Origin of the sequence: Mycolicibacter sinensis, from assembly GCF_001673565.1 — a bacterium.
GTDB classification, from domain to species: domain Bacteria; phylum Actinomycetota; class Actinomycetes; order Mycobacteriales; family Mycobacteriaceae; genus Mycobacterium; species Mycobacterium sinense_C.
On sequence record NZ_LZMF01000137.1, the window covers coordinates 1 to 56,221 of the forward strand.

Consider the following 56,221-nt stretch of genomic DNA (forward strand, 5'->3'; position numbering starts at 1 on the left):
CCTTGGGGAAGGTGCGGGCCTTTGTGGATTTCGGGCGGGCTCAGGTGTTCGTCGGCGCGGTGGAACCGGCCAGCGGCATCGCCGGCAGCCCCAGCTTGCGGTGGTCCCAGGACCGGGCGCGTCGTGTGACGATGCGCACAGCCACCCGGTTGTTCATCATCGCGTCGACGCCCGGTTTCATCTCGTCGCTGTAGGGCCCGGTGTAGCGCTCCCAGACGCTGACCCCGACCCGGAAGCAGGCCTCCGGGTCGTCGACGATCTCGGCGACGCCTTCGAACGACACCCCGCGCAGGGTGTCGTAGGTCTGGCCGGCCTCCAACAGGAAGCTGACGCGCGGATCACGGCGCAGGTTGACCGCCTTCTGCGACTTGGCTTTGGTCTCGAGCCAGATCTCGCCGTCGAGCACCGCGTACCACATCGCGGTCAGGTGCGGCTGGCCGTCGGGGCCGATGGTGGCCAGCGTTCCGGTGCGGTGGCTGGTGACGAAGTCGGCGACCTCGGCGTCGGTCATGACGATCTGTGCGCGCTGCTTGGTTCCCATCCCAGCAGTCTGGCAGGTGGTTACCGTGACCCGGCGAGCAGACGCGAAAGCGCCCTATCTCGGCACGAAATGGGTGCTTTGATTGGGGGCACCTCCCGCTTGCGGGGGACTGCTCGGCGTTATAACCGAGCGGTGAGTGCGTCGGCGGCCGCGAGCAGTGCAGCCGCCCAGCGCGCCCCGGGGCGTCGTCCCATCCGGTCGATCGGACCCGACACCGAGATGGCCGCCACCACCGTGCCGCGTTGGTCGCGCACCGGCGCTGAGACGCTGGCCACACCCGGTTCGCGCTCGGCGACGCTCTGCGCCCAGCCACGCCGGCGCACGTCGGCCAGGGTGCGGCTGGTGAACTTGGCGTCCGCCAGCACTTCTTGCTGAAGCGCCGGTTCGGCGTAGGCCAGGAGGACCTTGGCTCCCGAGCCGGCCGTCATCGGCAGCCGGGCGCCGACCGGAACCGTGTCCCGCAGCCCCGCAGGGGGTTCCAGCGCTGCCACGCAGACCCGCGCGGAGCCCTCGCGGCGGTACAGCTGCGCGCTCTCGCCGGTGATCTCCCGTAGGCGCGGCAGCACCGCTGCGCCGGCTGCGCGCAGCGGATCGTCGGCACGCGCCGCCAGTTCGGCGACCGCGGGACCGATCTGCCAGCGGCCGTCATCGTCGCGCCCGAGCAGCCGGTGCGCCTCGAGTCCGGCGGCCAGCCGGTGCGCGGTCGCGCGAGGCAGGCCGGTGCGGTCGCACAGTTCGGCGAGCCCACACGGCGATTCGGCGACCGTGTGCAGCACCACCAGGGCTTTGTCCAGAACGCCGATGCCGCTATGCTGTCCCATATACAGATACTAACGTCTCAGAATGTGAGAATGGTAATGACGCAGCAGCCTCGCACCCTGGCCGAAAAGGTCTGGGCCGACCACGTCGTGGTCTCCGGCGGCGGAACCGAACCAGACCTGATCTACATCGATCTGCACCTCGTTCATGAGGTCACCAGTCCGCAGGCGTTCGAGGGCCTGCGCTTGGCCAGCCGCACAGTGCGGCGCCCGGATCTGACCATCGCCACCGAGGACCACAACGTTCCGACGATCGACATCGACAAGCCGATCGCCGACCCGGTGTCGCGCACCCAGGTCGAGACACTGCGGCACAACTGCGCCGAGTTCGGCATCCGGTTGCACCCGATGGGCGACATCGATCAGGGCATCGTGCACATCATCGGGCCGCAGCTGGGTCTGACCCAGCCGGGCACCACCGTGGTCTGCGGTGACAGCCACACCTCGACCCACGGTGCGTTCGGTGCGCTGGCGATGGGCATCGGGACCTCGGAGGTCGAACACGTGCTGGCCACCCAGACGTTGCCGCTGCGGCCGTTCAACACGATGGCGGTCAACGTCGACGGACGGTTGCCGGCGGGGGTCACCGCCAAAGACATCATCTTGGCGGTGATCGCCCAGATCGGAACCGGCGGCGGCCAGGGCTACGTCATCGAATACCGGGGCAGTGCCATCGAGGCGCTGTCGATGGAAGCCCGGATGACGATCTGCAACATGAGCATTGAGGCCGGCGCCCGGGCCGGGATGGTCGCTCCCGATGCGACCACCTACGAGTATCTGCGCGACCGCCCGCATGCTCCGGCCGGCGCGGACTGGGATGCCGCGGTGACCTACTGGGACAGTTTGCGTACCGACCCCGGTGCGGTGTTCGACGCCGAGGTCTTCTTGGACGCCTCGGCGCTGACCCCGTTCGTCACCTGGGGCACCAACCCCGGCCAGGGGGTGCCGCTGGGGGCGGCGGTGCCCGATCCGGAGACGATCACCGACGAGGGCGCGCGGCGGGCCGCGGAGAAGGCGTTGGCCTACATGGACCTTCGCCCCGGGACGCCGATGCGTGAGATCGCGGTTGACACGGTGTTCGTCGGGTCGTGCACCAACGGACGGATCGAGGATCTGCGCGCGGTGGCCGACGTACTGCGGGGTCGGCAGGTCAGCGAGGGCGTGCGGATGCTCGTCGTGCCGGGATCGATGCGGGTGCGTAACCAAGCCGAAGCCGAAGGGCTCGCCGAGGTTTTCACCGCCGCCGGTGCCGAATGGCGTCAGCCCGGCTGCTCGATGTGCCTGGGAATGAACCCGGATCAGCTCGCTCCGGGCCAGCGCTGCGCGTCGACCTCCAACCGCAATTTCGAGGGCCGGCAGGGCAAAGGCGGGCGCACCCACCTGGTGTCTCCGGTCGTGGCCGCCGCCACCGCGGTCCGCGGGACGCTGTCGGCCCCTGCCGACTTGAACTGACCGCCACGGTATTTAAAGGAGTTTAGTCATGGAAGCTTTTCACACCCATACCGGAATCGGAGTCCCGCTGCGGCGGTCCAATGTCGACACCGACCAAATCATTCCCGCGGTCTATTTGAAGCGCATCACCCGGACCGGATTCGAGGACGGCCTGTTCGCCACCTGGCGCACCGACCCGTCGTTCATCTTGAATCTCAAGCCGTTCGACCAAGGTTCGGTGCTGGTTGCCGGGCCGGACTTCGGCACCGGTTCATCGCGGGAACACGCGGTGTGGGCACTGCTCGACTACGGCTTCCGGGTGGTCATCTCCTCGCGTTTCGCCGACATCTTCCGCGGCAACGCCGGCAAGGCGGGGTTGCTGGCGGCCCAGGTGGCCCAGGACGACGTCGAACTGCTCTGGAAACTCATCGAGACAAGCCCGGGACTGGAAATCACTGTCAATCTTCAAGATCGGAATATCACCGCCGGAACGTCGGTGGTGGCGTTCACTATTGACGACTACACCGCCTGGCGACTGTCCGAAGGGCTCGATGATATAGGCCTTACGCTGCGGAAACTCGACGAAATCGATTCTTTCGAGGCGGCCCGGCCGGACTGGAAACCGCGGACCTTGCCGGCCTCGTAACGGTCTCGTGACGGTCTCCGGAAGCCTATTTCCGGTTGATTGAACGCCTCTCGTCAGCGGCCAAGGGCGGGAACCGGATTGCGGAATTGGCCGATAATCTCATCTGAAATTGCGCGTGGCTCTTGGATATCAGTGGTATCAGGGTTTACCGTGTGCTCTAGTCGGCTCAAGTAGGGCCACTGGTTTCGGAGGGATTGGATGAACAAAGCAGAGCTCATCGAGGTGCTCACAAAGGAATTGGACACCGACCGTCGGTCGGCTACAGAAGCCGTGGAGCATTTCGTCAATGCCATTGTGCGTGCCGTCCACAAGGGTGAGAGCGTCACCATCACCGGGTTCGGCGTGTTCGAGCGCCGCCGTCGCGCCGCGCGCGTGGCCCGCAATCCCCGTACCGGTGAAACGGTCAAGGTGAAGCCGACATCTGTCCCTGCGTTCCGGCCGGGCGCGCAGTTCAAGGCGATTGTGTCTGGCGCGCAGCGCGTCCCGTCCGAGGGTCTCGCGGTCAAGCGTGGCGCCGGTGCCGGTACCACGGCCGCGAAGAAGGCGGCGAAGAAGTCGCCGGCCAAGAAGGCCACCAAGGCCGCCGCCAAGAAGACTGCCGCCAAGGCTCCGGCCAAGAAGGCCGCTGCCAAGAAGACGGCCGCCAAGAAGGCTCCGGCGAAGAAGGCCGCAACCAAGGCCGCGGCCAAGAAGACCACGGCCAAGAAGACTGCGGCCAAGGCTCCGGCGAAGAAGGTGACCGCCAAGAAGACTGCGGCCAAGGCTCCGGCCCGCAAGGCCGCAACCAAGGCTCCGGCCAAGAAGGCCGCCGCCAAGAAGACCGCGGCCAAGAAGGCTCCGGCCAAGAAGGCCACCAAGGCCACGGCCCGAAAAGGCCGTAAGTAACCACGAATAGCCGGGCGCCGCGGGGAATCCCCGCGGCGCCCGGTCGTTCACACCAGGGCGTGCGTCGCCAACGGACTCCCCATGTGGTCTGCGGCGATCAACCGGCCCCCCGACAGTGACAGCACCCAGGTGCTGCCTTTGCGGTTGCGGGACTTGTCCGGGGTGACGCCGTCGCGGGCACACCACCACGCGATCAAGTCCGGAATCACCTTGCCCTGCGTGCAGATAACCGGTGTGCCGCCCAGCCTGGCGATCTCCAGCACCCTGCGGTGGGCCTTCTTCGGCCTATGCGTGTAGGCCTCTTCGGTCAGCGTCGGCTCGTTATGCACTGTCACGCCGAGTTCGGCGGCCAGCGGCTCGACGGTCTGATGACAGCGCACCCGATCGGCGGCGTAGACGTCGGTGGCGCCGAAGGCCAGCAGCTGGTCGGTGAGCGCCTCGGCCTGTGCGCGGCCTTTCTTGTCCAGCGGGCGCAGGGTGTCGTCGCCGGAGAACCGGGAACGGCGCCCGGCGGTGCCGTGCCGCACGATCAACACCGTCTGGGTGTCGGCGGGAGCCTTGGCGAACCGCCGCAATATCTTCCGGTCGTAGGCGTAGTGCAGTTCTTTCATCGCGGCGCTGACCGGTAACCAGACCAGATCGTCGACCTCGCGGTTGGGCACGAAGTCACCGCCCAACGCTCGTGCGCTCCAAAAGCGCACCTTCTTGACGCCCTGGGCCACCGGATAGCTGACCGAGCCCAGCCGGCAACCCAGCTGGGCATGCTGGCCGGTCTCCTCGAGGACCTCCCGTACCGCTGTCACCGGTTCGGTCTCTCCGGGATCGACTTTGCCTTTGGGCAGTGACCAGTCGTCGTAGCGGGGGCGGTGGATGAGCGCCACCTCGACGGACTTTCGCCGCATCCGCCACAGCACCGCACCGGCGGCGTGGATGGTCTTACCCGCCGGCGGGGAGCCGTTCGACGAGGTCTTTGTGGGCACCTTCACTCCTGCAGGTCAATTCGGGCCTCGTGGACGGGGTGGGTCAGGGGTTGCGGTGTCGTTCCATCAACGACACCTGGTGGTCTCGCACGGTCGCGCCGCCCTGCGGTTCCGCGGTCCACTGGCCGTCCGCCCCGAGTTCCCAGCAGCGGGTGGCCGGGTCCATCGCGGAGTCGAACACGTCGCCCAGTTGAGCGGTCAGGCGCGGATCCTTCACCCGCACCATCACCTCGACGCGCCGGTCCAGGTTGCGGTGCATCATGTCGGCGCTGCCGATCCAGAATTCGTCGATGGCGCGGCATTCGATGATCCGGGAGTGCTCCAGGAAACGGCCGAGGATCGACCGAACGACGATGTTTTCGGAGAAGCCTTCGACTCCCGGCCGCAGTGCGCAGATCCCGCGCACCACCAATTCGACCTGCACACCGGCGCGCGAGGCGCCGTAGAGCGCATCGATGACCTGCTCGTCGACCAGGGAGTTGAGTTTCAGCCGGATCCGGCCCTGTCCGCCGCCGGTGCGATGGGCGGCGATCTCGCGTTCGATACGTTCGATGATCCCGGACCGCACGCCGTGCGGGGCCACCAAGAGGTTGCGGTACTCCATCTTCCGCGAATAGCCGGTCAGCGAGTTGAACAGGTCGGTGAGGTCGGCGCCGATGTCGGGGTCGGCGGTCAGCAGCCCGACGTCCTCGTAGAGGCGCGCGGTCTTGCTGTTGTAGTTGCCGGTGCCGATATGGCAGTACCGGCGGATCGCCGAGCCCTCACGGCGCACCACCAACGCAACCTTGCAGTGCGTCTTGAGGCCGATCAGGCCGTAGACCACGTGCACGCCGGCCTGTTCCAGCTTGCGAGCCCACTTGATGTTGGCCTGCTCGTCGAACCGGGCCTTGATCTCGACCAGAGCCACCACCTGTTTTCCGGCCTCGGCGGCGTCGATCAACGCGGTGACGATCGGCGAGTCGCCCGAGGTGCGGTACAGCGTCTGCTTGATCGCCAGCACTCCGGGGTCGGCGGCGGCCTGCTCGAGGAATCGCTGCACGCTGGTGGCGAACGAGTCGTAGGGGTGGTGCACCAGCACGTCGCCTTCTCGCAGGGTGGCGAAAATGCTTTTGGGGGTTTCTCGTTCGGCGAACGCCGGGTGAGTGGCCGGCACGAAGGTGCGGTCCTTGAGGTCCGGACGGTCCTGGCGGTACACCTGCCACAACGCCGACAGGTCCAGCAGCCCGGGCACCTCGATGACGTCGCCGGGGTGTACGTCGAGCTCTCGCAGCAGCAGCTCCAACATGCTCTCGGTCATGTCGTCGGCGACCTCCAGGCGCACCGGCGACCCGAACCGGCGGCGCGCCAATTCCCGTTCCAGGGCCTGCAGCAGGTCCTCGTCGCGGTCCTCCTCGACCTCGAAATCGGCGTTGCGGGTGATGCGGAAGGCGTGATGCTCGACGATCTCCATGCCGGGGAACAGCACCGGCAGGAACGCCGCGATCAACTCCTCCATCGGCAGGAAACGGATCTCACCGCGTCCCTCACCACCGGCATCGAGTTCGACGAACCGGTCGACGTTGTCGGGGACCTTGACCCGCGCGAAGTGATTTCCGCCGTCCTCGGGGCGCTTGACCGTCACCGCCAGGTTCAAGCTGAGCCCGCTGACGAACGGGAACGGGTGTGCCGGGTCGACTGCCAACGGCGTCAGGACCGGGAACACCTGATCCTGGAAGTACACCGACAGCTGGTCGCGTTCGGCCGGGAGCAGGTCGGCCCAGGTAACGATGTGGATGCCCTCATCGGCGAGCGCCGGCCGCACCGATTCGAGGAACACCCGCGCGTGGCGGGTGGCGATCTGCTGGGTCTGCTCACCGATCCGGCGTAGTTGCTCGCGCGGTGTCAGGCCGTCGGCCGAGCGCACCGACAGGCCCATCTCGTCGCGGCGTTTGAGCCCGGCGACCCGGACCATGTAGAACTCATCGAGATTGGAGGCGAAGATCGCCAGGAACTTGGCCCGCTCCAACAGCGGCAGCGAGGTGTCGGCCGCCAGCGCCAGCACCCGCGCGTTGAAGTCCAGCCAGCTCAGCTCCCGGTTCAGGTAGCGGTCCGCGGGCAGTTCATCGCCGCTTTGGCTCGGCAGGGCCGCGGTGGCCGCCGGCGGCGCGGTCGGGGTGGCCTCATTGGGGCGCCAGTCGGTCTCGTCGCCGCGCGCCTCGGTCAGTTGGCCGACCTCGATTTCATCCACTCCGAAATCATTACTCATCAACGGGTGCTGCTGCCACCGATCGTGGATTGCGCGAGGGCACGGGCGGTCGCCGGGCCGACCCCGAGACGCCGCGCCACCGCCAGATCCTCGGGCGTGTCGATGTCGCAGCGCAGGCCCGGCCAGGCTCCGGTCAGCTCCAGAGCGCCGGACTGTCGGTGCCGCGTCGACGAGTCCCGCCCGAACCGTGGGTCCAGGGCGCTGCCGAACGCGAACAGCGCGGCGGTGCCCATTCCGTGCCGGTCGGCCACGAAGCTGCGCGGGTGGGCGCGGGCGGCGGCGATCGCCTCCTCGAGCTCGTAGGACTGCAGGGCCGGTAAATCCCCTTGTAGGACAACGATATTCGGCACCGATCCGGCCACCGCGCGTTCGGCGGCGGCGAGTGCGTTGTTCAGCGGGTCGCCGTGGCCGTCCGGAGTCGGATCCGCCAGCACCTCGGCACCCAGGTCGGCCGCGGCCGCGGCGGCGGCCTCGTCGGGGGTGACCACGGTGATGTGCTCCAGTCCCCGGGCGGCCGACGCGGCGGCGATGGTGTCGACCAGCATGGCCAGCACCACGGCCTCTCGCTGTGGCGCCGGAAAAGCCGGCGCCAGCCTGGTCTTGGCCACGCTGAGCCGCTTGACGGCGATGATCAGGCCGATACCCGCTTCCTCGGCCACGGCGTTCACAACCGACATCCTGCCAGCGTCGGGTTCGTCCGCCGTAGCGTCGGTGCCAGGTTAGGGTGATCCGCCTAAGGGAGGTGATGCGCGGTGGGCACCGAGAGCGCGGAAAACACTGTCGCGGTGATGGGAGCCGGAGCCTGGGGCACGGCATTGGCCAAGGTGCTCGCCGACGCCGGTAGCGAGGTCAGGCTGTGGGCGCGCCGATCCGACATCGCCGCGCAGATCAACGAGACCCGCCGCAACCCCGGCTATCTGCCCGGCTTCACGGTGCCAGACGGGGTGCGGGCCATGACCGACCCGGCCGAGGCGCTGAACGGCTTGACCACGGTGGTGCTCGCCGTACCGGCGCAGACCATGCGGTCCAACCTCGAGACATGGACGCCGCACCTGGCCGACGGCGCCACCCTGGTCAGTGTCGCCAAGGGCATCGAACTGGGCACCCTGATGCGGATGAGCCAGGTAATCGCGTCGGTGACGGGGTTCGATCCCGGTCAGGTCGCCGTGGTCTCCGGCCCCAACCTGGCCGCCGAGATCGCCGCCGAACAGCCCGCCGCAACGGTGGTGGCCTGCACCGACTCCGGTCGCGCGGTGGCGCTGCAGCGAATGCTCAACACCGGCTACTTCCGCCCGTACACCAACGCCGATGTGATCGGCACCGAGATCGGCGGCGCCTGCAAGAACGTCATCGCCCTGGCCTGCGGGATGGCGGCCGGGGTGGGCCTGGGGGAGAACACCGCGGCGGCGATCATCACCCGCGGCCTGGCCGAGATCATCCGCCTGGGTGTCGCGCTCGGCGCCAAGGGGGCCACCCTGGCCGGCCTGGCCGGGGTGGGCGATCTGGTGGCCACCTGCACTTCACCGCAATCGCGCAACCGGTCGTTCGGCGAGCGGCTCGGCCGGGGCGAGGCGATGCCGCCGATACCGGGATCGAAGGGGCTGTCGGGCACCACCGACGGTCACGTCGTCGAAGGCGTGACGTCGTGTCAGTCGGTGCTGGCGCTGGCGTCGAGCTATGACGTGGAGATGCCGCTGACCGACGCCGTGCACCGGGTGTGCCACGAAGGCTCCTCGGTCAACGAGGCGGTGGCACTGCTACTGGGACGGCGCACCAAACCGGAGTGAGCCCGGCGTTGCCGTACCCTCTGGCGTGTGAATTCCCACGAGCGCACCCGGGTGGCCGTCGTGTTCGGCGGCCGCAGCAGCGAGCACGCGATCTCGTGCGTGTCAGCGGGCAGCATCCTGCGCAACCTGGATCCGCAGCGTTTCGAGGTGGTCGCCGTGGGGATCACGCCGGAGGGCTCCTGGGTGCTCACCGACGGTGACCCGGACGCGCTGGTGATCAACGGCCGGCAGCTGCCCGCGGTGACCATGGCCTCCGGTGCCGAACTGACGCTGCCCGCCGACCCGCAGCGGGCCGGCCAGTTACTGGCTGTGGGTGCCGGACAGGTGCTGCAGTCGGTCGACGTGGTGTTTCCGGTGCTGCACGGACCCTACGGCGAGGACGGCACCGTGCAGGGGCTGCTCGAGCTGGCCGGGGTGCCCTACGTCGGGGCCGGGGTGCTGGCCAGCGCCGCCGGTATGGACAAGGAGTTCACCAAGAAGCTGCTGGCGGCCGAGGGCCTGCCGATCGGCCCGTACGCGGTGATACGAGGCCGACAGGCGACATTGTCGATCGACGACCGGGAGCGGTTGGGACTGCCGGTGTTCGTCAAACCTGCGCGCGGCGGCTCGTCGATCGGGGTCAGCCGGGTGACGTCGTACGACGAGCTTCCGGCCGCCATCGCGCAGGCGCGCCGGCACGACCCGAAGGTCATCGTCGAGGCCGCGATCGTCGGCCGGGAACTCGAATGCGGGGTGCTCGAATTCCCCGACGGCACGGTGGCCGCCAGCACGGTCGGGGAGATCCGGGTCGCCGGCGTCCGCGACCGGGACGACTCCTTCTACGACTTCGCCACCAAGTACCTCGATGACGCCGCCGAACTCGATGTGCCCGCCAAGATCGACGACGACGTTGCAGAGGCGGTGCGCCAGTTGGCGATTCGCGCTTTCGTCGCGCTGGATTGCCAGGGCCTTGCCCGGGTGGACTTCTTCCACACCGACACCGGACCGGTGATCAACGAGATCAACACCATGCCCGGATTCACCACCATCTCGATGTACCCGCGGATGTGGGCGGCCAGCGGGGTGGACTACCCGACGTTGCTGGCGACGATGGTCGACACCGCACTGGCCCGCGGGGTGGGACTGCGCTAGCGCGACTGCGCTCCCGGAGCGTCGAGCGCGCATTCAGTGCGAAAAATCAGGCGAATATTCGCCGTGAGTACACGCTCGGCGTGAGCGGTTAGCGCGCCGGGCCCGGCCTGATCGGCACCGCGTCCAGCTTCGCGGCGATCAGATCCGACAGCTCCTGAATCGGGGTGGGCCCCGAACCCAGGGGCAGCGTCAGCGCCAGATAGACCTTCCGGTCGACGGCATACCAGGTGGCGCGCTCGCCTTCGCGGACCTCGAACCACTGCACCTGATCGACCACCTGGATGGGCGAGCCCACGACGAAGTCGGCCGGCCGATCCAACCCGCAGCGCAGCACCACCGTCCCGTCGGCGCCGGCCGTCCAGGCCGCCGCGCCCTCGGGTGCCGGCTCGGCGATCTCGGCGCGCCGGTAGTCGCCCAGCTGCGACGGCAGCGCATCGAGCACGGCGCCACAGGGCGCGTCGCCGGCATGCGGGGCCGGCACCGTGGCCAGGCGGAGCGGCTCGGTCGACGGCGCACCGGGTTGGCGCGCCGCCGCGAACGCCAGCGCAGCGCCCACCGCGACGACGGCGACCACCAGCGCGGCGATAAGGGCCGCCCGTGGCGGCCCGTCGGCGTCGGTCCCCGGATTGATCACACCCCGTGCTCCCTTTTCATCGCACCTACACTCGGTGGCTGTGCGCGGTACTGAGCCCACGCTGGGTCAGCTTGGAGAGTTTCCCATGATCGACCGGCTGGTGGCCGGCCGCCGTCAGCCCGCCACCACTGAGCTGGGTCCCGGGGACGACGCGGCGGTGGTGCGCTGCGCCGACGGCCGCAGCGTGATCTCCACCGACATGCTGGTGGAAGGCCGGCATTTCCGGCTGGACTGGTCGAGCCCGCACGACGTCGGGCGCAAGGCGATCGCGCAGAACGCCGCCGACATCGAGGCGATGGGCGCCCGCCCGACCGCGTTCGTCGTGGCATTCGGCGCCCCGGCGCACACCCCGGCCGCTGATGCCGCCGCCCTGGCCGACGGCATGTGGGCCGAAGCGCAGCGGTTCGGTGCCGGCGTGGTCGGCGGCGACCTGGTCCAGGCGGATTCTTGGGTGGTGTCGGTGACGGTGCTGGGCGACCTGGCCGGCCGGGCGCCGGTGCTGCGCTCCGGGGCGCGGCCGGGGTCGGTGGTGGCGGTGGCCGGCGAACTGGGCCGCTCCGCGGCGGGTTACCGGCTGCTCGGTGCCGCCGTGTCCGAGTTCGAGGAGCTGCGGCGACGCCACCTCGTGCCGCAGCCGCCCTACGGCCAGGGCGTGGCGGCCGCCGACGCCGGGGCACAGGCGATGACCGACGTCTCCGACGGCCTGCTCGCCGACCTGGGCCACCTGGCGTCCGCGTCGCAGGTGACGATCGAGGTGTCCACCGCCGCGCTGGCCGCCGACCAGCAGGCGCTGACCCCGGCCGCTGACGCCCTCGGCGCCGACCCGTGGTCGTGGGTGCTGGGCGGGGGAGAGGACCACGCCCTGGCCGCGGTCTTTCCCGGCGCGGTGCCGGCCGGCTGGCGGGTGATCGGGCAGGTGGCCGACGGGCCGGCCCGGGTGCTGGTCGACGGGGCGCCGTGGGATGGGGACGCGGGCTGGCAGTCGTACGGCAGCTAGGGTGGCGCGGTGAGCGTCTACGTGATCGCCCAGCTCCGATTCACCGACCGTGCCGCTTACGACCGGTATCAGGCGGAGTTCGCCGGCGTCTTCCGTCGTTATTCGGGAACGCTGCTGGCCGCCGACGAGTCACCGCAGGTCGTGGAGGGGCACTGGGACCGGGAGAAGGTGGTGCTGATGTCGTTTCCCGACGAGGACGCATTCCGCCAGTGGGCCGAATCGCCGGAATACCAGCGCATTTCGCAAGACCGGCAAGCCGGCGCCGATACGGTGGTTCTGCTGGTGAAGGGGCTGGCGTGACCGCGCGCCCGCTGCCGGAACTCGTCGAGAGCGGTTGGGCCACCGCCCTGGCGCCGGTGACCGAGCAGGTGGCCGTGCTGGGAAAGTTCCTGCGCGAGGAAGTCTCGTCCGGGCGTGGCTACCTACCCGACGGTCAGAACGTGTTGCGCGCCTTCACGTTTCCGTTCGACGCCGTGCGGGTGCTGATCGTCGGCCAGGACCCCTATCCCACGCCCGGGCATGCCGTGGGACTCAGCTTCTCCGTGGCCCCGCAGGTGCGACCGCTGCCGCGCAGCCTGGAGAACATCTTCACCGAGTACACCGCCGACCTGGGCTATCCGCGGCCCGCCAGCGGTGATCTGTCCGCCTGGGCGCAGCGCGGCGTGCTGCTGCTCAACAGGGTGCTCACCGTGCGGCCGGGCAACCCGGCGTCACACCGCGGCAAGGGCTGGGAGGCGGTCACCGAGTGCGCGATCCGTGCCCTGGTGGCCCGCGAGCAGCCGATGGTGGCGATCCTGTGGGGACGCGACGCCGGGACGCTCAAGCCCATGCTGGCCGACCACTGCGTCGCGATCGAGTCGCCGCACCCGTCGCCGCTGTCGGCGTCGCGAGGGTTCTTCGGGTCGCGGCCGTTCAGCCGCGCCAACGAGCTGCTGAGCCAGCTGGGCGCGGAGCCGATCGACTGGCGGCTTCCCTAAAGGAATCGGGTCAAGAAGTTCAGTTGATCGGCCAGTGCCTGCTGCTGCCAGGTGCCCTCGTAGAAGGCGAAGTGATCGATCGGGTACTCCACCACGTGTGCCCAGCGCCCGGCCTTGGCCGCAGTGCGGCGTGCAGCCCCGGGCGGCGCGATCTGATCGTTGGTGCCGATCTGCAGCAGGATCGGGCAAGCCAGACGACCGGCGAAGGTGGTGGGCCGGTTGAACCCGACTCGCAGTGCCGTGCGCGCGCACACCTCGTTGCGCCAGGTGGGGCCGGCCATGGCGGTGTAGGCCTGCTCGGCGCCGAGTGTCGTCATCAATGCCAACGTCCCAGGTTGGCCCACTACCGGCACGCGGTGCGGCGCGCGGCTGATCAGGGATCCCGCAAGATCGCGCAGGCCGTGTCGGGTCGCGCGGATCAGCTGCCCGACACCGGCATAGCCGACGAGCTGGCGCAGCGCGGCGATGCCGTCGGTCGCCGGGTTCATCGCAACGACGCCGGCGAGCTGCGCATCTTGCGCCGCGACGGCCACCACGTGGCCGCCGGAATAGGACGTGCCCCACAACACGATCCGATCCGGGTCGGCCCCGGGTAGGTGCCGGGCAGCCGCAATGGCCGCGTGGTAGTCCTGTCGCTGACGGCGGGCCGAAATATCCTGGCGCGGTTCGCCCTCGGAGTCGCCGTAGCCGCGGTAGTCGAACACGAAGGTGTCGATCCCGGCATCGGCGAAGGGCTCGGCGAAGGCCAGTAGACCGGTATCCCGGGTGCCGCCGAAGCCGTTGGCCATCACCACGCAGGGCCGGCCGGCCGGGGCCATCAGTGCGACGCTGCGCGCAGGCAGGTGCCAGCCAGCGCAGCGAACCCCATGGCTGGTGAAGCGGAGGTCTTTCACCTCGACGGTCGCTGTCACGACACCAGCGCGGTGGGCTGGTTCGCGGTGAAGGTCAGCGCCGGGTCGGCAACGGGCCCTTCGCGAAGCCTCTTGACGTCCACTTCGTAGGCGTGCTTGAACGCCCAGGCGCCGAGTGTGCCCCCGCGCGGGAACTGTGCGATCCCCCGCTGGACATAACCCGAACTCATCTCCATCAGCGGTATCCGTGGCATATCGGGGTCGTCGAGTACCGGCGTCACGGTGTCGTGTCCGTGGGCGTCCATGTAGTCGAGCACACGGCAGAAGTGTTCGCAGACCAGGTCCACTTTGAGGGTCCAGGCGATATTCGTGTAACCGATCGCGAACGCGAAATTGGGTACCCCGGACAGCATCATGCCCTTGTAGACCACGGTGTCGGGCACGCGCACCGGCTCGTCGTCGATGCTGAGAGTGATCTTGCCGAACGGCGACATGTTGAGGCCGGTCGCGGTGACGATGATGTCGGCAGCCAACTCTTGGCCGGACTCCAACAGGATTCCGGTCTCAGTGAACCGGTCGATCCGGTCGGTGAGCACTGAAGCCTGTCCGGACGAGATCGCCTTGAACAGGTCCCCGTTGGGCACCATGCACAGCCGCTGCTCCCACGGGTTGTAGTGCGGAGTGAAGTGGGTGTCAACGTCGTAGTGCTTGGGCAACTGGCGAGCCACATTGGCAATCAGCAGGCGGCGCATCACCTTCGGCGCGCGCTGGCAGGCCTTGAACAGGCCGCGGTGAATCGCGATGTTCTTACGACGGATGATCTGGTAGGCACGGTCATGGCCGAGAAGCTTGTTCAGCGCGTTGGCGATCGCGTCCTCGGCCGGGATCGAGAACACATAGCTCGGTGATCGCTGGAGCATCGTGATGTGTTCGGCCCGTTCGCACATCGCCGGAATCAGCGTGACGGCCGTTGCGCCGCTGCCGATCACGACCACGCGTTTCCCCTCGTAGTTCAGATCCTCCGGCCAGTGCTGAGGGTGGATGACCGGGCCCGGAAAGTCCGATACGCCGGCGAAGTCAGGTGTGAAACCCGCCTCGTAGTCGTAGTAGCCGGTCCCCAGGAACAAGAACCGTCCGGTGACGCGCTCCGTGGCGCCACCGCGCTGCACGGTGACCATCCAGCGCCCGTGCGTCGAGGAGAACTCCGCGGCAACCACGTGAGAGCCGAACTGAATGTGTTCGGCCAGGCCGTTGTCTGCAACCGTCCGCTGCAGATAGTCCAGAATCACGTGCCCGTCGGCGATCGCCTGGCGGTGTGTCCACGGCTTGAAGCCGAAGCCGAAAGTGGCCATGTCGGAATCTGAGCGGATACCCGGATAGCGATGCAGGCTCCAGGTGCCACCGATGCCATCGCGGGATTCCAGCATTGCGAACGTCGTAGCGGGGCGGTGGGTCTTGAGGTAACGGGCCATCCCGATACCGGAGATCCCGGCGCCGATGATCAACACGTCGAAATCCATGCTCTGCTTCGCGGGGGCGGATGTCACAGCGGGTATCTCCTGAACTCGGCCGGGTTGGTGCTCTGCACGGTAGTTCCGGAATTCGGCCCTCGACAGTGCCGCCCGCCCTGATCTTGCGTCGATATGTGTGCCGCGACACACTTGGCGGATGAACAGTGTGGAGTCTCCGCCGGAGATCACCGAACTGATGGGCCAGGTGGCTGACTTGATGTTGGCCGACCTCGACGAGCTGGTCGCTGAGATGGATGCTGCGGAGATCGAGTTGACCCCGTTGATGGGCGCCGACGCCGCACTGACCGCGGAGATGTCGGCAAGCAACCGCGCCAATGCCGCGCGCCTGCTCCACATGTTGGCCCGGCGCGACGGGCGGGTGCCCCTCGACGTCCCTCCCGAGGCTCTCGACGTGGCCCGCACGGTGGCGCGGCGCGGAGTTGAACTCGACGTGATCTTCCAGTCCTACCGGCGCGGGCAGAACATCGCCTGGCGGCGTTACATGACCCATGCCGCGCGTGTCGCCGCCCCGGGACCGGTGCTGCAGCAGCTGTTGGAGATGTCGTCGCAGTTGATGTTCGAATACGTCGACCATGTGATCGGCCGCGTTATCGCCGAAGCGCAACGTGAGCGTGAGGAGGTCCTCGGTGGCGCGTTGGCGCGCCGTGCGGAAACCATCCGGCTGATACTCGACGGCGCGCCGATCGACAGCCGAAGGGCAAGCGAGCGGCTGGGATACGACCTCGCGCGGCGGCATACCGCGATCGTGTTGTGGTCGCCACCTCCCGGTGAAGTCCAGGGCGCTCTGGAATCGGCAGCCACCATTCTGGCGCAGGCCATCGGTGCGCGACGCCCGATCACGCTCCCCGCCGGAGTCTCGACATTGTGGGCATGGATCGGGACGGACACCAATCCACCGACCGACGAACTGCGGGAGGCGATCAGCAAGGTGGACAACGGTGTCCGCGCCGCAGTTGGCCCGACGCGGCCTGGGATCGGCGGATTCCGGCGCTCGCACGCCGCGGCTCTGGCGATACAACGGCTGCTCGCGGTACACCCCAACGGTGCAAAACTGGCGTTCTATCACGAACTGGAGGTGACCGAGCTGGCCGCGCACAACCTGGACCGGGCAGCAGAGTTCGTGGCCACCACCCTGGGGCCGCTGGCCGAGAACGCCGTGAGCGCGGAGCGGCTTCGTGACACGTTGCGGGTATTTCTCGACGAAGCCGAGAACGCGCCGCGGGCCGCGGCGAGGTTGCACACCCACCGAAACACCGTGCTGCAACGAGTGGCACGCGCCACCGAATTGCTCGGCTACCAGGCCTCTGACCGTCGGCTGGCGGTCGAACTTGCGCTCGAACTCGCCCATCAGATCGGCCCCCGGGTACTGTCTCGGGAGGAGTCGACGATCACGCGTAGGTGATGATGCCCCGAATGTTCTTGCCGTCCCGCAGATCCTGATAGCCCTGGTTGACGTCCTCGAGACGGTATCGGGCGGTCACCAGCTCGTCGAGCCGGAGCTGGCCGGCATCGTAGAGCCGCAGCAGCCGCACGATGTCGTACTGCGGGTTGGCCGAGCCGAACAGCGATCCCTTGATGGTCTTCTCCATCAGCGTCAGCATCATCCCGGAGACATGCACCGTCAGCTTCTCCGGGCTGGCCAAGCCGATCACGATCACGGTCCCGCCCTTGCCGACGATGTCGAAGGCCGCCGAGATCACTTCCTCCTCGACGGTGCCGACGGTGACGATCGCCTGGTCGGCGCCCTGCCCCCAGGACAGCTCGTAGACCTTCTCGGCCGCTTCGGTCGCAGATGAGAACGCCTGGGTGGCACCGAATTTCAGCGCCGTCTCGCGTTTGAACTCCACCGGGTCGACCACGACGACGTACTTGGCTCCCGAATGCAGCGCGCCCTGCACGGCGTTGATGCCGATACCGCCGACACCGTAGATCACCGCGATGTCCCCGGGCCGGACGTTGCCGGCGTAGGTGGCCGCACCCCAGCCGGTGGGCACCCCGCAGCCCACCAGCACCGCGGTCTCCAGCGGCAGCCAGTCATCGATCTTGACCACCGAATGTTCGGAGATGACGGCCCGCTCGGAGAACGTGCCCAGCATGCACATGGCGCCGAACTCCTTGCCACCGGAGCGGAATCGGAAGGTGCCATCAGGCATGCATCCGTCCAGGATGGTGGCGCCCATGTCGCACAGGCTTTGCCGGCCGGTGGCGCAGTAGCGGCATTTCCCGCAGCTGGGGATGAACGAGCACACCACGTGATCACCCGGGGCGACCTTAGTCACCCCGACACCGACGTCCTCGATGATCCCGGCGCCCTCGTGCCCGCCGACGATCGGGTAGCGCGGTGGCAGATCGCCGTCGGTCAGGTGCAGATCCGAATGGCACAGTCCGGCAGCCACATACCGGATCAAGACCTCCCCCGGGCCGGGGCCGTCGAGATCGAGTTCCATGATCTCGAACGGCTTGTCCGGCTCCAGCAGCACTGCCGCAGTGGTTTTCACAGCGCCGAACCGCCCAGCGCCTGCGCCAGCGTGTCGTGGAGCTCGGACAGCTGCGCCCACAGGGTGTTGGTCAGCTCCGTGCCGTCGGTCGCGTTCAGCAGCGCCACCGCCAGGTCGTCGCGGGCGTTGAGGAGCCCGGCGGAGATGCTGGTGGCCGGGTCGAACAGCGCGTCGTTCAGGATCGTGCCGAACGAGTTGAAGCTGGTCAACAGGTTCGACGAGTCCGACCAGTAATCGGACGTCTGCATCGCCGCGAAGGTCTGCTCGGTGAAGTGCTGCAGCTGCAGCCCGGCCAGCACGCTCGGCAACTCGACGTCCTTGATGGCCAGCGGCAGGTTGTTCAGCAGTGCGTTGAAGCTGCCTTCGGGGTGGGCCAGCACGTTGTTGAACACGCCTGCCCAGTTGGGCCCGAGCTCCGCCGACGTCATCCGGTCGAAGATCGAAGGCACCGAGTCCTGGCCGCCGAACAGCTTGTCGAACGTGTCGTCGCCGATGGCCGCCTTGATCTGGCCGATCTGCAGGTTGTCCCACAGCCAGTTGATGTTCGACGACTGGTGGAAGGAGTAGCCGTACTCGAGCAGCCGCTCCTGGGCCAGCGCCGCGTACTCCTGCGGGGTGACCGTCGGCATGTCCGCCGGCAAGTAGTCCTTGACGTCGGCGATCGGCACCACGGTGGTCTCGATGTTGGGGTTGGTGATCGTTCCGGTCACGTCCTGCCAGCGCAGGATGACACCGCCGTTGGTCAGGTCGCCGATGTTCACCCAGTTCGCATAACCGGGGTTCTCGCTGCTGAGGATGTAGTAGGTGTAGCCGTCACCGCCCTGGAAGATCTGGGTGTTGTTCAGGCTGCCGGTCGCGCTGGCGAACGCATCGTTCTGTCCCCACTCGTTGGTGAGCTGCAGGCCGTGGTAAGCCGACTCGAGCTCGGGCACCTTGAGCACCAACGCCTGACCGGGCTCCACCGAGAAGTTGCCCAGGCTGGTGACCTGACCCGGCAGGGTCAGGCCCGGGACGTTGGCGGCGGTGTCGCCGAGCTTGCTGAACTCGTTCGGGTCGTTCAGCAGCGGGTACTGAATCTGGTGGTAGTAGGTGTCCGACATGTTCGCCAGCGGCAGCACCTTGCCGGTGATGCCCAGGATGGTGCCGATCTGGTCGTCGTTGAGCCACGGAACACTCATCGCCGCACCGTCTTTGACGATGTGGACGTCGTTGTGGATCTGGCCCCAGTCACCGACGGTGTCGCGAACCAGCAGCGAGGTCGCCCCGGCGCTGCTGAACCAGTTGACGCCGTTGCCCGGGTCGGTGGCGCTCACGACGATGGTGTAGCTGCCATCCGCATTGGGGGTGGCGTTGGCGAAGCTGAAGCTGTCCATCGGGGCGAAGTTCGAATTCACGACGCTGCCGGAGTAGGTGGCCAGGCCACCGCCGATGGAGCCGTCGCCGGCGTGCACCGTGATGGTGTAGCTGGCGTTCGGGTCCAGCGGCATCAGGCCGTACTGGTTGTCCGGGTTGCCGTAGATCAGGTACGACTGGGGGTCGGCGGCCGAGGCGTTCCACATGAAGGGTGCCGCCAGGTAGGCGGAGCCGTTGAGGACGGGCAGTTCGCCCAGGCCGGGGAACTTGAGCATGCCGGCGTTGTACTGGGCCAGCAGCAGCGCCAGGGTGGTCGACGACATGTTCTGGATGTACTGCGGCAGCATGCCGTCCGACGCCCCGTGATTGATGAAGTCGAACAGCGGGTTGTTGGCGTCAAAGTCCGCGATGCCGGCCTGCTCCTGCTCCAGTGCCGCGACCGCGCCTTGCAGGGCGCCGGCCTCGGCAGCAGCATGTGGGGTCATCAGCATCATCGCCAATGCGCCGGTCCCCATGCTGGAGGCCAACCCGGCCATGTGAGCGGCCCGGCGTAGCCGGCTGCGGCGCGCCGCCCGGTTGGCGAGCGCGCCGGTGAACGTGGCATCCGCGAGTGAGGCGGTGTGGACGATGGACATGCGTTCTCCTGGCTTCGAGTGAGTCGGTGATACACGACCGCACTGGCGTCGAACGGCGGGTGAGCGCCGCCCGGTAAGTGACCTGGGCAACGTTATTGACGGCGACACGACCGCGACATGGCTGAGCGCTCAGGAAAATTTGGGATATGTGTGCGACGACACATGAGGCGCCGAGTGTGACCTCAGGCTAGGGCGAGAGTGGGCCCGGCCCGCTGTCCCGCAACTGCCGCGGCGTCTTCCCGAACCAGCGCCGGCACGACCGGTTGAAGGCGCTCTGCTCGGAGTAGCCGAGTAGGGCGACGATGTGTTGGATCGGCAGATCGGGTTCGGCGAGGTAGCGCATCGCCTGATCGCGGCGTTGCTGGTCGATGACCGCCCGGCAACCCATCCCCTCGGTGGCCAGTTGCCGTTGCAGGGTCCGCGGATGCATGGCCAGCTCGGCCGCGATGACATCGATGTTGCACTGGCCGGTGGGCAGGAGCCGACGCGCCAGTTCGGCTACGCGTACCGACAACAAAGGCGAGTTGGGCAGATAGGTGGATTCCAGGTAGCTGGTGGCGAGACGCCGGGTGTTGGGGTCAGCGTTCTCGATACGCTGCTCGGCCAGCTGGGCGGGAAGTTCGAACCCGCACCAGGTTTGGGCAAACCGCACCGGGCAGTCCAACGCTTGGCGGTACGCGTCGTCAGGGGCTCGTTGGGCGTGCATGAACACGATCGCGCCCGCTCGGGCCTGCGGGCCGCCGAGCAACTGGATGATGCGCACCGCGATGCCCATGCTCAGTTCGTAGGCCTGCAGCGGATACGGGATACCCGATTCGGCCACCGCATAGCCGAAGGCGCTGCCGCCGTCGGTTGGCCGCTCGGCCAGCCCCAATGCCGGTGAGTGAATGTAGAGGTAGCGGGCGATCGCTCGGAGGCCGCCCAGCACCGTCTGCGCGTTTCGGGCGATCACCGCGAGCGGACCGAGGACGTGCAGGCCTTGCCGGCCGGAGAGCCGCAGGCCGAAGTCCGGGCATCGAAGTTCGTCGGCGGTGTTCTCCAGCAGGCGAATGAACGCGCCGGACGACACGAACCCGTCCTCGTGGTATTCAGCGTCGGGCGGAATGCGAAAGCGCGACAAGAAAGTCTCTGGGTCAGCGTCGAGTTCGCGCACCAGCTCGGCGTAGCCCGACATCGCCGGTGCCCGGATGAGGCTGCCCACGCATCAACCCTTGTGTCGTGAAATGACAAAAATATGTCACAAAATGTCAAGACCGATGGTATGACCGATGACCATGATCGTGCCATGACTAAGTTCGCAGGCAAGGTCGCCGTCATTACGGGTGCAGGGTCGGGGATCGGCAGGGCGCTGGCGCTCAATCTCGCTGCCCAGGGCGCCAAACTCGCGCTGTCCGATATCGACGCCGAGGGTCTTGCCGAGACGGTGCGCAGGGCTGAAGTATTGGGCGCGCAGGTGAAGTCGGACCGCGTCAATGTGGCCGAGCGGGCCGCGGTGCTGGCCTACGCCCAAGACGTTGTCGCCCACTTCGGCCACGTTCATCAGGTCTACAACAACGCCGGTATCGCCTACAACGGTGACGTCGAGAAGGTGGCGTTCAAGGACATGGAGCGGGTGATGGACGTTGACTTCTGGGGAGTCGTCAACGGCACCAAGGCCTTCCTTCCGCACGTGATCGCGTCGGGTGACGGGCACATCATCAATGTCTCGAGCCTATTCGGTCTTGTTGCGGTGCCGGGCCAAAGCGCTTACAACGCAGCCAAGTTCGCAGTGCGGGGCTTCACCGAAGCGCTACGCCAGGAGATGCTGATCAGTGGTCACCCGGTCAAGGTGACGTGTGTGCATCCGGGCGGCATCAAGACGGCCGTGGCCCGCAACGCATCAGTCGTGGACGGCGAGGACGCGCATACGTTCGCTGAGTTCTTCGACAAGTACCTGGCACTGCATTCCTCGGAGATGGCCGCGAACAAGATCGTCGCAGGGGTCCGCAAGGGGAGTGCCCGAGTGGTGATCGGGTGGGAGGCTCATGCCCTCGATGTGCTGGCACGGGTTGCCGGGCCGGCGTATCAGCGCGTGATCGCGGTGGGAGCGGCGCGCTTTTTTCCGTGGATCAGCTCCGTCGACCGTGAAGCACGTTGAGCGTTGCCAACTGTCGTGTCGAACATTGCGACGAGCCTGCCATGACGACTATTGCCGAGTTTCCCATCCGCGCCGATGTCCAGGCCTTCTTGGACCGGCGCAAGCAGCTGCTCATCGGCGGACGTTGGGTGGACGCACAATCGGGGCGCACCTTTGTCACCAGCGACCCAGCATCCGGACTGAGGCTGGCTGACGTTTCCTGGGCGCAGTCCGGCGATGTCGATCGTGCGGTGGCTGCAGCCCGCGACGCGTTCGACGATGGACCGTGGCAGGCGATGAAACCCAATGAGCGGGCCGGACTGCTGTGGCGAGTCGGTGACATGATCGCCGAGCGGGCCGCGGAGTTCGGCGAGATAGAGGCGTTGGACAACGGCAAATCCGCGGCAGTCGCCGCGGCGGTGGACGCGGCGTTGTCCGCGGATGCATTCCACTACTACGCGGGCTGGGCCACCAAGATCGGCGGCTCGACCGTCAATGTGTCGATGCCGCTTGCGCCGCCGGAAGCGCAGTTCCACGCCTACACACTTCGCGAGCCGGTCGGGGTATGCGGGTTGATCGTGCCGTGGAACTTCCCGCTGTTGATGGCCGCATGGAAGCTGGCGCCGGCGCTGGCAGCGGGCAACACCGTGATCCTCAAGCCGGCCGAGCAGACGCCGTTGTCGGCGCTGCTGCTGGGTGAGATCTTCTGCGAGGCCGGTTTCCCGCCGGGGGTGGTCAACATCCTCACGGGATTCGGTGATGTCGGCGCTGCGCTGTCAGCTCACGACGGGGTCGACAAGATCGCGTTCACCGGCTCCACCGAGGTCGGCAAGCTCGTCGTCGACGCCGCGCGCGGCAATCTGAAGAAGGTGTCGCTGGAGTTGGGCGGCAAAAGCCCCAACGTGGTGTTCGCCGACGCAGATTTCGATCTGGCTGTCGCGGGATCTGTGAATGCGTGGCTGTTCAATCACGGTCAGTGTTGTGTGGCAGGTACCCGATTGTTTGTGGAGGACGCGATCTTTGCCGACTTCACCACCGCCGTCGCCGAGGCGGCTTCGAAGGTGAAGATCGGTCCGGGACTCGATCCGCGTACCGAATTGGGCCCACTGGTCTCGGCGGAACAGCTGGACAAGGTCACCGGATATCTGCGGGACGGGCTCGCCGAGGGGGCCCGTGCCCTGACCGGCGGCAAGCGCCACGGCGACCGCGGATTCTTCATCGAGCCCACGGTATTCGTCGACGTGCGACCGGAATTCAGCATCGTCCGCGAGGAGATCTTCGGCCCCGTTGTGGCCGCGCTGCCGTTCAACGCCGACGCCGGCATCGGCGTAGCGGTGCGGGCTGCCAACGATTCGAACTACGGGCTGGCTGCCGGTGTCTGGACCCGCGATATTTCCAAAGCCCATCGGGTCGCACGAGCGCTGAAGGCCGGAACGGTTTGGGTCAATCAGTACAACGGCTTGGATACGGCGATGCCGTTCGGCGGCTACAAGCAGTCGGGCTGGGGCCGTGAACTCGGGGCTGATGCCCTCGATCTCTACCTGCAGACGAAGTCGGTCAATGTTGCGCTCTAGCAACTCCGGCAGCGTCCGACGAGTTTCCGATGACCGTCACCGGCAAGATCCGTAAAGACGTGATGCGCAGCCAAGCAATCGAGTACTTAAGGAGAACGAATGAATCCGTCGTTTGACCTGTTCAAACTCCCCGAGGAGCACGATGAGTTGCGGGCGGCGATCCGCGCGCTGGCGGAGAAGGAGATTGCTCCGTACGCCAAGGAGGTCGACGAGCAGGCGCGCTTCCCCGAAGAGGCGCTGGCGGCACTGAACGCCTCGGGTTTCAACGCCGTGCATGTGCCCGAGGAGTACGGCGGGCAGGGCGCGGACTCGGTGGCGGCCTGCATCGTGATCGAAGAGGTCGCGCGGGTGTGTGCGTCGTCGTCGCTCATTCCGGCGGTGAACAAGCTGGGCACCATGGGGCTGATCTTGTCGGGCTCGGATGAGCTCAAGGCGCAGGTGTTGCCGAGCTTGGCCTCCGGGGAGGCGATGGCTTCCTATGCGCTTTCCGAGCGGGAGGCCGGCAGTGACGCCGCGGCGATGCGCACCCGCGCCAAGGCTGACGGCGATGACTGGATCCTCAACGGCTCCAAGTGCTGGATCACCAACGGCGGCAAGTCCAGTTGGTACACCGTGATGGCGGTGACCGACCCCGACCTGGACGCCAACGGCATCTCGGCGTTCATGGTGCACGTCGACGACGAGGGCTTTTCCGTCGGGCCCAAGGAGCACAAGCTCGGCATCAAGGGTTCCCCGACCACCGAGTTGTACTTCGAGAACTGCCGCATCCCCGGCGACCGGATCATCGGCGAGCCCGGTACTGGGTTCAAGACCGCGCTGCGCACCCTGGATCACACCCGCCCGACCATCGGTGCCCAGGCTGTCGGTATCGCGCAGGGCGCCCTGGACGCGGCGATCGAATACACCAAGGACCGCAAGCAGTTCGGCAAGAACATCAGCACCTTCCAGGGTGCGCAGCGCGGTCTTGAACCCAGTACCGGGCTCGCCGATGATCCGGTCGCCGGGGATGCGGCAGTTCTCGAAATACAACTCGGTGGTCGGTGAGCCCTTGATGCCGAGCTTGTGCTCCTTGGGCCCGACGGAAAAGCCCTCGTCGTCGACGTGCACCATGAACGCCGAGATGCCGTTGGCGTCCAGGTCGGGGTCGGTCACCGCCATCACGGTGTACCAACTGGACTTGCCGCCGTTGGTGATCCAGCACTTGGAGCCGTTGAGGATCCAGCCATCGCCGTCAGCCTTGGCGCGGGTGCGCATCGCCGCGGCGTCACTGCCGGCCTCCCGCTCGGAAAGCGCGTAGGAGGCCATCGCCTCCCCGGAGGCCAGCGAGGGCAGCACCTGCCGCTTGAGCTCATCCGAGCCGGACAGGATCAGGCCCATGGTGCCCAGCTTGTTCACCGCCGGAATCAGCGACGACGACGCACACACCCGGGCGACTTCCTCGATCACGATGCAGGCCGCCACCGAGTCCGCGCCCTGCCCGCCGTACTCCTCAGGGACGTGCACGGCGTTGAAGCCCGAGGCGTTCAGTGCCGCCAGCGCCTCTTCGGGGAAGCGCGCCTGCTCGTCGACCTCCTTGGCGTACGGAGCGATCTCCTTCTCGGCCAGCGCGCGGATCGCCGCCCGCAGCTCGTCGTGCTCCTCGGGGAGTTTGAACAGGTCAAACGACGGATTCCCGGCCCACCCAGCCATCACAGCCTCCTAAGCTACTCGCCGGTAACTTTACCTTGAAGTGCGGCGTCCTTCGCAAGCACGGTGTCCGCCAGCATCTTTTGGAACTTCTCCATCCGGGCCCGTAATGCCGGATCGGCGGAGGCCAGGATACGCACCGCCAGCAAACCCGCGTTGCGCGCACCGCCGATGGAAACTGTGGCTACCGGCACCCCGGCCGGCATCTGCACGATCGACAGCAACGAGTCCAGCCCGTCCAGGCGGGCCAGCGGCACCGGGACCCCGATCACCGGCAGCGGTGTGGCCGAAGCCACCATCCCGGGCAAGTGCGCTGCGCCGCCCGCCCCGGCGATGATCACCTCGATGCCGCGACCGGCGGCGTCCCGGGCGTAGTCGAACATCCGCTGCGGGGTGCGGTGCGCCGAGACCACTCCCACCTCGAACGGGACGTCGAATTCGGCGAGCGCCATGGCCGCGTCTTCCATCACCGGCCAGTCGCTGTCGCTGCCCATGATGACGCCGACCCGGGGGCTGTTAGCCATGTGCATCCCATCCATCTGTCCACTCACCGTGCGACAACCAGTGTGCCGCGCTTTCGGCCCGCTCACGCAGCTTCGCCGACGCCGCCGCGTCGTCACCGAGCAGGTTGACGTGCCCGATCTTGCGGCCCGGCCGTTCATCCTTGCCGTACAGGTGCACCCGCGCGTCGGGATAGCGGGCGAACAGGTGGTGCAGCCGCTCGTCCATCGTCATCGCCGGCGGCTCGGGGGCGCCCAGCACATTGGCCATCACGGTCACCGGCACCACCGGGGTGGTGGCGCCGAGCGGATAGTCCAGCACCGCGCGCAGATGCTGCTCGAACTGGCTGGTCGCCGCACCGTCCATGGTCCAGTGCCCGGAGTTGTGCGGCCGCATCGCCAGCTCGTTGACCAGCAGCTCGCCGTCCGTCGTCTCGAACAGCTCGACGGCCAGCACCCCGACCACGCCTAGCTCGTCTGCCAGCCGCAGCGCCAATTGCTGTGCGGCAGCGGCTGATTCCTCCGACAGGTCGGGGGCCGGCGCGATCACGGTCACACAGATCCCGTCATCCTGCACGGTTTCGACCACCGGCCACGCCGCCCCCTGGCCGAACGGCGACCGGGCAACCAGCGCGGAGAGCTCCCGGCGCATCGCGACGCGCTCCTCGGCCAGCACCGGCACCCCGGAGGCCAGGTAGTCGGCGGCGGCGGCCCGGGCCCCGGCCACGTCGTCGGCAATGGTCACCCCGCGCCCGTCGTACCCGCCCCGGGCCGTCTTGATCACCATCGGGCCGCCGGTCAGCGCGGCGAACTCCTCGACGGCCTCGACCCTCTCGATCGCGGCGAACCGCGGCACCGGCGCGCCCAGGGCCGCCAGCTTGCGGCGCATCACCAGCTTGTCCTGGGCGTGGCGCAGCGCCCCCGGCGGCGGGGCCACATTCACCCCCTCGGCGACCAGAGTGTCCAGCAGCTCGGCCGGGACATGCTCGTGGTCGAAGGTGAGCACGGTGGCCCCCGTCGCGGCCCGGCGCAGGTCCTCGAGGTCGGTGTGGGAACCGATCACCACATCCGAGGTGACCTCGGCCGCCGGGTCGTCGGCGGCGGCGGCCAGGACCCGCAGCCGCTGGCCGAGCGCGATCGCGGCCTGGTGAGTCATCCGGGCCAGCTGACCGCCGCCGACCATGGCGACCAGAGGGCTGCGCCCGCTCTCGGGCGGCGGCGCGGTGGTTGGCTGTTTCGGCACGGGCAATATCGTGTCACGTCGGCCGGTTTGCGTCGTTATCCAGTCGTTAGGCGCAGATCAGGCAAAGTCCGTACACTGGCAACTTGTGTCTTTTACCGACGCCACGATCGCCCGTCTGCCGCGGGTGATGCGGCCACTGGCCGAGCGCCACCATGAGTTGATCAAGTTCGCCATTGTCGGCGCGACCACGTTCATCATCGACTCAGCGCTGTTCTACACGCTCAAGCTGACGATCCTGGAGCCCAAGCCGGTCACCGCCAAGGTCATCTCGGGCATCGTCGCGGTGATCGCCTCCTACATCCTCAATCGCGAGTGGAGCTTCAAGGACCGGGGCGGCCGGGAGCGCCATCACGAGGCCCTGCTGTTCTTCGGGGTCAGCGGCGTCGGCGTGCTGCTGTCAATGGCCCCGTTGTGGTTCTCCAGCTACGTGTTGCAGCTGCGGGCGCCGATGGTGTCGCTGACGGTCGAAAACATCGCCGACTTCGTCTCGGCCTACATCATCGGAAACCTGCTGCAGATGGCGTTCCGGTTCTGGGCGTTCCGGCGCTGGGTCTTCCCCGACGAGTTCGCACGCAGCACGGATGCGGCGCTGGGCGCGGCGATCGAGGACGGCGCACTGGTCGAGGCTTTGGAAGACACCCTCGAGGGCGGCCCGGACACCGGTGTGGTGACCCTGTTCCGGCGCCCCGCCCGCCATCAGCCGCCCGCTGCGGACGGTCTGTCGAAGACTTCGTGATAGAGCAGCGCGTGGACCTGCTCCACGCGCGGGATGTCGTAGAACTCCAGCGGTTCTTGTGACGCCGACTCGATGATCAACGTCCCGGTGCGCAGCATCCGGTCGATGAGCCCGTGGACGAACTCCACGCTGTTGATCCGCGCCAACGCGATGTCGATGCCGCTGCGCGTCAGCAACCCGTGCCGGTACATCACCCGTCGGTCGGTGACGACGAAATGGGTGGTCAGCCAGGTCAGGAACGGCCAGATCGCCAGCCAGCCGACCACCACCAGCCAGATCGCCCAGATCACCCCGAAGACCACATTCTTGGCGTTGGGGTCCCAGGCCCGCGGGTTGACGATCCCGGACGCGAAGCCGGCGCAAGCGGTGGCCAGCAGCAGGGCCAGCACCGGCCCGATCAGGCGTTTGACGTGCGGATGCCGGTGCAGCACCACCTGTTCGTCCGCGGCCAGCACGTTCTCCGGATAACCCACGACCGGCCCTAGCTGTTCGGCCGCAGCCGGGTGACGTCGCCGGCCGACACGGTGACGGTCTCGGTCCCGGTGTCGATGACGAGCCGGCCCATTTCGTCGATGCCCTCAGCGAGGCCCTCGACCCGCTGATCGCCGGGCAGCTCGGCGCGCACCCGGGCACCCAGCGTGCAGCTGTGCCGCCGGTAGTCCGCTGTCAGCGCCTCATCCGCTCCGCCGGCGGAACGCCACGCCGCGATCCGGGCGGCAAGGTGACGAAGAACCTTGCGCGCCAGGACGTTCCGATCAAGCATCGATGCTCCGAGCATGGCCAGCGAGACCGCTGCCGGATCCGGCGCCTGCTCCGCGGTCATGGTCACGTTCAGGCCGAGCCCGACCACGATGAGCTGTTTGGGCGCGGCCACCTCGGCGAGGATGCCGGCCAGTTTGCCTTGCTTGTCGGCGCCCACAATCACGTCATTCGGCCACTTCAAGCCGACCTGCAGGCCCTCCTCGGTCAGGGCATCGGCCACCGCGACCCCGGTCGCCAACGTCAGCCAGCCCCATCCCGACGTCGGCACCATGTCCGCGGCGACCCCGACCGACAGTGCGAGCTGGCTACGCGCCGGGGCCACCCAGTGCCGGCCGTGCCGCCCGCGGCCGGCCGTCTGGTGTTCGGCCAGCAGCACCGCGCCGTCGATGTCCTCGCCGGAAGCCGAGCGGGCCAACAGATCGGCGTTGGTGGACCCGGTTTCGGCGAGGACATCCAGTGCGCGCCAGGGTTGACCCGGCCCCACCAGCCCATCACGAAGAACGGGTGCATCGAGCGGCGGCGGCTGAACGTTCATTTCGCCAGCTTAGGGCCGGTGCCGTCGCGGCGCCGGTTGAAACGCCCGAGCGCAGGGTACCCGTAGCTGTATAGGAGGGGATCCCATGGCCACCAGGGGGGTGAAGCGACGAATTCACCGTCGCCACAGTGCACAATCGGTTGCGGTGTCGCTGGCCAGCCGGTTCGTCGTCAAGAATATGGTGCGCGCGTGGGCCTTCCGGCCGGAGCTGGCGTGGCCGCTCGCGTCGGTCGACCGGTTCGCCGGCTGGGTGCCTTACCGGCCGGCCGTGGACATCGAGCGCTTCCGGCTGGGTCACTGTGTGGCCGAACGGGTTCAGGTCACGGAGTCGTCGGCGCAGCGCGCGATTCTCTACCTGCACGGCGGCGCGTTTCTGACCTGCGGGCTCAACACCCACCGGTCCCTGGTGGCGCGACTGTCCCGGGCCGCAGATGCCTGCGTTCTCAACATCGAGTACCGAATGTTGCCCTCGCACCGGATATCCGACGCGATCGACGACGGCCTGAGCGGGTTGCGCTGGCTGATCCGCCGCGGCTACGACCCGGACCAGATTGTCATCGCCGGCGACTCGGCCGGCGGATATCTGGCATTCATGACCACCTTGGCCGCTTTGCAGGCCGGACTGCCGAAACCTGCTGGAATAGCGGCGGTTTCACCCTTCACCGATCCCGACCCGACGACGAAGATGCGCCACCGAAACGCCGGCCGTTGCGCAATGTTCCCGCGTGGGGCGCTACCGGCGTTCACCCGATATCTCCGTCGGGCACAGATCACTTCACCGGTGGACGCCGACCTGTCGTCGCTGCCACCGGTCACCATCCACGCCAGCTCCGACGAACTGCTGCTGCCCGACTCCGAGGTCATGGCAGAACGCCTCGAGGCCGCCGGCGTGCCGTGCGATCTGCACTTGTGGGACGGCCAGATCCACGATTTCCCGTTGGCGGCCGACGTACTTCCGGAGGGCCGGCGGGCGATCCACTACATCGGCGACTTCATCAAGCAGGTCACCGAAGTCACCGAACCGCTGAAACCTGGCCCCAAGCCCGGCGACGCCGCCGCCTGAGCTAGGCGCCCAGCTTCGCCAGGCGATTCCGCAGTGGGGCCAGCGCGCACGCATGCCGATACATGTCCGCCCACGGATCACCGCGTTCGGTCATCCGCTGGGGCACGTCGCGCAGAGTGAATCCGTCGGGGCGCAGGCCGGGCACGTCGAGTTCGTCCCACTCCAACGGCGTGGCCACCGGCGCACCCGGGAGGGCCCGGACCGCGTACGGCGCCACCGCCGTCTGCCCGTAGGCGTTGCGCATGATGTCCACATACACCCGGCCACCGCGGCCGCCCTTGCGGATTTCGCAGGTGCGGTGCAGCGGGTCGTCGTTGACGACCAGGCCGGCAACGGCGCGGGCGAACTCCCGGGCGGTGTCGAAACCGGCACTGCCCCGCAGCGGCGCGACGACATGCAGCCCGCGGGAGCCCGTCGTCTGCACATAGGCCGTCAAACCCAGCTCCTGAAGGACGTCGGCAACCGCGCGGGCGGTGGCCCGGACCACGGCGAAGTCGTCGTCGGCGGGGTCCAGGTCAAACCCCAGCCGATCCGGCGCGTCCAGGTGCGGCTGACGGGACAGCCAGGCATGCAGCGTGACGCAGTCCTGGTTGGCTGCCCACACCAGCGCTTCATCCCGCGCCACCACCGGATGCACGACCGATCCCGCACCGGACTTTCGGGGCACATCCACCCGGTCCATCCAGTCCGGCAATGACGCGGCGAAGTTCTGCTGGATGAACCCCTCCTCGTCGATGCCGCCGGGAAACCGGGTCAGGGTGAGCGGACGACCGTCCAGGTGCGGCACCATCACCGGCGCCATCTCGGCGTAATAGTCGATCAGGTCGCCCTTGGTGATCGCTTCGTGAGTGGCCGATGCCGGGAAGAGCTCCCGATCCGGATGAGTGATAGCGACGTTGGGCTTCATTGCAGCCGCGTACCCGCTGACCGGGAAGCGATAAACGCGCACCCCGTGAACCACTGTATTCACTTGTGTCACTGCGGTTTTGCGTGTGGATGGAATTCTGCGGCTTGTCGGTACGCGCCGCTACTATTAGCACATGCGTTCGAATAACCGGGGAAGAGATCGTCGACGTGTTCGACGCGCTGACCGCTGACCTCGATCGAGCACTGGAGCTGGACTTCGACGCGTTAACCCCGCGCGAGTGCGTGGCGCTGTTGCGGCGCAGCGAGATTCTGCGCCGCCGGCTGCCGGCCCTCGAGCACCCCCTGGTCAACCAGCTCGCCGCGGCGGATCCGGCCGAGCTGGGCGGCAAGCCCCGCTGGGTGGCTGGCCGATGAGCTGCACATCGCCCGTGGTGAGGCCGGACGCCGCATCGCCGAGGCCGCCGAACTGGGAACCCGGCGCACCCTGACCGGCCAACCCCTGCCACCGCTACTGCCGCAGGTGGCCAGCGCCCAACGCGCCGGGCAGATTGGGGCCGCCCACATCGACGTGATCCGCAAATTCTTCGACTACCTACCCGAGGGCATCGACACCGACCGCCTGACCCACGCCGAAAAAGAGCTCACCGAACTGGCCGGCCACTACCGGCCCGAACAACTGACCACACTCGCCGGACGCATCGCCGATCACCTACACCCCGACGGCAACTACACCGACGCCGAACGCGCCAAACGCCGCACCCTGGTACTGGGCCCCCAAGACCGCGACGGCATGAGCGCCATCAAGGCCCACCTCGATCCCCAAGCCCGCGCCACCCTCGATGCCGTGCTGGCCCGCTGGGCCGCCCCCGGCATGTGCAACCCCGACGACCCCACCCCATGCATCAGCGGCACACCCTCGCAAACCGCGATCGACGCCGATCGGCGCAGCGCCGGGCAACGCAACCACGACGCCCTGACCGCGATGGGCCGCGCCCTGCTGGCCTCTGGCAACCTCGGCCAACACAACGGCCTACCGGCCACCATCATCGTCTCGACCACCCTGGCCGACCTGGACGCCGGCACCGGCAAAGCCCACACCGGCGGCGGCACCTGGCTACCGATACGCGACGTGATCGCCCTGGCCAGCCACGCCCACCACTACCTGCGCATCTATCACGGCGCCAAAGAATGCGCGCTGTTCCACACCAAACGGCTGGCCTCACCCGGGCAACGGATCGTGCTCTACGCCAAAGAACGCGGCTGCAGCCACCCCCACTGCCCCATCCCCGGCTACTACTGCCAAGTCCACCACGACACCGACTACGCCCAAACCGGCCGCACCAACATCGACGAACTCACCCTGCGCTGCGGCCCACACCACCAACTGATCACCTCAGCCGGCTGGAAAACCCGCAAACGCCACGACGGCACCACCGAAACCCTGCCCCCACCACACCACGACCACGGACAACCCCGCACCAACCACTACCACCACCCGGAGAAACTGCTCGCGGACCGCGACAACGTCGGCGACGACGACATTCCCTAACCGGGTCCGGTCGGGATAACCGATGGTCCACGATTAAGATCGTTTCTTATGACCGTTACTGAGCACTCCGGGGAGTCCGCTGTAGAAGCCCAGGGCGAGCACGTCGTCGACATCCACACCACCGCAGGCAAGCTTGCCGACCTCAAGCGTCGGACCGCGGAGACCCTGCACCCGGTCGGGGAAGCCGCAGTGGAGAAGGTGCACGCCAAGGGCAAGCTGACCGCCCGCGAGCGCATCCTTGCCCTGCTGGACGAGGGGTCGTTCGTCGAGCTCGACGCGCTGGCCAAGCACCGCAGCACCAACTTCGGCCTGGCCGAGAAGCGTCCGCTGGGCGACGGCGTGGTCACCGGCTACGGCACCATCGACGGCCGCGAGGTCTGCATCTTCAGCCAGGACGCCACTGTGTTCGGCGGCAGCCTCGGCGAGGTCTACGGCGAGAAGATCGTCAAGGTCCAAGAGCTGGCCATGAAGACCGGCCGGCCGCTGATCGGCATCAACGACGGCGCCGGCGCCCGCATCCAGGAGGGTGTGGTCTCGCTGGGCCTCTACAGCAAGATCTTCCACAACAACATCCTGGCCTCGGGCGTGATCCCGCAGATCTCGCTGATCATGGGCGCCGCCGCCGGCGGTCACGTGTACTCCCCCGCCCTGACCGACTTCATCGTGATGGTCGACCAGACCAGCCAGATGTTCATCACCGGCCCCGACGTGATCAAGACCGTCACCGGCGAAGACGTCACCCAGGAGGAGCTGGGCGGTGCCCACACCCACATGGGCAAATCCGGCACCGCGCACTACGTCGCCTCTGGCGAGCAGGACGCCTTCGAGTACGTACGCGACCTGCTGAGCTACCTGCCGCCGAACAACTACGCCGACCCGCCGCGCTACCCGGCGCCGGCTGCCGACGGCGCGATCGAGGACAACCTCACCGACGAGGACCTCGAACTGGACACGCTGATCCCGGACTCGCCGAACCAGCCGTACGACATGCACGAGGTCATCACCCGGATCCTCGATGACGACGAGTTCCTCGAGGTGCAGTCCGGCTACGCCCAGAACATCATCGTCGGGTTCGGCCGCGTCGATGGCCGCACCGTCGGCATCGTGGCCAACCAGCCCACCCAGTTCGCCGGCTGCCTCGACATCAACGCCTCGGAGAAGGCCGCCCGGTTCATCCGGACCTGCGACTGCTTCAACATCCCGATCGTGCTGCTGGTCGATGTGCCGGGCTTCCTGCCCGGTACCGAGCAGGAGTACAACGGCATCATCCGCCGCGGCGCGAAGCTGCTCTACGCCTACGGTGAGGCCACCGTCGCGAAGATCACCGTCATCACCCGCAAGGCCTACGGCGGCGCGTACTGCGTGATGGGCTCCAAGGAGATGGGCGCCGACGTCAACGTGGCCTGGCCGACGGCCCAGATCGCGGTCATGGGCGCCTCCGGCGCCGTCGGGTTCGTCTACCGCCAGCAGCTTTCCGAGGCCGCCCGCAACGGCGAGGACGTCGACGCGCTTCGCCTCAACCTGCAGCAGGAGTACGAGGACACCCTGGTGAACCCGTACGTCGCCGCCGAGCGCGGCTACGTCGACGCGGTGATCCCGCCGTCGCACACCCGCGGCTACATCGCGACGTCGCTGCGGCTGCTGGAACGCAAGATCGTCCAGCCGCTGCCCAAGAAGCACGGGAACATCCCGCTGTGAGCGCCGCGAGCGGCGACGAGAACGCGGCCGCCCCAGAGCAGGAGGCTCCCGCAGCCGCCGAACCGCACATCCGGGTACTCAAGGGCAACCCGACCGACGAGGAAGTCGCGGCGCTGGTTGCGGTGCTGGGCAGTGCCGGCGGCGGCGTGACCGACGCCGGCGCGCAGGAGCGCAACCTGTGGGGCCACCCGGTCGACAAACTCCGGTACCCGCTGTTCAGCTGGCAGCGGATCACGCTGCTGGAGCGCGTGCATATGCGCCGGTGACGCGTTTCGTCCTCGGGTCCGCATCGTCAGGCCGGTTGGCCGTTCTGCGCGGTGCCGGGATCGACCCACTGGTGGTCGTCTCCGGGGTGGACGAGGACGCCGTCGCGGCGGCCCTGGGCCCCGATGCCGGTCCTGCCGAGGTGGTGCGGGCACTGGCGCGCGCCAAGGCCGATGACGTCGCGGCCCGCTTGGAGCCGGCCATCGCCGCGGATTGCGTGGTGATCGGCTGCGATTCGATGCTCTTGATCGACGGCGAGTTGGCCGGCAAGCCGCCGTCGGTCGATGAGGCGCGTCGCCGATGGCAGTCGATGGCCGGGCGCGCCGGAGCACTCCACACCGGCCATTGTCTGATCCGCTTGCGCGACAACGAGACTCGCCATCGGGCCGCCGAGACTGTGGTCACCACAGTCCGGTTCGGAACGCCCACCGACGATGATCTGGAGGCCTACCTGGCCACCGGCGAGCCGCTACGGGTGGCCGGCGGCTTCACCCTGGATGGCCTGGGCGGCTGGTTCATCGACGGCGTCGACGGCGACCCGTCCAGCGTCATCGGAATCAGCCTGCCGTTGCTGCGCTCGCTGCTGGCCGGCGCCGGCCTGTCCGTCGCCGCATTGTGGGCGGCCAACCCGGTGTAGGCGACGCGCCGACGGGGAAGTCACTGGAGGTGATGGACATCTCCGCAGATGACGTACGCCGGCTGCTCGGCATCGGCGAGGCCGACGACCCGGTGCTGATCTTGATCGAGGGGCGCCTGGAAATCGTGCCCGCCGCCGAGCTCACATCAGCGAAGTATCGCGGCGCACTACGGGTCGCTTCCCGCGGCGAGATCATTGAGCGCACCGGCGGCGGCGAATCGCTGTCGGAACGGGAACTCGACGACCAGGCTCAGGCGCTGACCACCGCCGTGCGCAACCTCGGCGGCTGAGCATCAGGCCGCTTAGCCGGTTTGTCGTCCCGTGAGCTTGTCGCGGATCCGGTCGACCATGCCCACCCCGGCGCCGAGGGTCTTGTGGAACAACTCCGAATGCGGTGCCTGCGGGTGCGGGCGGGTGGGCGCCACCTTCTTGGCGTTCTGGACCTTTTCACCCATTTCGACGAGCTCCCGGGCCGAAAGGTGTTCCCGCAGTTTGGGAAACTGCTCGGATTCCTCGTCGTTCGCGTGATGACGCAGCAGCGACTTGAGCTGTTCGGTCAGATCCATGAATGCCGGGTCCGACGCGGAGACGTCCTCGAGCTTCTTCATGAGCTTCACGATCTCGTCGTGCTCTTGCTTGTCGTGCTTCACATCGTCGGCGCCGCCGGGCAGCTTGTCCTCCACGACCGGGTAGACGAACATCTCCTCGGCCACCGAGTGGCGCATCACCTCGGCGGTGACGGTGTCGGCGATGTCGCGCTGAGCATCGGGGTCGGCAGTACCCTCGACTTCGGTCAGCAGGTCGATCATCTCGTTGTGGTCGGCGGTGAGGATGTCGACGACATCGGTGTTCGCCGAATCCTGTTCGCTGTCAGCCATGAAACGGTCCTCCGGTGGGTGCCTTAGCCATCGGCAACTGGGGTACCCGCCCGCTGCGGAACCAACCCCCGGGCGACGTCGCGGCGTCTAGCCGCGACGCGGGCGACCGCGGTGGGTAGGCTCGACAACGTGCCAGTGCCTGCCGACCCCAGCCCCGCCCTGCAGTCCTACGCCCACCCCGAGAGGTTGGTGACCGCCGACTGGCTCGCGGGGAACCTTGGTAAACCCGGTCTCGTCGTAGTGGAGTCCGACGAGGATGTGCTGCTCTACGACGTCGGCCACATTCCCGGGGCGGTGAAGATCGACTGGGTCACCGACCTCAACGACGCCCCGGTCCGGGACTACATCACCGGGGAGCAGTTCGCCGACCTGATGAACCGCAAGGGCATCTCGCGCGACGACACCGTGGTGATCTACGGCGACAAGTCCAATTGGTGGGCCGCCTACGCACTGTGGGTGTTCACCCTGTTCGGCCACGAAGACGTGCGCCTGCTCGACGGCGGCCGCGATCTGTGGGTGTCGTCGGGCCGCGAGACCACCCTGGATGTGCCGTCGAAGACCACCACCGGCTATCCGGTGGTGCAGCGCAACGACGCCCCGATCCGGGCCTACAAGGACGAGGTGCTGGAGATCATCGGCCGCGAGCCGCTGATCGACGTCCGCTCGCCGCAGGAGTACACCGGCGAGCGCACCCACATGCCGGACTACCCGGAGGAGGGTGTGCTGCGTGGCGGCCACATCCCCACCGCGGTGTCCATCCCGTGGAGCAAGGCCGCCGACGACGCCGGCCGGTTCCGCAAGCGGGAGGAACTCGACGAGCTGTACGGGTTCATCAAGCCCGAGGACAAGCCGATCGCCTACTGCCGCATCGGGGAACGCTCCAGCCACACCTGGTTCGTGCTGACGCACCTGCTCGGCATGGAGGGAGTCCGTAATTACGACGGCTCCTGGACCGAGTGGGGCAACACCGTGCGGGTTCCCATCGTCGACGGCCCGGAACCGGGCCAGGTGCCCGCGACAGCTCAGGGAGCCACAGCCAGCTGATGAGCCTGCCGGAAGGATTGGCGCAGGTGGTGTCCGACTTCGCCGAAGTCGAGGGGCAGGACAAGTTGCGGCTGCTGCTGGAGTTCGCCGACGAGCTCCCCGACCTGCCCGACGATCTGGCCGAATCGGCCATGGAGCCGGTGCCGGAGTGCCAGTCACCGCTGTTCCTCCATGTCGATGCCGCCGACCGGCAGCGGGTGCGGCTGTACTTCAGCGCGCCACCGGAAGCCCCGACCACCCGCGGGTTCGCGTCGATCTGGGCGGCGGGCCTCGACGGCCAGTCGGCCGACGTCATCTTGGGGGTGCCCGAGGACTTCGCCTCCAGCCTGGGCCTGGCGGCGCTGATCAGCCCGCTGAGGCTGCGGGGGATGTCGGCCATGTTGACCCGGATCAAGCGCCGGCTCCGCTCCGCATAAGGGGCGCGTCATTCGGGCGGGTCGGTCGCGCCTTACACTGCTGTGAACTAGATTCTTAAAGACATTTCTTAAAGATGCCGTCAGGAGGGCAAGTGGCGAACCATGCCAGCACGAAGATCTCCAAGGTGCTCGTCGCCAACCGCGGGGAGATCGCAGTCCGGGTGATCCGCGCCGCGCGCGACGCCGGATTGCCCAGCGTGGCCGTGTACGCCGAACCAGACGCCGACGCACCGCACGTCCGGCTGGCCGACGAGGCGTTCGCCCTGGGCGGGCAGACCTCGGCCGAGTCCTATCTGGTGTTCGAGAAGATCCTCGACGCCGCGGCGCAGTCGGGTGCCAACGCGATCCACCCCGGCTACGGATTCCTTTCCGAGAACGCCGATTTCGCCCAGGCCGTGATCGACGCCGGCCTGATCTGGATCGGGCCGAGCCCGCAGTCCATCCGCGACCTCGGTGACAAGGTCACCGCCCGCCACATCGCCGCCCGCGCCAAGGCGCCGCTGGTGCCCGGCACCCCGGACCCGGTCAAGGACGCCGACGAGGTGGTCGCGTTCGCCAAGGAGTACGGCGTGCCGGTAGCGATCAAGGCCGCGTTCGGTGGCGGCGGCCGCGGCATGAAGGTGGCCCGCACCCTCGAGGAGATCCCCGAGCTGTTCGAGTCGGCCACCCGCGAGGCGATCGCGGCGTTCGGCCGCGGTGAGTGCTTCGTGGAGCGCTACCTGGACAAGCCCCGCCACGTCGAGGCGCAGGTTATCGCCGACCAGCACGGCAACGTCGTCGTGGCCGGTACCCGCGACTGCTCGCTGCAGCGCCGCTTCCAGAAGCTGGTCGAGGAGGCCCCGGCGCCGTTCCTGACCGACGCGCAGCGCAAGGAGATTCACGAGTCCGCCAAGCGGATCTGCAAGGAGGCCGGCTACTACGGCGCCGGCACGGTGGAGTACCTGGTCGGCCAGGACGGGCTGATCTCGTTCCTGGAGGTCAACACCCGGCTGCAGGTCGAGCACCCGGTCACCGAGGAGACCTCCGGCATCGACCTGGTGCGCGAGCAGTTCCGCATCGCCAACGGCGAGACCCTCGACATCACCGAGGACCCGCAGCCCCGTGGCCACTCCATTGAGTTCCGCATCAACGGTGAGGACGCCGGTCGCGGCTTCCTGCCGGCTCCCGGCCCGGTCACCCGCTTCGACCCGCCGACCGGACCCGGCATCCGGATGGACTCCGGCGTGGAAACCGGTTCGGTGATCGGCGGCCAGTTCGACTCGATGCTGGCCAAGCTGATCGTCACCGGGGCGACCCGGACCGAGGCCCTCGAGCGCGCCCGGCGCGCCCTGGACGAGTTCCACGTCGAGGGGCTGGCCACGGTCATCCCGTTCGACCGCGTGGTGGTGCGTGACCCGGCGTTCGTCGGCGACGAGAACGGCTTCACTGTCCACACCCGCTGGATCGAGACCGAGTTCGAGAACAACATCGAGCCGTTCAGCGGCGGCGAGCCGCTCGACGAAGAGGACGCCCAGCCGCGGCAGAAGGTGGTCGTCGAGGTCGGCGGCCGGCGCCTGGAGGTGTCGCTGCCCGGAGACCTGGCGCTGGGCGGCGGTGGCGCGGCCGGCGGTGCCGCCGGAGCCATCCGCAAGAAGCCCAAGGCCCGCAAGCGCGGCGCCCACGGCGGCGCGGCGGCGTCCGGTGACGCGGTGACCGCGCCCATGCAGGGCACCGTGGTGAAGGTGGCTGTCGAAGAGGGCCAGGAGGTCGCCGCCGGTGACCTGGTCGTCGTCCTGGAGGCGATGAAGATGGAGAACCCGGTCACCGCGCACAAGGACGGTGTCATCACCGGCCTGGCGGCCGAAGCCGGAGCGGCCATCACCCAGGGCACGGTGCTCTGCGAGATCAAGTAGCGGAGCCTCGGACATCGAGCCCATCGAGATCAATGCCGGCCCGTGGTATCTACGGATGCCACGGGCCGACTCTCGCGTCGATGACCGTCCCACGCTGACCGATCTCGGCGAGACCGACCCGGACTACGTGACGAAGGCGGCCGCCGGCTGGGCCGAGGACACCCGCTACCTGTGGGCGGTGTGCGAGCCGACCACCGGCGAGGTGCTGGCCGAGGTAACGCTCAACCCGGTCTCCGGCGAGATCGCCACCCGCAGCCGGGTGGGCCAGGAGGAGGCGACGCGGACCGGAGCCGAAGCGGTGTCTCGGTTCGCCGCCGGAGCGCTAGGTCTGACGCCGGTGATGGGCGGTACTGCGGGCGGTGCTGCGAGCGGCGCGGTTTCGTCCGACGAAAATCCAGGACACACCCGCGACGAACAGCACTAAGAGCAGAATTCCGAAGCCCACCGCCCATCCGGTGTGATGCTGCGTCGCGGCGCTGACCAATCCCACCAGCGCCAGTACCGCCATCACCAGCATCGCCAGCCCGGGGGCCTCACGGCGGTCCTTGAAGACCATCCCGGCACGCGGTTGCGTCGTGCGCGCCTCATCGATAGGGTGCTCGGTCTCACTCATGGATTCCTGATACCCCCGGGGGCCCGAAGCGAAACCCTCTGCGCTGATGGCGGCGACCTGCTACGCCGCGTCGCGCAGCGCTGCGAGCAGCGGCTCCGCGGCCTCCTTGAGGAAGGCCTCCTGGGTCTCCCCGCCGATCTGGATGAGCGCGATATCGGTGAAACCGGCTTCGGCGTAGGCGCGCACCGCCTCGACGATCGCGTCCAGATCGGGACCGCACGGGATGGCGTCCGCGACATCCTGCGGCGTGACGAACTGGGTGGCGGCAGCGAACGCTGCCGGCGTCGGCAGCTCCGAGTTGACCAGCCACCCGCCGCCGAACCAGCGGAACTGCTGGTGGGCGCGCTGCACCGCGGCATCCCGGTCGCGGTCCCAGCACACCGGTAGCTGTCCGATGACCCGGCCGCCTTCCAGCCCGGCGGACTGGCGCGCGGTATGCCACGCGTGGACCAGGTCCGCGTCGGGCTGCACCGCGATCAGGTCGTCGGCGGCGGCGCCGAATCTCGCCACGCCCTTCTCGCCCGACATCGCGACGGCCAGCGCGACCGGGATCTCGGGCAGGTCCCACAGCCGGGCCTGGTCCACCTGGAAGTGGTCGCCGCGCAAGGTGACCGTCTCCCCCATCAGCAGCTCACGGATGATCTTGATCGCTTCGCCGAGCATGGCCTGGCGCTGCCGGACGTTCGGCCAGCCGGCGCCGGTGACGATGTGCTCATTGAGGTTCTCCCCGCTGCCCAGGCCCAGCGTGAACCGGCCGTCGGCAAGGATCTGCACCGTGGCCGCCTGCTGCGCCACCACCGCCGGGTGGTAGCGCATCGTCGGGCAGGTCACATATGAGCACAGCCCCACCCGTTCAGTGGCGTGGGCCACCGCCCCCAGCACCGCCCAGGCGTTCGGAGCGTGGCCCTGCGAGGCCAGCCAGGGTGAGAAGTGATCGCTGCACACCTCGAAGTCGAAACCGCGTTCTTCCGCGGAGACGGCATAACGGACAAGGTCTTTGGGCCCGTTCTGCTCGGTCATCAGGGTGTAGCCGAACCGTGTCATGGTCCCCGGGGTACCCAACGGCCGATCGCCGAAACGGCGCCGTCGTTTGGCCTTGGCCGCGCCGGGGGTATCCGCGAGCGTGACTATTGCACCTCTTCGCACCGAGCCCGCGCTGCCCGTCGCGAGCGGGCCCCTGTCGTCCGCGGTCTGCGAGCTGCTCCGCCGGCCCGCGGGCGACACCGCAGGATTCGCTGCCCGCACGGCCGGCGCGGACCCGTACGGCCGGGATCTACAGCTGGCCCTCTACGTCTGCTACGAGCTGCACTACCGCGGCTTCGCCGGAGTGGACCCGGAGTGGGAATGGGATGCCACATTGTTGGAACTGCGCGCCCGGTTGGAGCGCGCCTTCCTCAATAGTGTCCGCGAGGACGTCGGAACGATACCGCCGGACACTACTGCAAACGATGAAATGGCCTCTGCCGCAACCGAGCCCGTGCGCGGTAGCGGCCCGTCGTGGTATTTGCGCGAAAGCGGCACCTGGGAGCAGGCCCGTGAGTACTTCGTGCACCGGTCGCTGTATCACCTCAAGGAGGGCGATCCGCACGCCTTTGCCATCCCGCGCCTGACCGGGCAGGCCAAGGCCTCCTTCGTCGCCATCGAGTTCGACGAGTACGGCGCCGGGCGCGGCCGGCGGGTACACCAGCAACTCTTCGCCGACCTGCTCACCGCCGCCGGATTGAATGCCGATTACCTCGCCTACCTGGACTTTGTCCCCGCCGAGACGCTCGCGGTGGTGAACCTGATGTCACTGTTCGGGCTACATCGCCGGTGGCGGGGCGCGGCCGTCGGGCACTTCGCCTCGACGGAGATCACCTCCCCGCCCGGGTCCAGCCGGCTGGTCGCCGCGCTGCGGCGGATGGGCGCTCCCCAGGCGTGCGTGGCGTTCTACGCCGAGCACGTCGAGGCGGACGCGGTACACGAACAGGTGGTGCGCGTCGATGTGGTCGAGGATCTGATCCGCCAGGCGCCGGAGCTGGAGGCCGACGTGGTGTTCGGCATGCGGGCCCGCGACGCGGTGGAGAACCGACTTGCCGATCTCATGATGTCGGCGTGGTCTGCGGGGCGATCTTCGCTACCCACGATGTGAAACTTAAGCTTTCACTGGGATTTTGCGTAAATCGTGGTTGATCCTTTGCCAATCGCAGCGGCTCTGGGTAACGTCTGATTCCTCCGGTTGAGTTCACAGCCGCACTTGAACGTCACCGTGTTTATGCGTCTCGGGAAGAGATTACGCTGACGTGATCCAACAGCACGATACGTCGACTGATGGAGCCACAAATGAGCACCAGCAAGATGACTGAAGCCGCGTTCGTTACTCCCGCAACGGAAGCCACCCAGGCCTGGCGCAATCACACCGCCAAATTCACCGTGCACTGGGGCCGCGCAGGAGCAGTGGTCGCTGCGGACGGCGAGATCGACGCGGCCAACGCCGGCCCGTTCGCTGATTACGCCAAGCGCTGCGCCGACTGCTGCGAATGGCTCATTCTGGATTTGGCCGAGTTGACTTTCATTGGCACGGTCGGGTTTACGGCTCTTCAGTCGATCAGCGCGCGGTGCGCCACCGCACGGACCAGGCTGATGGTGATACCGAGCCCGGCGGTGACCAGCGTGCTCCGGATCTGTGACCCGCAGTCGCGCCTCCCGCTGGTGGCGTCGCTGACGGACGCCCTGGCCGACGTGCAGAAGTCCGGCCGTCCGCTGCGCGCGGTGACCTGAGCCTAGGCAGGCACCGCGTCTGCGGCCCGGTCCCAGGCGCGGTGCTTGGCCAGCTCGGCGGCGAACGCGTCGAAGAAGTCGTCGTTCAGGTCGTCCGCCGCTGCCGCCGTGGTGACCACCCCGGCCGAGACGGTGACGGCTACGTCCTCGGCCAGCCTTTCGGTGATCCCCGCCTTGGGTAGCAACTCCACCCCCGCCCCGAACGCCCCGACGGCCTTGAGGTGCTTGTAGGCCTCGGTGATGAAGTGCATCGCGTAGCCGTCTTGCGACAGGGTGCGCATCGCGTCCGGACCGCACGGCACCACCACCGCGTCGTAGAGCACCGAGGCCATGGTGGTGATAGCCCGGTCGACGCTCAGCTGCCCGCCCGAACCTCCGGCCAGCTCTCCGCCGGCGGTCGGCGCCAGCACCTCGGCGATGGCGCCGCGCTCGCGCATCGCCGCCACGAAGCGTTCAACACCCGCCACGTCGACGCCGTCGGCGGCCAACACCGCGATCTTGCGGCTTTCGATGCTGGGGACACCTCGCGCATCCGGCGGAAGGGTGGCGCTGTGCAGCTGCGAGAGCGCCGGCGACACCACGGCCTTCTCCGCGGCCTCGTCGAGCGGCTGCTCCTTGGGCGCGGGCAGGCCCAGCTGCTCGGCCACCTGGCTGGCCAGGCCATTGTCGATGCGGTTGAGTTGTTCGACCACGCGCTCACGGATCTCGACGGCCTCGCATTTGCCCAGTTCGAAGGCGTACGCGGCGACGATGTGTTTGGCCTCGGTGTCGGACATGCTCTTGTAGAACATCCGCGCCTGGCTGTAGTGGTTCTCAAAGCTTGCGGCGCGTTTGCGGATCTTGTCGCCGTCCACCTTCTGGGTGTAGTGCCGGAACACGTCGGCGTCCCCCCCCGATCCCGCCAGCGCCGGGCAGCCGCCGCCCAGCGAGTTCTTGTAGTAGCTGGTCTTGCCGACCGGGATGGCGTGCTGGCTGTAGCCGTCGTGCTGGTTGGTGCGCACTTCGGCCACCGGCCGGTTGATCGGCAGATGATTGAAGTTCGGTCCGCCGAGCCGGATCAACTGGGTGTCCAGGTAGGAGAAATTGCGGAACTGCAACAGCGGGTCGTTGGTGAAGTCGATTCCCGGCACGACGTTGGCGGTGCAGAACGCCACCTGCTCGGTTTCGGCGAAGAAGTTGTCCGGGTTGCGGTTGAGCACCATTTTGCCCACCGGACGAACCGGGACCTGTTCTTCCGGAATGATTTTCGTGGCGTCCAGCAGGTCGAAATCGAAATTGAATTCGTCGCTCTCGGGCACCAATTGCACCCCGAGCTCCCACTCCGGGTACTGGCCGGCCTCAATCGAGTCCCACAGGTCGCGGCGGTTGAAGTCCGGGTCTTTGCCGGCGATCTTCTGGCATTCGTCCCAGATCAGCGAATGCACGCCGAGCTTGGGCTTCCAGTGGAACTTCACAAAGGTGCCCTGACCCTTGGCATTGACGAAGCGGAAGGTGTGCACGCCGAAGCCCTGCATCATCCGGTAGCTGCGCGGCAAGGAGCGGTCCGACATCAGCCACATGATGGCGTGCAGCGTCTCCGGCTGCAGCGACACGAAGTCCCACAGCGTGTCGTGGGCGGACTGCGCCTGCGGGATCTCGTTGTCCGGCTCCGGCTTCACCGCGTGCACGAAGTCGGGGAACTTGATCCCGTCCTGGATGAAGAACACCGGGAAGTTGTTGCCCACCAGGTCGTAGTTGCCCTGCTCGGTGTAGAACTTGGTGGCGAACCCGCGCACGTCGCGCACGGTGTCGGCCGAACCGCGGGAACCGGCCACGGTGGAGAACCGCACGAACACCGGGGTCTGGGTGCCCGGGGTGGTCAGGAACTTCGCCGCCGTGTACTCGGCGAGCGAATCGTCGTAGGGCTCGAAGTAGCCGTAGGCCCCGGCCCCGCGGGCGTGCACCACCCGCTCCGGGATCCGCTCGTGGTCGAAGTGCATGACCTTCTCACGGGCGTGGAAATCCTCCAGCAACGTCGGCCCGCGTTCCCCGGCCGTCAGCGCGTCGTCGGTGTGGTCCACCCGCACGCCCTGCTGAGTGGTCAGGTAGCCGGACTGCCGGTCGTACCGGTGGTCGTCGAGCTGTCGCTGCTTGGGGTCACGGTCGTCGGTAGCCACCGCTGGTCCTCTCTGGGTAGGGGGACGGTATGGGGGTATTCCCTCGGTGGGTATCCCAGCCGGGACATCCGCAAACGAAAGGGACACTCGTGACCGCCCAAGCCGCTGTGTTGTTCGATGTCGACGGCACCCTGGTGGATTCCAACTACCTGCATGTGCACGCCTGGCGGCGCGCGTTCGCCGAGGTGGGCATCGAGGCCGAATCCTGGCGCATCCACCGCGCCATCGGGATGGACGGATCCATATTGGTGCGGCTGCTCTCCGATGACGCACCCGAGGACGTCCGCGCACGGCTCAAGGACCTGCACTCCCGCTACTACCTGGAGTCGGCGGCGCTGTTGTCGCCGCTTCCGGGCGCCCGGCCGCTGCTGGAACGTATCGCCGCGCTCAACCTTCCGGTGGTGCTGGCCACGTCGGCGCCCGACGACGAACTGGCGGTGCTGCGAAAGGTGCTGGACTGCGACGACCTGGTCGCCGCGGTCACCTCGTCGGCCGACGTCGACGTCGCCAAACCGCACCCGGGGATCATCGGGACCGCGTTGGACCGGATCGGCGCAACGGCCGACCGGGCGGTTTTCGTGGGCGACGCGGTCTGGGACGCGCAGGCGTGCGTGCGCGCCGGAGTACCCAGCATCGGTGTGCTCAGCGGCGGGGTGTCCCGCGCTGAGTTGGAAGCCGCAGGCGCGGTGGGCGTTTTCGACAACGCCGAGGATCTGCTGGCGCACCTCGACCAGACGCCGATCGCCGACTTGGGGCGAGCCGGACATGGATGAGAATGCGTTTCTGACCACGCTGATCCGGGCGATGGGCGCCTTGCAGCGCGCCGACGTGCCGTTCGCCCTGGCCGGCGGAGCGGCGGTCTACGCCCGCGGCGGCCCGCACTCCCACCACGACATCGACCTGCTGGTCGAACCGTCCGACGCCGAGCGGGCCGCCGAAGCCCTCGCCGCCACCGGCATGTCGCGGTTCCAGCCGCCCGAGGACTGGCTGCTCAAGGTCTTCGACGGCGACGTGCTCATCGATCTGATTCATCGCCTGGGTGACACTCCGGTGAGCGCCGAGACGATTTCGCACGCCCCGCTGCTTCCGGTCGGTTCGCTGAGTGCGCGCGTCATCAGCGCGACCGAGCTGATGGTGCAGAAGCTCGCGGTGCTGGATTGTCACCGCTGCGACTACGCCGAGCTTCTCGTGGTGGCGCGCATCCTGCGGGAACAGGTGGATTGGGCCCAGGTCCGTTGGCGTCTGCGGGACTCGCCGTTCGCCAAGGCGTTCTGGCAGCTGCTGTGCGGGCTGTCCATCATCGAGTGCGAACACTTCCCTGAGCCCGAGGCGCCGGCCCATCTGGTCGCCGTGGTCCGGCGCAAACTCGCCGAAGACCCAGAGATCGGCGAACTGGGAATCGGAATCGAAATCGACTCCGGCACAGTGTGTCTGACCGGTTCGGTCAACGGCCCGCAACGCCGGGCGGCGATCGAGGCCGCTGTCGCCGGCATGGTGCGGCCGCGCACCGTGGTCAACGACATCGAAGTGGTCCAGCTGTGCGAGCCGGTCGAGCAGGTGACCGGGTGATCCGGGTAGCCGCGGTCGGCGACATCCACCTGGGCGAGGACTCGCGGGGCACGATGCGCTGGCACGACATCGACGAACGAGCCGACCTGCTGCTGGTGGCCGGCGACCTGACCTGCCACGGCACCGCCGCCGAGGGCCGCGTGGTCGCCGACGAATTGACCGCGTGCCCGGTGCCGGTGGTATGCGTGCTCGGCAACCACGACTACCACCAGAACCAGCAGGACGAGATCACCGCGGTGCTGCGCGACGCCGGCGTCGTCGTGCTCGAAGGCCAGACGCACACTGTCGACGTCGCGGGCCGGCGGGTCGGGGTGGCCGGTGTTAAGGGATTCGGCGGCGGGTTCGCCGGGAAATGTGCGACCGCGTTCGGCGAACCGGAGATGAAGGCATTCGTCGCCGCCACCAAGACGGCGTCGGCGGCGCTGCGCGCGGGCCTGCGGGCGCTGGACACCGACTACCGGATCGCGCTGCTGCACTACTCCCCGGTCGCCGACACCCTGCACGGCGAGCCGCCGGAGATCTACCCGTTCCTGGGGTCGTGCCTGCTGGCCGAGTCGATCGACGACGCCGGCGCCGACCTCGCCCTGCACGGCCACGCGCACTCCGGGACCGAGGCGGGCCGCACCGCGGGCGGGGTCCCGGTGCGCAATGTCGCTCAGCCGCTGATCCGGGCGCCCTACACCGTCTATCACGTCAACGGCGTCCCCACCGCCGCGGCAAGCGCCGCCAGCGCGGCGAACATCCACGCCAGGTAGTCGCCGATGTGGCCGGAATGCGCTGCGCGCAAGGCGCTGAGCACCGGCGCGGTGAGGGTCCCGGCCGTGCGGCGAATCGCCGCAGGCCAGCGGTGCAGCCCGGCGGCCGCCACCCCCGCCGCCACCGCACAGCCGAGCACACCCAGCCCGGCGCCGAGCACCGACCAGGAGGACGCCGCGGTGGCAGCCCCGGCGCCGACGAACCGGTGGGCGGCGGTGTCGGCGCCGCGCGCAACCGCGGGCAGCACCCCGGCCGCCAGGCAACCGGCCAGCAGCAGAGCGATTGCGGTGTACATGCTGGGCGGTGTCCGCCGCAGCCAGGTGTCGGGTTGCTCGTCGCCTCTGGTGGTCCGCCCGAGATCGTCGGACGGCTCGGACCGGCCACCGAGGCCGGTGAAGCAGCGGATGCCGGCGCGTAGCACCGCACCGCCGGTGAACGCCGAAACACCCAGGAACAGCGCCCCCGATCCCCAGCCGCTGCCCAGGGCCTCCTCGCAAAGGGATTTGCCCAGCGCGGTACCGAACGGCGGCAGCCCGGCCAGTGCGACGGCCGCCGCGGCGTAGCAGGCCGCCAGCACCGGCTGGCCCCGGCCGCGGCCGACCAGCTCCCATTCGTCGACACTGTGGTGGCGGTCCAGCAGGATCCCGACTATCAGGAACAGCGCCGACTTGGCGCCGGCGTGCCCGATCGCATACACCGCCGCGCCGCCCACCCCCTGCGAGCTCAGCGTCGCGGTGGCGACCAGCAGTAACCCCATGTGACCGACCGTCGAATAGGCCAGCATCCGCTTGAGGTGCCGCTGCAGCACACACATCACCGAGCCGACGACCGCGGTCAGCACACCCGCGGCCACGAAGACGCGACCGATCACGGCCGGCGGCAACACCCCGGCGAACACCACCCAGTAGACCCGCCAGAGCCCGTAGAGCCCGAGTTCGACCATGACCCCGGAGAAGAGCACGCACACCCCCGCGGGTGCGACGGCATGCGCGTCGGCGAGCCAGAAGTGCAGCGGCACGATCGCGGCTTTGACCAGCAATGCCGCCGAGACCAGCACGAAGGCGGCCACCACCAGGGCATCGGGCGGGCCGCCCCGCAATGCCGCACCCAGTTGAGCCATGCCCAGCTGGCCGACCCGGGCATAGAGCATGCTGACGCCGACCAGGGTCACGCATGCGCTGAGCGATTGGATGATCCCGAAGTTGAGCGCGCCCTGGATCGCCGAGCGGTCTTCGATCTTGATACCGGTCAGCGCGTAAGCGACCGCGCCCATCAGCTCCAAGAACACGAACAGGTTGAACAGGTCCGCGGCCAGGACGAATCCGTTCATCGCGGCCAGGAAGATCAACAGCAGTGCGTCGAAGCGGGTATCGGCCTCGTCGAGTCCGCGGCGACTGTAGAGCGCCGCACACCCGGTCAGCGCCCCGATCAGCACCGCCAGTCCCGCCGACAGCGGATCAGCCGCCAGGGCGATACCGACCGCCAGCCCGTCGCGCGGCTGCCAGCCCCCGCTCCAGGCCACCACGGTGCGTCCGGCTGCGGCACTCAGCACATAGCCGGCGGCACCGGTGGAGGCCGCCGAGGTGGCCAGCACCACCGCGTTGGCAAGGGAGTTGGACAGCCGACGGCCCAGCCCCAGTAGCAGACACGCCACCAGGATCGGCACCGCGACCAGCAGCGGCAGCAGGGTGGTCGCGGCCGGCACGGCGGCTCAGCCCCGCAGCGCCGACAACTGATCCGGGTCCAGGGTGTGGTGGCGCTTGTGGACCTGGATGGCCAATGCCAGCAGGAGCGCGGTGACGGTGGCCTGAATGACGATGTCGGTCAACGTCATCGCCTGCACCACCGGATCCACCACGGCCGTCGATGCCGGAGCGTCGACGAAGATCGGCGGCGCTCCGCCCTGTTGGTAGCCGACCGCCAGCAGCAACAGGTAGGTGCCGGACTGCGCCACCGATAGACACACCACCGCGTGGATCAGGTTGCGGCTGCGGACGATTCCGAAGGAACCGACCAGCACCAGCCAGCCCGCCACCCCGTAGATGTAGGTGCTCACGAACGCTCCTTCCGCGGAGCGACGGTGATCTCCTGCGCCAGGAACTGCGCCAGCAGCACGGTCATGCCGCACGCCACCGCCACCCCGACCGCCGCGTTGAGCAGCGGTACCGACCCCGACGACAGCAGCTGGCCGCGCGTGCCGGTCGGCAGCAGGTTGACCAGGAATGCCCCGCCGGTGATCAACCCGGCGGTCCCGATACCGGCGAACGCCGCCGCGCCCAGGGCCTCGCCGATGTCGAAGACGTTGACCGGACGCAACCGGTCCAGCGCCCGGAAGCTCCCGGTGATGTAGAGCAGGTGCAGACCGGTGGCCAGCACCACCCCGCCCTGGAAGCCGCCGCCCGGTGTCAGGTGCCCGTGCAGCACCACGTCGAGTCCCATCGCCAGCGTCACCGGCAGCAGCAGGTAGCCGACGAATCGGGTGGCGTCCAGGGCCGCGCGACGATCGCTGTCGTGGTATTCGCGCTCCTCCACAGCCGGACGCAGCAGCGCCATCACGCCGGTCACCGAGGCGACGAGAATCGTCTCCTCGCCGAACGTGTCCAGGGCGCGCTGGTCGAAGTTCACTGACGCGACCACGTTGGCCGTGGCGTGGGAAAACGCTTCCCGCACCGCAAGATCCCGATACAGGTGGTGGTCGTGGCCGAACGCGGGAAGTTCGGCGAAGCCCAGCCACAGCAGCAGACCCACCCCGGCCGCTCCGACGAGGAACAGCGCCGTTCGCCAGGTGCGGGTCACCGGCCGACCTCGCGATGCCGGCGCTGCACCGTCCGGACGGCGAGCATGACCATCAGCGGCACCACCACCCCGCCGATCAGCAACTGGGACAACGCCACATCGGGCGCCTGCAGCATCACGAACAACACGGTGAGCGCCAGCCCGAACACCGCCAGCACGATCGCCTGCCGGTGCGGATCAGCGGTCATGGCGACAACAGTCCCGGTGACACCGACCAAGGTGACGGAGACCAGGATCAGCGCGGTCATGGCGGCGAATCCGCTTCCGCCACACCGGCTTCCTGCGCAGTCAGCCGAGCGGTGGCCGCTGACATCGCCGGGGCGGTGAGCAACACCAGCCCGACGATCACCGCGACCATCGCGGATGCTTCGGTCCAGCCCCGGTGCATGATCAAGCCCAGCCCGGTCAGCGGAAAGCCCACCGAGGTGGTCACGGCCAGCAGGTGCAGTTGGTCGACCACTTGTAGGGCGGCCGCCGCCAGCGCGCAGCAGACCATCACCGACACCCCGGCGAAGACCAGCAGCCAGGCGATCACGGCTCGCCCGCCAGCAGTCGGGCGTAGACCAGGGTCCCGGGAAAGGTGACCAGCGCCAGCACCAAGGGGACGATCAAAGCCCAGTCCTGGCCCCAGGAGATCGCCAGCACCACCAGCATCCCGATCGCGCCGATACCGGCGAATTCCAGACCGACCAGGCGCCGCCGGGGAGCGCCGCGAGCGGCGATCCAGGCGCCGGGCAGGAACACCCCGAGCTGCAGCACCAGCGCGGCCAGCTCTCCTGGGCTCACCGCCCCACCGCCGTCTCCAGCGCGCCCGGCCGCTGGCCGACCCGGTGCACCAGCACCGACCGGGCAGGATTGTCGAGCACAACGGTTCCCGGGGTCGTGGCCAGCGCCAGCGTCGCGACGGCCCGGCGGCCGGCGGCCACCGGCCCGGCTTCGTCTGGCAGGGCCACCGGGGCGATCGCCGACTGGGAACGCCGCGACGGGACCAGAATGTAGGCCCACACCTGGGCGGTTTGCTTGAGCACCTCGCCGGCAACCGTGGGAATCCAGCGCAGCCATCCCGGCTGGAACCGCCAGCTACCGGAGTTGGCATGCCGGGCCGCGCGGGCGGCCACCGCACACGGCAAGGTGCACAGCGCCGCCGCCACCAGCTCCTGCGCGGTGCGCTCGGTCAGCGTCACCACCCACAGTGCGGTGGGTATCAGCCACCACAGCAGGGTTTCGCCGACCGCTCTGACTAACCGGCTACCGCCCGCGGACACGGCGGTTGTGCTTCTTGATCGCCGTGACCAGTTCCGATTTCCGCATCGTGGAGCGCCCGTGAATGTCCAGGCGGCGCGCCACGTCCATCAGATGCGCCTTGCTGGCGTTGGCGTCGACTCCCTCGGCGGACGGCCCCGAGTTGTTCGGCCCGCCACCGGCGGCACGCTTGTCGGAGGGGCCGCGCTTCTTCTTGGCCTCCCAGTGATCCCCGACCTTCTCGAAACTGTGCTTGAGCGCCGCGTAGGCAACCCGGTGCGCGCGCTGCTCGCTGCCGTACTCCTTGGCGGCCGCGTCGTGCGCTTTGGCGAAAGTGCGTTGCGCCTTGGCGCTGGAGCGTTGCAGTGTGCTGGGCAACTCGCCTTGCTTGGCGGCGCCGCTCTTCGTCGTCTTGGGCATGAGTCCTCCAATCAGCCAGTCTCGGCGGCATACCCGCCGAAACGCTTCGGCAACCATTTCCTCCCGGTGAGCACGTTTGCCGAGGCGCAGACCGGGCAACCCGGATAGCCGTGGATGCCGAACGTTTCCGTCAATTGCTCACCGCCCGTGCCCCGTTCATCTCGGTGTACTTCGAGGACTCGCACGACACCGAGGACGCGGCGACCAAGCTCGACCTCACCTGGCGCGAGGTGAGCGAACAGCTCACCCGACAAGGCGCAGACCAGCGGCTCGTCGATGAGATCGAACGCGCCGTGCTGGATCTGCGCCCACCGGTCGGCAAGAGCGGTCGCGCGGTGATCGCCGGCGCCGACGGCGTGCTGCTCAACGAGCATCTGCAGGTTCCCACCGCCACCACCGTCCGGCTGTCGCGGCTTCCCTACCTCGTGCCGGTCGTCGAGCACGGCTTCGCGCAGCTGAGCTACGTGTTGGCGGAGGTCGACCAGACCGGCGCCGATATCACCCTGAATGCCAACGGCACCCTGCGTTCGGAAACCGTTGACGGTGGCGGGTATCCGGTCCACAAGGCCGCCGGAGCCGAGACTCCGGGTTATGGGGATCCGCAGCCGCATGTGGAGGAGGCCGCCCGCAAAAACATCCGTGCAGTCGCCGCTCGGCTGGCCGAACTCGCCGACACCGCCGGGTCGAATGCGGTGTTCGTCGTCGGTGAGGTGCAGTCGCGTTCGGCATTGCTGGAGGCCTTGCCGAAACGCATCGCCGAGTTGGCATGCGAGCTGTCGGTCGGCGCACGGCACAGTGGCCACGACTCCGGCGAGCTGCAGGACGCGATCGAAGCCGAATGCCTGCGACGGCAACTCGAGGACATCCAGGACACGGTGCAACGCTTCACCGCCGAATCGGGCCGGCTCTCCGGGCTGGCGGTCGAAGGGCTCGCGGCGGTGTGCGCCGGGCTGACCCAGGGTGCGGTGGAGACGCTGATCATCGGAGACATGGGTGACGCGACCGTGGTCGCCGACGCCGACCTGACGGTCACCGCGGCGGACCCGGACACGCTCTCGGCATACGGTGCGGCCCCGGCGCATACGCTGCGGGCCGATGAGGCGCTGCCGTGGGGCGCCATCGCCATCGGTGCGGCCGTCGTCGGCGGCGGCGAGGCGGTCGATCCGGCCGACGGCGTCGCGGCGGTGCTGCGCTACCCGCCGACGGCATCGGCCTAACCGGCCTGATTCGGGCCCGAAGCGCCCTGGTCAACGCCGCCGCGCGGCGGCCAGCACACCGGCCCCCGCCACGCCCAGCGCGGTGGCCGCTGTAGCGACCAGCCCGGCGTGCCGCGAGGCCCAGATCTGCGGGCTGTGCGCATGCGAGGAGTCGTCGAACACACCCCGCGCGCCGTGATCGGTGGCGGCGTCCACCGGCTCCCACAGGTTCTGCACCGCGGTGCCGTCGATGTATTCGCTGGTCTGCTGCGAGTCATAGCCGGTACGGGCCAGGTAGCGGTCCAGCAGCGGTGCGGCGACCTTCTGCGCCAGCAAGGTGGCGACGGTGCTCTCTCCCGCCCAGTACTGCTTGTGCCGAGGGTGATCGGCGGCATGCAACACGGCCCGGGCGACCAGCTGCGGCTGGTAGATCGGCGGCACCGGCTGCGGGTGGCGAGGCAGCCGGGAGAGCACCCAGGAGAACTGGGGGGTGTTGACCGCCGGCATCTGAACGATCGTGATGTTCACCTTCGAGCCTTCGTGCAGCAGCTCGCAGCGCACCGATTCGGTGAATCCGTTGACCGCGTGCTTGGCACCGCAATACGCCGATTGCAGCGGAATCGAGCGCTCCCCCAGCGCCGAGCCCACCTGCACGACGGTGCCGCGGTCGCGGGGCTTCATCCGGGCCAGCGCCACCATGGTGCCGTAGACGAAGCCGAGGTAGCTGACCTCGGTCACCCGTTTGAATTCCGCGGGCCGGATCTCGCTGAACGGCGCGAACACCGATGTGAAGGCGACGTTGACCCAGATGTCGATCGGGCCGAGTTCGGCTTCGACACGGTCGGCGGCGGCTTCCACCGCCGCATGGTCGGCGACGTCGGTGGGAATAGGCAGCGCGGTCCCACCGGCTTCCTTGACATCGCTTGCCGCGCCCCGCAATCCGGCTTCGCCCCGAGCCAGCAGGGCCACGTTGTCCCCGCGCGCACCGAACTGTTGCGCGACGGCGCGACCGATCCCGGCGCTGGCCCCGGTGACGACGACGGTGTGTGTCATGACGGGCTTCCCTTCTGCAAGAGGCGCTTCCCGGCAAGCCGCTCCGCGAGCCGGGAGGCGAGCGCCATGATGGTGAGGGCCGGATTGGCCGACCCCTGGGTCGGGCACACCGAGCCGTCGGAGAGGAACAGGTTCGGCACCCCCCACACCCGATGGTCGGAATCGACGACGGAGTTCTCCGGGGCGGTGCCCATCCGGGCGCCCCCGATCAGATGGGCATAGCGCTGGATGGTCAGCACATCCTGCGCTCCGGCCGCATACAGGATGTCGGTGATCACCTTGGTGGAGTACTCCATGTTCGCCTTGTCGTTGTCGCAGCGGCTGTAGTCCATTCGGGCCACCGGTATGCCGTAGCAGTCGGTTTCGTCAGCCAACGTGATCCGGTTGTCCGGCCGCGGCAGCAGTTCATTGAGCACGCCGATCGTGCTCCAGTGGTTGTAGTCGCGCATGTATTCACGCAGCGCCCGCCCCCAGTGCCCGTCGGCGAGCACGTGCTCGGACCAGCCGATCGGCAGCGGTGACACCGTCTGGATGGAGAAGCCGCGGGCGAATCCGCGGGCGGTGTCGGTTTCGTAGAACTGCTCGCTGCTCACCTGCGGCGGCGGCGCCTTGTACATCCGCAGCTCTTCCGGCCATCGGCCCGCGGTCTGGGCGGCGCCCTGGACCATGACGTAGCGCCCGACCTGATCGGTATTGTTGCCCAGCCCGTGCGGAAATCGGGCGCTGGTCGAATTGAGTAGCAGCCGCGGAGTTTCAATGGAGTAGCCGGCGACCGCGACGACTTTGGCGCGCTGCAGGTGCTCGCTGCCATGGCTGTCGAAGTAGACGACACCGCGCGCGGCTCCGGTGTCGTCGAGTTCGATGCGGGACGCCATGCAGTCGGCCCGGATCTCCACGCCATGTGCCAGCGCATCGGGCAGATGGGTGACGTAGGGGCTGGCTTTGGCGTTGACCTTGCAGCCCTGCAGGCAGTAGCCCCGGTAGATGCAGTGCGGCCGGTTCCCGAAGGTGCCGTTGACGATTCCGACCGGGCCGACCCGCATCTCGATCCCCAGATTGCGGGCACCTTCCCACAGCTTCGATGCGGCACCGGAGATCGGGTGCGGCGACGCCGGATAGCGGTGTGGATAGCCCCACGGCCAGTTCTGCCCGGCCACCGGCAGTTCGGCTTCCAGCACTTCGTAGTGCCGGCGGATGTCCTCGTAGTCGATCGGCCAGTCCACCCCGACGCCGTCAAGGCTGCGCGTGCGCAGGTCGCTGGGGTGGAAACGCGGGCAGTAGCCGGCATAGTGCACCATCGAGCCGCCGACGCCACGCCCGGAGTTGTTCTTGCCCAACTCGATCGGGTCATCCCCGCCGATGATGCGCTTCTGTGTCCAGTACAGCGGATGGGAGCCGGCTTCGTCGGAGACCCAGTCGCTGTCGGGATGCCAGAACGGACCCGCCTCGATGATCACGATGCGCCAGCCGGCCCGCGCCAGCCGTTGTGCCAGCACCGACCCCCCGGCGCCCGCGCCGACGACCACCAGGTCGACCTCATCGTCGGTCGCATATCGGCGCATCGTCTGCTCGCCGGGCAACTGCCGCGACTGCACATCGAGCAGGAACCGTGAGTCATTGCCGGGTGGGCCCAGCGATCCCTTGAGCAGGCCGCGCCAGAAATCGCCCACTACGAATCCTCTTCCTGCACCAGCTCTACCGGGTCTTCGTCGGTGGCGCCCGGGGCCTCGAACGGTTCGCGCACCGCGGACGGTCCGCTGGGGCCGCCCAGCCGCATGAAGCCGCGCGGGTACGCCGGCCCGCCGAATCCGATCTCGTTCCAGGCCCATGGGTGTGAGTAGAACGCCGACAACGTCATCCGCATACACACCGACCAGGCCCGGCTCGAGTTCAGCTGCGCGAAGCCGCCTTCCTGCAACCAGCCCCGGGAGAACTGGTTGACCAGCGCCAGTTGGGTGGCCACCTCGGCGTCGGCGAACGATGCCCGGCCGTACCGGTCCCGGGCGGCCTCGTCCAGTCCCTGCAGCACCAGCCGCCAGGTGTCACGGTCGTCGGGCATGTCGGCGTACTGATAGCCATCGAGCCGGCCGTCTGCCAGTTTGGCGTCGATGAACTCGGCCACCGGCACCCGGGGCTCGGCGTCTTGTGCCAGCACGATGTCGCAGAACGCCCGTAGGGTGGGCTCCTCGGCGGCGGTGAAGAACCGTAGCGGCCCCGGCGGCTCCAGCCGGTCCAGCACCACTTTTCTGGTGGCCTCGT

Annotated in this window: 57 protein-coding genes and 4 pseudogenes (1 of these 61 cut by a window edge); 30 read left to right on the forward strand and 31 right to left on the reverse strand. The window is 68.2% G+C overall.

Annotated elements, in window-relative coordinates:
- Positions 1-40: 40 nt before the first annotated feature.
- Together A5648_RS19610 and A5648_RS19615 are read right to left on the reverse strand one after the other, a co-directional pair.
- Positions 41-541, reverse strand: a complete 501-nt coding sequence (locus A5648_RS19610; protein ID WP_065026152.1) for a pyridoxamine 5'-phosphate oxidase family protein — start codon at positions 539-541, stop codon at positions 41-43.
- A gap of 119 nt (positions 542-660) precedes the next feature.
- Positions 661-1,362 carry an IclR family transcriptional regulator gene (locus tag A5648_RS19615; protein ID WP_065026153.1) on the reverse strand — a complete coding sequence of 234 codons (702 nt, stop codon included), beginning with the start codon at positions 1,360-1,362 and terminating at the stop codon, positions 661-663.
- 30 nt (positions 1,363-1,392) lie between these two features.
- Between A5648_RS19615 and leuC the strand changes: the two genes are divergently transcribed.
- The 3 genes from leuC (at position 1,393) to A5648_RS19630 (ending at position 4,321) form a co-directional block, all read left to right on the forward strand.
- On the forward strand, positions 1,393-2,811 hold the full coding sequence (gene leuC, locus A5648_RS19620) for a 3-isopropylmalate dehydratase large subunit (protein WP_065026154.1): 1,419 nt from the start codon (positions 1,393-1,395) through the stop codon (positions 2,809-2,811).
- A 28-nt stretch (positions 2,812-2,839) separates the two neighbouring features.
- Entirely contained in the window at positions 2,840-3,436 is a 597-nt protein-coding gene (leuD, locus tag A5648_RS19625) for a 3-isopropylmalate dehydratase small subunit (RefSeq protein WP_065026155.1), read from the forward strand.
- Positions 3,437-3,634: 198 nt separating this feature from the next.
- Positions 3,635-4,321: an HU family DNA-binding protein gene (locus A5648_RS19630; RefSeq protein ID WP_065026156.1), complete on the forward strand. Its 687-nt coding sequence runs from the start codon at positions 3,635-3,637 to the stop codon at positions 4,319-4,321.
- A gap of 47 nt (positions 4,322-4,368) precedes the next feature.
- On the opposite strand, the gene A5648_RS19635 is transcribed toward A5648_RS19630, so the two are convergent.
- Genes A5648_RS19635 through cofC form a run of 3 tightly spaced genes read right to left on the reverse strand, consistent with a single transcriptional unit; the run spans position 4,369 to position 8,223 of the window.
- Complete coding sequence (locus A5648_RS19635; RefSeq protein ID WP_065026275.1) at positions 4,369-5,301, reverse strand: NUDIX hydrolase; 933 nt, start codon at positions 5,299-5,301, stop codon at positions 4,369-4,371.
- Between the two features lie 43 nt (positions 5,302-5,344).
- Complete coding sequence (locus tag A5648_RS19640; RefSeq protein ID WP_065026157.1) at positions 5,345-7,549, reverse strand: RNA degradosome polyphosphate kinase; 2,205 nt, start codon at positions 7,547-7,549, stop codon at positions 5,345-5,347.
- Positions 7,546-8,223, reverse strand: coding sequence for a 2-phospho-L-lactate guanylyltransferase (gene cofC / locus A5648_RS19645; protein ID WP_065026158.1), 678 nt, complete (start codon positions 8,221-8,223; stop codon positions 7,546-7,548). Before cofC ends, A5648_RS19640 begins: the two co-directional genes overlap by 4 nt.
- A 75-nt stretch (positions 8,224-8,298) precedes the next feature.
- Here cofC and A5648_RS19650 point away from each other — a divergent pair, with 75 nt between their 5' ends.
- Both A5648_RS19650 and A5648_RS19655 read left to right on the forward strand, forming a co-directional pair.
- On the forward strand, positions 8,299-9,333 hold the full coding sequence (locus A5648_RS19650) for an NAD(P)H-dependent glycerol-3-phosphate dehydrogenase (RefSeq protein WP_267887839.1): 1,035 nt from the start codon (positions 8,299-8,301) through the stop codon (positions 9,331-9,333).
- 27 nt (positions 9,334-9,360) lie between these two features.
- Positions 9,361-10,464 carry a D-alanine--D-alanine ligase family protein gene (locus A5648_RS19655; RefSeq protein ID WP_065026159.1) on the forward strand — a complete coding sequence of 368 codons (1,104 nt, stop codon included), beginning with the start codon at positions 9,361-9,363 and terminating at the stop codon, positions 10,462-10,464.
- 88 nt (positions 10,465-10,552) lie between these two features.
- On the opposite strand, the gene A5648_RS19660 is transcribed toward A5648_RS19655, so the two are convergent.
- Entirely contained in the window at positions 10,553-11,098 is a 546-nt protein-coding gene (locus A5648_RS19660; RefSeq protein ID WP_065026160.1) for a DUF3515 domain-containing protein, read from the reverse strand.
- 34 nt (positions 11,099-11,132) lie between these two features.
- Between A5648_RS19660 and A5648_RS19665 the strand changes: the two genes are divergently transcribed.
- The 3 genes from A5648_RS19665 to A5648_RS19675 are packed head-to-tail and all read left to right on the forward strand — an operon-like array spanning position 11,133 to position 13,072.
- Positions 11,133-12,095, forward strand: coding sequence for a thiamine-phosphate kinase (locus A5648_RS19665; protein ID WP_082966600.1), 963 nt, complete (start codon positions 11,133-11,135; stop codon positions 12,093-12,095).
- 9 nt (positions 12,096-12,104) lie between these two features.
- Positions 12,105-12,395: a DUF1330 domain-containing protein gene (locus tag A5648_RS19670; protein WP_065026162.1), complete on the forward strand. Its 291-nt coding sequence runs from the start codon at positions 12,105-12,107 to the stop codon at positions 12,393-12,395.
- Positions 12,392-13,072 (forward strand): uracil-DNA glycosylase, encoded by a 681-nt coding sequence (locus A5648_RS19675; RefSeq protein ID WP_065026163.1) that lies wholly within the window; start codon positions 12,392-12,394, stop codon positions 13,070-13,072. The genes A5648_RS19670 and A5648_RS19675 overlap by 4 nt, the downstream gene beginning before the upstream one ends.
- Here the strand turns inward: A5648_RS19675 and A5648_RS19680 are convergent.
- On the reverse strand, positions 13,069-13,890 hold the full coding sequence (locus A5648_RS19680) for an alpha/beta hydrolase (RefSeq protein WP_082966612.1): 822 nt from the start codon (positions 13,888-13,890) through the stop codon (positions 13,069-13,071). The two genes, A5648_RS19675 and A5648_RS19680, sit on opposite strands and share 4 nt — an antisense overlap.
- Before the next feature lie 89 nt (positions 13,891-13,979).
- On the reverse strand, positions 13,980-15,443 hold the full coding sequence (locus tag A5648_RS19685) for a flavin-containing monooxygenase (RefSeq protein WP_065026164.1): 1,464 nt from the start codon (positions 15,441-15,443) through the stop codon (positions 13,980-13,982).
- Positions 15,444-15,591: 148 nt separating this feature from the next.
- Here A5648_RS19685 and A5648_RS19690 point away from each other — a divergent pair, with 148 nt between their 5' ends.
- Positions 15,592-16,857 carry a PucR family transcriptional regulator gene (locus tag A5648_RS19690; protein WP_065026165.1) on the forward strand — a complete coding sequence of 422 codons (1,266 nt, stop codon included), beginning with the start codon at positions 15,592-15,594 and terminating at the stop codon, positions 16,855-16,857.
- Here A5648_RS19690 and A5648_RS19695 read toward each other — a convergent pair.
- The 3 genes from A5648_RS19695 to A5648_RS19705 form a co-directional block, all read right to left on the reverse strand.
- Positions 16,844-17,953, reverse strand: a complete 1,110-nt coding sequence (locus tag A5648_RS19695) for an NDMA-dependent alcohol dehydrogenase (RefSeq protein ID WP_065026166.1) — start codon at positions 17,951-17,953, stop codon at positions 16,844-16,846. The genes A5648_RS19690 and A5648_RS19695 overlap by 14 nt on opposite strands.
- A complete protein-coding gene (locus A5648_RS19700; protein ID WP_065026167.1) occupies positions 17,950-19,941 on the reverse strand; it encodes a hypothetical protein in 1,992 nt (663 codons plus the stop codon). The genes A5648_RS19695 and A5648_RS19700 overlap by 4 nt, the downstream gene beginning before the upstream one ends.
- 187 nt (positions 19,942-20,128) lie before the next feature.
- Positions 20,129-21,115, reverse strand: coding sequence for an AraC family transcriptional regulator (locus A5648_RS19705; protein ID WP_109470865.1), 987 nt, complete (start codon positions 21,113-21,115; stop codon positions 20,129-20,131).
- Positions 21,116-21,226: 111 nt separating this feature from the next.
- Here A5648_RS19705 and A5648_RS19710 point away from each other — a divergent pair, with 111 nt between their 5' ends.
- From A5648_RS19710 to A5648_RS19720, 4 genes and pseudogenes are all read left to right on the forward strand, one after another.
- Positions 21,227-22,078, forward strand: a complete 852-nt coding sequence (locus tag A5648_RS19710) for an SDR family NAD(P)-dependent oxidoreductase (protein WP_065026278.1) — start codon at positions 21,227-21,229, stop codon at positions 22,076-22,078.
- A 41-nt stretch (positions 22,079-22,119) separates the two neighbouring features.
- Positions 22,120-23,631, forward strand: a complete 1,512-nt coding sequence (locus tag A5648_RS19715; protein ID WP_065026169.1) for an aldehyde dehydrogenase family protein — start codon at positions 22,120-22,122, stop codon at positions 23,629-23,631.
- Between the two features lie 17 nt (positions 23,632-23,648).
- A pseudogene (locus tag A5648_RS25135) lies at positions 23,649-23,747 on the forward strand (hypothetical protein); the annotation flags it as partial.
- Positions 23,731-24,588: pseudogene (locus A5648_RS19720) on the forward strand (acyl-CoA dehydrogenase family protein); the annotation flags it as partial. The pseudogenes A5648_RS25135 and A5648_RS19720, both read left to right, overlap by 17 nt.
- Positions 24,589-24,702: 114 nt before the next feature.
- On the opposite strand, the pseudogene A5648_RS22955 reads toward A5648_RS19720, so the two are convergent.
- The 3 genes and pseudogenes from A5648_RS22955 to A5648_RS19740 form a co-directional block, all read right to left on the reverse strand.
- Positions 24,703-25,320 (reverse strand): annotated as a pseudogene (locus tag A5648_RS22955) (acyl-CoA dehydrogenase family protein); the annotation flags it as partial.
- A 14-nt stretch (positions 25,321-25,334) separates the two neighbouring features.
- Positions 25,335-25,841, reverse strand: a complete 507-nt coding sequence (gene purE / locus A5648_RS19735) for a 5-(carboxyamino)imidazole ribonucleotide mutase (protein WP_428844359.1) — start codon at positions 25,839-25,841, stop codon at positions 25,335-25,337.
- Positions 25,834-27,060, reverse strand: coding sequence for a 5-(carboxyamino)imidazole ribonucleotide synthase (locus A5648_RS19740; RefSeq protein ID WP_428844360.1), 1,227 nt, complete (start codon positions 27,058-27,060; stop codon positions 25,834-25,836). The genes purE and A5648_RS19740 overlap by 8 nt, the downstream gene beginning before the upstream one ends.
- An 85-nt stretch (positions 27,061-27,145) precedes the next feature.
- Here A5648_RS19740 and A5648_RS19745 point away from each other — a divergent pair, with 85 nt between their 5' ends.
- Positions 27,146-27,796 (forward strand): GtrA family protein, encoded by a 651-nt coding sequence (locus tag A5648_RS19745; RefSeq protein WP_065026174.1) that lies wholly within the window; start codon positions 27,146-27,148, stop codon positions 27,794-27,796.
- On the opposite strand, the gene A5648_RS19750 is transcribed toward A5648_RS19745, so the two are convergent.
- Together A5648_RS19750 and A5648_RS19755 are read right to left on the reverse strand one after the other, a co-directional pair.
- On the reverse strand, positions 27,757-28,269 hold the full coding sequence (locus A5648_RS19750) for a PH domain-containing protein (protein WP_065026175.1): 513 nt from the start codon (positions 28,267-28,269) through the stop codon (positions 27,757-27,759). The genes A5648_RS19745 and A5648_RS19750 overlap by 40 nt on opposite strands.
- An 8-nt stretch (positions 28,270-28,277) precedes the next feature.
- Positions 28,278-29,093 (reverse strand): biotin--[acetyl-CoA-carboxylase] ligase, encoded by an 816-nt coding sequence (locus A5648_RS19755; RefSeq protein WP_065026176.1) that lies wholly within the window; start codon positions 29,091-29,093, stop codon positions 28,278-28,280.
- An 85-nt stretch (positions 29,094-29,178) separates the two neighbouring features.
- Here A5648_RS19755 and A5648_RS19760 point away from each other — a divergent pair, with 85 nt between their 5' ends.
- The gene (locus tag A5648_RS19760; RefSeq protein ID WP_065026177.1) at positions 29,179-30,156 is read left to right on the forward strand and encodes an alpha/beta hydrolase; all 978 of its coding nucleotides are present in this window, start codon (positions 29,179-29,181) and stop codon (positions 30,154-30,156) included.
- Between the two features lies 1 nt (position 30,157).
- Here A5648_RS19760 and ligD read toward each other — a convergent pair whose 3' ends face one another.
- Positions 30,158-31,063, reverse strand: a complete 906-nt coding sequence (gene ligD / locus A5648_RS19765) for a non-homologous end-joining DNA ligase (RefSeq protein ID WP_065026178.1) — start codon at positions 31,061-31,063, stop codon at positions 30,158-30,160.
- Between the two features lie 125 nt (positions 31,064-31,188).
- Here ligD and A5648_RS19770 point away from each other — a divergent pair.
- The 5 genes and pseudogenes from A5648_RS19770 to A5648_RS19790 all read left to right on the forward strand — a co-directional run bounded on the left by A5648_RS19770 (position 31,189) and on the right by A5648_RS19790 (position 35,461).
- Positions 31,189-32,572, forward strand: a pseudogene (locus A5648_RS19770) (HNH endonuclease signature motif containing protein).
- A 48-nt stretch (positions 32,573-32,620) separates the two neighbouring features.
- Positions 32,621-34,270, forward strand: coding sequence for an acyl-CoA carboxylase subunit beta (locus tag A5648_RS19775; RefSeq protein ID WP_064857190.1), 1,650 nt, complete (start codon positions 32,621-32,623; stop codon positions 34,268-34,270).
- Positions 34,267-34,536: an acyl-CoA carboxylase subunit epsilon gene (locus A5648_RS19780; protein WP_064857191.1), complete on the forward strand. Its 270-nt coding sequence runs from the start codon at positions 34,267-34,269 to the stop codon at positions 34,534-34,536. Before A5648_RS19775 ends, A5648_RS19780 begins: the two co-directional genes overlap by 4 nt.
- Positions 34,533-35,171 carry a Maf family protein gene (locus A5648_RS19785; protein WP_065026179.1) on the forward strand — a complete coding sequence of 213 codons (639 nt, stop codon included), beginning with the start codon at positions 34,533-34,535 and terminating at the stop codon, positions 35,169-35,171. The genes A5648_RS19780 and A5648_RS19785 overlap by 4 nt, the downstream gene beginning before the upstream one ends.
- A 32-nt stretch (positions 35,172-35,203) precedes the next feature.
- Positions 35,204-35,461: a hypothetical protein gene (locus A5648_RS19790; protein ID WP_065026279.1), complete on the forward strand. Its 258-nt coding sequence runs from the start codon at positions 35,204-35,206 to the stop codon at positions 35,459-35,461.
- A 12-nt stretch (positions 35,462-35,473) separates the two neighbouring features.
- Here A5648_RS19790 and A5648_RS19795 read toward each other — a convergent pair whose 3' ends face one another.
- A complete protein-coding gene (locus tag A5648_RS19795; protein ID WP_065026180.1) occupies positions 35,474-36,049 on the reverse strand; it encodes a hemerythrin domain-containing protein in 576 nt (191 codons plus the stop codon).
- 129 nt (positions 36,050-36,178) lie between these two features.
- On the opposite strand from A5648_RS19795, the gene A5648_RS19800 reads away from it, so the two are divergent.
- From A5648_RS19800 to A5648_RS19815, 4 genes are all read left to right on the forward strand, one after another.
- Positions 36,179-37,093, forward strand: coding sequence for a sulfurtransferase (locus A5648_RS19800; RefSeq protein ID WP_065026181.1), 915 nt, complete (start codon positions 36,179-36,181; stop codon positions 37,091-37,093).
- Positions 37,093-37,509, forward strand: coding sequence for a SufE family protein (locus tag A5648_RS19805; protein ID WP_065026182.1), 417 nt, complete (start codon positions 37,093-37,095; stop codon positions 37,507-37,509). The genes A5648_RS19800 and A5648_RS19805 overlap by 1 nt, the downstream gene beginning before the upstream one ends.
- A 92-nt stretch (positions 37,510-37,601) precedes the next feature.
- Positions 37,602-39,401, forward strand: coding sequence for an acetyl/propionyl/methylcrotonyl-CoA carboxylase subunit alpha (locus A5648_RS19810; RefSeq protein ID WP_065026183.1), 1,800 nt, complete (start codon positions 37,602-37,604; stop codon positions 39,399-39,401).
- A 13-nt stretch (positions 39,402-39,414) separates the two neighbouring features.
- Entirely contained in the window at positions 39,415-39,825 is a 411-nt protein-coding gene (locus A5648_RS19815) for a hypothetical protein (RefSeq protein ID WP_065026280.1), read from the forward strand.
- A gap of 249 nt (positions 39,826-40,074) precedes the next feature.
- Here the strand turns inward: A5648_RS19815 and A5648_RS19820 are convergent, their stop codons facing one another.
- Entirely contained in the window at positions 40,075-41,058 is a 984-nt protein-coding gene (locus tag A5648_RS19820) for a TIGR03557 family F420-dependent LLM class oxidoreductase (RefSeq protein ID WP_065026184.1), read from the reverse strand.
- 79 nt (positions 41,059-41,137) lie between these two features.
- On the opposite strand from A5648_RS19820, the gene A5648_RS19825 reads away from it, so the two are divergent.
- Positions 41,138-42,145: an iron-containing redox enzyme family protein gene (locus A5648_RS19825; RefSeq protein ID WP_065026185.1), complete on the forward strand. Its 1,008-nt coding sequence runs from the start codon at positions 41,138-41,140 to the stop codon at positions 42,143-42,145.
- A 191-nt stretch (positions 42,146-42,336) separates the two neighbouring features.
- Positions 42,337-42,774 (forward strand): STAS domain-containing protein, encoded by a 438-nt coding sequence (locus A5648_RS19830; protein ID WP_234787487.1) that lies wholly within the window; start codon positions 42,337-42,339, stop codon positions 42,772-42,774.
- A gap of 2 nt (positions 42,775-42,776) precedes the next feature.
- Here the strand turns inward: A5648_RS19830 and A5648_RS19835 are convergent, their stop codons facing one another.
- A complete protein-coding gene (locus A5648_RS19835; protein WP_065026186.1) occupies positions 42,777-44,930 on the reverse strand; it encodes a catalase in 2,154 nt (717 codons plus the stop codon).
- 89 nt (positions 44,931-45,019) lie between these two features.
- Between A5648_RS19835 and A5648_RS19840 the strand changes: the two genes are divergently transcribed.
- Genes A5648_RS19840 through A5648_RS19850 form a run of 3 tightly spaced genes read left to right on the forward strand, consistent with a single transcriptional unit; the run spans position 45,020 to position 47,254 of the window.
- Complete coding sequence (locus A5648_RS19840; RefSeq protein ID WP_065026187.1) at positions 45,020-45,703, forward strand: HAD family hydrolase; 684 nt, start codon at positions 45,020-45,022, stop codon at positions 45,701-45,703.
- Positions 45,696-46,499 carry a BON domain-containing protein gene (locus A5648_RS19845; protein WP_065026188.1) on the forward strand — a complete coding sequence of 268 codons (804 nt, stop codon included), beginning with the start codon at positions 45,696-45,698 and terminating at the stop codon, positions 46,497-46,499. Before A5648_RS19840 ends, A5648_RS19845 begins: the two co-directional genes overlap by 8 nt.
- Positions 46,496-47,254 carry a metallophosphoesterase family protein gene (locus A5648_RS19850; protein ID WP_065026189.1) on the forward strand — a complete coding sequence of 253 codons (759 nt, stop codon included), beginning with the start codon at positions 46,496-46,498 and terminating at the stop codon, positions 47,252-47,254. The genes A5648_RS19845 and A5648_RS19850 overlap by 4 nt, the downstream gene beginning before the upstream one ends.
- Here A5648_RS19850 and A5648_RS19855 read toward each other — a convergent pair.
- The 8 genes from A5648_RS19855 to A5648_RS19890 are packed head-to-tail and all read right to left on the reverse strand — an operon-like array spanning position 47,188 to position 51,713.
- On the reverse strand, positions 47,188-48,960 hold the full coding sequence (locus A5648_RS19855; protein ID WP_207511780.1) for a complex I subunit 5 family protein: 1,773 nt from the start codon (positions 48,958-48,960) through the stop codon (positions 47,188-47,190). The two genes, A5648_RS19850 and A5648_RS19855, sit on opposite strands and share 67 nt — an antisense overlap.
- A gap of 6 nt (positions 48,961-48,966) precedes the next feature.
- Positions 48,967-49,311 (reverse strand): sodium:proton antiporter, encoded by a 345-nt coding sequence (locus tag A5648_RS19860; protein WP_065026190.1) that lies wholly within the window; start codon positions 49,309-49,311, stop codon positions 48,967-48,969.
- A complete protein-coding gene (locus A5648_RS19865) occupies positions 49,308-50,051 on the reverse strand; it encodes an MnhB domain-containing protein (protein WP_065026191.1) in 744 nt (247 codons plus the stop codon). Before A5648_RS19865 ends, A5648_RS19860 begins: the two co-directional genes overlap by 4 nt.
- A complete protein-coding gene (locus tag A5648_RS19870; protein ID WP_065026192.1) occupies positions 50,048-50,299 on the reverse strand; it encodes a Na(+)/H(+) antiporter subunit B in 252 nt (83 codons plus the stop codon). Before A5648_RS19870 ends, A5648_RS19865 begins: the two co-directional genes overlap by 4 nt.
- Positions 50,296-50,586: a hypothetical protein gene (locus A5648_RS19875; protein ID WP_065026193.1), complete on the reverse strand. Its 291-nt coding sequence runs from the start codon at positions 50,584-50,586 to the stop codon at positions 50,296-50,298. The genes A5648_RS19870 and A5648_RS19875 overlap by 4 nt, the downstream gene beginning before the upstream one ends.
- Complete coding sequence (locus A5648_RS24245) at positions 50,583-50,837, reverse strand: MrpF/PhaF family protein (RefSeq protein WP_065026194.1); 255 nt, start codon at positions 50,835-50,837, stop codon at positions 50,583-50,585. Before A5648_RS24245 ends, A5648_RS19875 begins: the two co-directional genes overlap by 4 nt.
- Entirely contained in the window at positions 50,834-51,316 is a 483-nt protein-coding gene (locus tag A5648_RS24250; RefSeq protein WP_065026195.1) for a Na+/H+ antiporter subunit E, read from the reverse strand. The genes A5648_RS24245 and A5648_RS24250 overlap by 4 nt, the downstream gene beginning before the upstream one ends.
- Positions 51,300-51,713 (reverse strand): ChaB family protein, encoded by a 414-nt coding sequence (locus tag A5648_RS19890; protein ID WP_064857207.1) that lies wholly within the window; start codon positions 51,711-51,713, stop codon positions 51,300-51,302. Before A5648_RS19890 ends, A5648_RS24250 begins: the two co-directional genes overlap by 17 nt.
- 110 nt (positions 51,714-51,823) lie before the next feature.
- Between A5648_RS19890 and A5648_RS19895 the strand changes: the two genes are divergently transcribed.
- Positions 51,824-52,930, forward strand: a complete 1,107-nt coding sequence (locus A5648_RS19895) for a hypothetical protein (protein WP_065026196.1) — start codon at positions 51,824-51,826, stop codon at positions 52,928-52,930.
- A 30-nt stretch (positions 52,931-52,960) separates the two neighbouring features.
- Here A5648_RS19895 and A5648_RS19900 read toward each other — a convergent pair whose 3' ends face one another.
- The 3 genes in view from A5648_RS19900 to A5648_RS19910 are tightly spaced (each overlapping or abutting the next) and all read right to left on the reverse strand, a layout consistent with a single transcriptional unit that may run on beyond the window.
- A complete protein-coding gene (locus tag A5648_RS19900) occupies positions 52,961-53,962 on the reverse strand; it encodes an SDR family oxidoreductase (RefSeq protein WP_065026197.1) in 1,002 nt (333 codons plus the stop codon).
- Entirely contained in the window at positions 53,959-55,632 is a 1,674-nt protein-coding gene (locus A5648_RS19905; protein WP_065026198.1) for a GMC family oxidoreductase, read from the reverse strand. The genes A5648_RS19900 and A5648_RS19905 overlap by 4 nt, the downstream gene beginning before the upstream one ends.
- On the reverse strand, positions 55,632-56,221 hold the 3' portion of the coding sequence (locus A5648_RS19910) for a gluconate 2-dehydrogenase subunit 3 family protein (protein ID WP_065026283.1). Its footprint extends 157 nt past the window's final position; 590 of the gene's 747 nt are visible here — the last part of the coding sequence; the start codon falls outside the window, past its right edge; its stop codon occupies positions 55,632-55,634. Before A5648_RS19910 ends, A5648_RS19905 begins: the two co-directional genes overlap by 1 nt.

What these genes read in the sequence shown, in the direction of transcription:
- A5648_RS19610 (WP_065026152.1), bottom strand. Translation starts at nt 541, where the DNA reads ATGGGAACCAAGCAGCGCGCACAGATCGTCATGACCGACGCCGAGGTC.
- A5648_RS19615 (WP_065026153.1), bottom strand. Translation starts at nt 1,362, where the DNA reads ATGGGACAGCATAGCGGCATCGGCGTTCTGGACAAAGCCCTGGTGGTG.
- leuC (WP_065026154.1), top strand. Translation starts at nt 1,393, where the DNA reads ATGGTAATGACGCAGCAGCCTCGCACCCTGGCCGAAAAGGTCTGGGCC.
- leuD (WP_065026155.1), top strand. Translation starts at nt 2,840, where the DNA reads ATGGAAGCTTTTCACACCCATACCGGAATCGGAGTCCCGCTGCGGCGG.
- A5648_RS19630 (WP_065026156.1), top strand. Translation starts at nt 3,635, where the DNA reads ATGAACAAAGCAGAGCTCATCGAGGTGCTCACAAAGGAATTGGACACC.
- cofC (WP_065026158.1), bottom strand. Translation starts at nt 8,223, where the DNA reads ATGTCGGTTGTGAACGCCGTGGCCGAGGAAGCGGGTATCGGCCTGATC.
- A5648_RS19680 (WP_082966612.1), bottom strand. Translation starts at nt 13,890, where the DNA reads ATGGCCCCGGCCGGCCGGCCCTGCGTGGTGATGGCCAACGGCTTCGGC.
- A5648_RS19685 (WP_065026164.1), bottom strand. Translation starts at nt 15,443, where the DNA reads ATGGATTTCGACGTGTTGATCATCGGCGCCGGGATCTCCGGTATCGGG.
- A5648_RS19690 (WP_065026165.1), top strand. Translation starts at nt 15,592, where the DNA reads ATGAACAGTGTGGAGTCTCCGCCGGAGATCACCGAACTGATGGGCCAG.
- A5648_RS19700 (WP_065026167.1), bottom strand. Translation starts at nt 19,941, where the DNA reads ATGTCCATCGTCCACACCGCCTCACTCGCGGATGCCACGTTCACCGGC.
- A5648_RS19705 (WP_109470865.1), bottom strand. Translation starts at nt 21,115, where the DNA reads ATGTCGGGCTACGCCGAGCTGGTGCGCGAACTCGACGCTGACCCAGAG.
- A5648_RS19710 (WP_065026278.1), top strand. Translation starts at nt 21,227, where the DNA reads ATGACTAAGTTCGCAGGCAAGGTCGCCGTCATTACGGGTGCAGGGTCG.
- A5648_RS19715 (WP_065026169.1), top strand. Translation starts at nt 22,120, where the DNA reads ATGACGACTATTGCCGAGTTTCCCATCCGCGCCGATGTCCAGGCCTTC.
- purE (WP_428844359.1), bottom strand. Translation starts at nt 25,841, where the DNA reads ATGGCTAACAGCCCCCGGGTCGGCGTCATCATGGGCAGCGACAGCGAC.
- A5648_RS19755 (WP_065026176.1), bottom strand. Translation starts at nt 29,093, where the DNA reads ATGAACGTTCAGCCGCCGCCGCTCGATGCACCCGTTCTTCGTGATGGG.
- A5648_RS19760 (WP_065026177.1), top strand. Translation starts at nt 29,179, where the DNA reads ATGGCCACCAGGGGGGTGAAGCGACGAATTCACCGTCGCCACAGTGCA.
- ligD (WP_065026178.1), bottom strand. Translation starts at nt 31,063, where the DNA reads ATGAAGCCCAACGTCGCTATCACTCATCCGGATCGGGAGCTCTTCCCG.
- A5648_RS19775 (WP_064857190.1), top strand. Translation starts at nt 32,621, where the DNA reads ATGACCGTTACTGAGCACTCCGGGGAGTCCGCTGTAGAAGCCCAGGGC.
- A5648_RS19790 (WP_065026279.1), top strand. Translation starts at nt 35,204, where the DNA reads ATGGACATCTCCGCAGATGACGTACGCCGGCTGCTCGGCATCGGCGAG.
- A5648_RS19795 (WP_065026180.1), bottom strand. Translation starts at nt 36,049, where the DNA reads ATGGCTGACAGCGAACAGGATTCGGCGAACACCGATGTCGTCGACATC.
- A5648_RS19805 (WP_065026182.1), top strand. Translation starts at nt 37,093, where the DNA reads ATGAGCCTGCCGGAAGGATTGGCGCAGGTGGTGTCCGACTTCGCCGAA.
- A5648_RS19820 (WP_065026184.1), bottom strand. Translation starts at nt 41,058, where the DNA reads ATGACACGGTTCGGCTACACCCTGATGACCGAGCAGAACGGGCCCAAA.
- A5648_RS19830 (WP_234787487.1), top strand. Translation starts at nt 42,337, where the DNA reads ATGAGCACCAGCAAGATGACTGAAGCCGCGTTCGTTACTCCCGCAACG.
- A5648_RS19845 (WP_065026188.1), top strand. Translation starts at nt 45,696, where the DNA reads ATGGATGAGAATGCGTTTCTGACCACGCTGATCCGGGCGATGGGCGCC.
- A5648_RS19870 (WP_065026192.1), bottom strand. Translation starts at nt 50,299, where the DNA reads ATGACCGCGCTGATCCTGGTCTCCGTCACCTTGGTCGGTGTCACCGGG.
- A5648_RS19890 (WP_064857207.1), bottom strand. Translation starts at nt 51,713, where the DNA reads ATGCCCAAGACGACGAAGAGCGGCGCCGCCAAGCAAGGCGAGTTGCCC.
- A5648_RS19900 (WP_065026197.1), bottom strand. Translation starts at nt 53,962, where the DNA reads ATGACACACACCGTCGTCGTCACCGGGGCCAGCGCCGGGATCGGTCGC.